The organism is Niallia taxi, assembly GCF_004005475.1.
Classification (GTDB): Bacteria; Bacillota; Bacilli; order Bacillales; family Cytobacillaceae; genus Niallia; species Niallia taxi.
Map to the genome: position 1 here is coordinate 460400 of NZ_RZTZ01000002.1, position 57671 is coordinate 518070.

Consider the following 57671-nt stretch of genomic DNA (forward strand, 5'->3'; position numbering starts at 1 on the left):
GTCAGAAGAAAAAAGGATGTGAATAGTTATTTTCTGCAGAAAATGGTATGATAATTTAGCAGAAGGAATAAAAATCTGCAAGAAAAATGATACTGAATGATAGAAGTGGTTGAACTATTAGAAGGTCTTATCGTATGATATTAGTATCTAGTCATAAAGAATTGTAATGAAGGAGTGCAAAAGCATGTTAAAAATAGAAGAAATCAAGGATCTGATTAACCTTATCAACGATTCAAACATTAGCGACTTCGTATATGAAAATGAAGGAGCAAAAGTAGAAATCAAAAAAAATCGTCCTGAAGTTCAAGCAATCGCAGCTGTAAGTGCACCTGCACAGCAAGTTCAAGCAGTTCAGCCGCAAGCAGCACCAGTAGTCCAAGAAGAAGTGGCTCAAGCTCCTGCGGTAAGCTCAAATGAGAACTTACATAAAGTAACTTCGCCGATGGTAGGAACTTTCTATCAATCTGCAACACCTGATGCACCTGCATATGTGTCTGTTGGAGATAAAGTGTCAAAAGATACAGTAGTATGTATTGTAGAGGCAATGAAGCTATTCAACGAAATCACTGCAGAGGTTGAAGGGGAGATTGTTGAAATTCTTGTTAAAGACGGCGAGCTAGTAGAATACGGTGAACCTTTATTTTTAGTGAAGGCTCTGTAAAGAGAGGGTTTAACATATGATTAAGAAGCTATTAATCGCAAACAGAGGAGAAATAGCGGTACGGATTATCAGAGCGTGCCGTGAAATGAATATTGAAACGGTAGCAGTATTTTCAGAGGCGGACAGAGAAGCCCTTCATGTTCAGCTCGCAGATGAAGCTATTTGCATCGGGCCGACTTCCTCTAAGGAAAGCTACTTGAACTTTACAAATATTATCAGTGCAGCAATGCTGACTGGCAGTGATGCAATCCATCCTGGATATGGATTCTTGGCAGAAAATGCCGACTTCGCAGAGCTTTGCCGTGATTGCAACATTACCTTCGTGGGACCAAGTCCAGAAGCTATTAATAAAATGGGAACAAAAGACGTTGCGAGAGAAACAATGCGCGAAGCTGGTGTTCCGATTGTGCCAGGATCTCAAGGCATCATTAAAGATGTTGAGGAAGGCATCAGTCTTGCAGAGGAAATTGGCTATCCTGTTATCATTAAAGCAACTGCAGGCGGAGGCGGTAAAGGTATCCGTGTTGCGAGAACAGAAGAAGAGCTTATCAATGGAATTAATATCACTCAACAGGAAGCTTTAACAGCTTTCGGTAATGCTGGTGTTTATTTAGAGAAGTTCATTGAAGATTTCCGTCATGTTGAACTGCAAGTACTTGCAGATAACTACGGCCAAGTAATTCATTTAGGTGAAAGAGACTGTTCTATCCAAAGAAGATTGCAAAAGCTTTTGGAAGAGACGCCTTCTCCAGTATTGACAGAGGAAATTCGTGAAAGAATGGGTGCAGCTGCAGTTAAGGCAGCAGAAGCTGTGAAATACAGCGGTGCAGGCACGGTTGAATTTATTTACGATTACCAAAATCAACAGTTCTACTTCATGGAAATGAACACGCGTATTCAAGTAGAGCACCCTGTTACAGAAATGGTCACAGGTATTGATTTAATAAAAGAGCAAATACTAGTAGCATCTGGAAAACCATTGGCTGTAACACAAAAGGATGTTGAATTTAATGGATGGGCGATTGAATGCCGTATCAATGCTGAAAATCCTGCGAAGAACTTCATGCCATCAGCTGGAAAAATCAATATGTATCTTCCGCCAGGCGGTTTAGGTGTTCGTGTTGATTCAGCAGCATATCCAGGCTACACAATCCCGCCATACTATGACAGTATGATCGCGAAGGTGATTACATATGGCGCGACAAGAAATGAAGCAATCGCACGTATGAAGCGCGCACTTAGTGAATTCGTTATTGAAGGCGTGCATACAACAATTCCGTTTCACTTGAAACTCCTTAATCATGAAAAATTTGTGGAAGGAAACTTCAACACAAAGTTTTTAGAGATGTATGATTTGATGAAATCTGAAGATTAAAGGGAGGAACCAAAATGAGCGAATCAACTATTTTAGATATGAACCAGGAATACACTGGCTTGGGGAAAGTGGAAATTGCTCCTGAAGTCATCGAAGTAATCGCTGGGATTGCAGCATCTGAAGTGGAGGGTGTAGCCCAAATGAGAGGAAACTTTGCTTCTGGAGTTGTGGAAAAGCTGGGTAAAAAGCTGCACAACAAAGGAGTTAAAGTGGAGCTCGCTGAAGATGGCATAAAGGTGGATGTCTACTGTGTAATGAACTTTGGCATTTCCATCCCGCAAGTCGCACAGCAAATACAAGATAATATTCGCCAAACACTGCTCAATATGACAGCGTTAGTGGCAGAAGAAATTAATATACATGTGGTTGGCGTTCAGTTTGAGAATGCTAAACAAGACACAGAAACACAGCAAGAGATGTAAATAAATAAGCTGCTTTGAGGATATGCTTAACTTTTTCTACATATAGCGTTCCAAGCTATGTGTAGAAAAAGCTGCAATGGCTCTTGGCAGCTTTTTTAGTGCGAAAAGTCTCCAAAAGTGGAAAGGCGAATAGAAGTTTCTGTCTATATATGCTATTATCTTTTTAGCATGTTAAGATGGTAATATGGAAATGGCCGTATGACATAAGAATAAAGAGTCCAAAACATGGATTCTTGAAAAGAATAATGGACAAGCATGTTTTAATCATGCAAGTGTTTAAAGGAGCATAAAGGAAATGAAAAGAAGAACGGCAAGGGAAAAGGCGCTCCAAGCGTTATTTCAAATTGACCTAAGTGAAATAGACAAGAATGAAGCGATCATCCATGCACTTGATGGCGAAAAACCAGATGTATATCTGTCTGCACTTGTTAATGGAGTGCTAGACCACCAAGTATCAATTGATGAGAATATAAGCAAGCATTTGGAAAATTGGACAATCGACAGAATTGCCAATGTTGACAGAAATCTTTTAAGAATTGCTGTTTATGAACTAGTATATGGTTCAGAAGAAGTGCCGGCAAATGTTGTCATTGATGAAGCGGTAGAAATTGCAAAAGCATATGGTGACGACAAGTCCAGCAAGTTTGTTAATGGACTGCTTTCTAAAATCAAAAACAGTTTGTAAAGCTTATGAAGCGGGAAATAGAAAGAATCGTTGACAAATAGAGATACGCGTAAAACAAAAAGGGAAAGCAGAACACTGCCATTCCCTTTTATCCTGTAAGGGAGCGTTTAAAATGGAAAATAGGTATTTAACAATACAAGCTTTAACGAAATACATAAAAAGAAAATTCGACGCCGACCCCCATTTGCAGCATGTCCATGTTAAGGGAGAAATATCAAATTTCAAACAGCATAGCAGTGGGCATATGTACTTCACCTTAAAGGACGATAAGGCAAGAATCCTTGCTGTCATGTTTGCCAGAAGTGCCCAAGGAATGAAATTCAAGCCGGAAAACGGCATGAAGGTCCTTGTGAAGGCTTCCGTTACTGTGTATGAGCAAAGCGGCCAATATCAAATGTATGTTCAAGAAATGAGGCCAGACGGTATCGGCGACCTGTACTTTGCTTATGAGCAGCTTAAGAAGAAATTGGAGGCAGATGGACTGTTTTCTGCTGCCCATAAAAAACCTATCCCTAAATATCCTGATACGATTGGGATTATCACATCTCCAACAGGTGCAGCCATCAGGGACATACTTATCACCATCAAAAGGCGATATCCAATTGCCAAAATTATCATTTTTCCCGCCCTTGTGCAAGGGGAAGCAGCAGCACCATCTATCGTGAAAGCTATCGACAAGGCTAACAGCATGGAAACGCCCCATATCGATGTACTGATTGTCGGTAGAGGTGGAGGATCCATTGAAGAACTATGGGCATTCAATGAGGAAACGGTAGCAAATGCGATTTTTGCCTCTTCTATCCCTATTATTTCCGCGGTTGGCCATGAAACAGACTTTACAATTGCTGACTTTGTAGCAGACCTAAGAGCCCCGACACCAACAGGAGCAGCCGAAATGGCAGCCCCACATATGGAGGAGCTTATGGAAAGGGTGCTGACAAGAAAAGCAAGATTAATTCGGGCAACAAAGGAAAGAGTCGATAAGGAAAAGCACAGGCTCGGAAAAATGGAAAAATCCTACGCTTTTCGCTATCCGAAATTGCTGCTTGACCAAAAAATGGAGCAATTGGACAGGCAAAATGAATTATTACAGCGCAATATAAATAAACTGTTTTTGCTTAAAGAAGAAAAGCACGAGTTAATCACGAGACGTCTTAGCAGAAGTCATCCGCAAGAGCTGCTGCATAATGCAGAAAAAGACAGAGTTAATTTGGAAAAAAACCTCGTACGAAACATGAATCTAATACACCAGAAAAAATTACATATGTTCCAATCGATTATTGGGAAAATGGATGCGTTAAGCCCGCTGAAAATTATGGAAAGAGGCTATAACCTGGCTTATTCTCCTGAAGGGAAATTGATTTCCAGCATCAATCAGGTAAAAAAGGATGAACAAATTGAACTGCGTCTATCTGATGGAACAGTGGAGGCACGAGTAACATCTATTAAGGAGTGAAAGAACGATGGCTAAAAATGGATTGTCTTTTGAAGAAGCGATGGAAGAGCTAGAGAAAATCGTAGAAAAGCTTGAAGAGGGAGATGTTCCTCTAGAAGAAGCAATCAATACATACAAAAGAGGCATGGAACTGTCTAAGTTTTGTCATGATAAATTAAAAAATGTGGAAGAGCAGCTTGCAGAAATTGTTTTAGACAATGGGCAAAAAGAAGCTTTCTCCATAAACGAGGAGGAATAAGCGATTGTCTGGTCTCTCTTTAACAGCTTTTACGGAAAAATATAAAAAACTTGTAGAACAGGAACTGAAAAATAGCGTATCACAGCTTGCAGCACCAGAAATCATCCTAGACTCTATGCATTATTCGCTTTCTGCTGGAGGGAAAAGAATTCGTCCACTGCTCACCTTTGCGACGATGTCTGCATTCGGAAAAGATCCGGAAACGGGTCTGCTTCCTGCAGCAGCAATTGAAATGATTCATACATATTCATTGATTCACGATGATTTACCAAGCATGGATGATGATGATTTGCGAAGAGGCATTCCAACAAATCATAAGGTTTACGGTGAAGCAATTGCCATATTAGCTGGTGATGCTCTTTTAACATATGCCTTTCAGCTAGTAACCGCAATGAAATTTGATGCGGAAACAAAGATAAAAGTGCTCGAAATAATCGCTAAAGCTGCAGGTGCAGAAGGAATGGTTGGCGGACAGGTTGGAGATATAGAGGGCGAAGGAAAAAATCTTTCTAAAGAAGACCTTGAATATATCCACGTCCACAAAACCGGGAAAATGCTTGAAGCAAGCATCCTGATAGGCGCAGTCCTTGCAGGTGCGGATAAGGAGCAGATGGAGCTTTTGACAAGCTTTGCCTATCACTTAGGTCTTGCTTTCCAAATAAGAGATGATATTTTGGATGTGGAAGGCGATGAAGAACTGATTGGCAAACCGCTTGGCAGTGATGTGCATAATCATAAGAGTACATACCCTGCTCTTTTAACGATGGATGGTGCTAAAAAAGAGCTGACATACCACATAAGTGCTGCTAAAGAAAAACTTAATCAGCTTTCACTTAAAACAGGGCTTTTAGAGGAAATGACAGATTTAGTCGGGAATCGCAACAGCTGACGTTGTTTAATGCAGGAAGAATAAGGGTATATAGTGAGGAAGAAACCGCTTTATACAAGACGATTTAACCTTATACATGAAGAATATGCTGATATATGGCCGTTATCACTTAGTGTTAGCGGTTATTTTTAGGAGCTTTATGTTAAAATAAGCATATATGTACTTTTGACGCGAAAACGGTTTAAAAAGATTAATTGCAGTAACCTATTCTTTAACCACATAGTAAGACCTATATAGAATTACTTCCTATTAAGGATGGTTGAATGGTATAATACATATTTAACATGTATAGCTAGTAATAAGAAAAAAAGATTATGCTAAGCATACATAACAATAAACTAATTACGTGAAAAGTAAAAATAAGCACAAGTTCATAATATAAGGTTTAAATTGAATGAAAGAGAGTTGTTAACGATGGATTTATTGTCAATAAAGAATCCAGCCTTTCTAAAAGACTTATCAATGGAAGAACTCGAGAAGTTGAGTGAAGATGTTCGTACGTTTTTAATAAATACACTGTCGACGAAAGGCGGACATATCGGCCCGAATCTTGGTGTTGTCGAATTGACAATTGCTTTGCATAAGTGCTTTGACAGTCCGAAGGATAAATTTATTTGGGATGTTGGGCACCAAGCTTATGTCCACAAAATTTTGACTGGTAGAGCAAAGGATTTCGATACATTAAGACAGTATAAAGGCATGTCTGGTTTCCCAAAAATGAATGAGAGTGAGCATGATGTATGGGAAACTGGCCATAGCTCCACTTCCTTGTCAGCAGCAATGGGAATGGCTGTCGCGAGAGATTTAAAGAAGGAAGATTCTTTTGTTGTGCCAATTATCGGAGATGGTGCACTGACTGGCGGAATGGCTTTAGAGGCCTTGAACCATATTGGTGATGAAAAAACAAACATGATTGTCATTCTTAATGACAATGAAATGAGTATCGCACCAAATGTTGGTGCATTACATCATGTACTCGGCAGGTTAAGAACGGCCGGTAAATACCAATGGGTAAAAGATGAGCTCGAAATGCTGTTGAAGAAAATTCCAGCAGTTGGCGGAAAGATGGCAGCAACAGCAGAAAGAATCAAGGATAGCTTAAAATATCTGCTTGTTTCCGGTGTGTTTTTTGAAGAGCTTGGATTTACTTATTTAGGCCCGGTGGACGGCCATAACTATGAAGATTTAATCGAGCATTTAAATTATGCTAAAAAAACAGAAGGACCAGTTCTTTTGCATGTTATAACGAAAAAAGGTAAGGGTTATTCTCCTGCTGAAGAGGATAAAGTTGGAACATGGCATGGAACAGGACCTTATAAAATTGAAACAGGTGCTATTGTGAAGCCTGTTAATACTGCTCCTGCTTGGAGCAAGCTTGTCAGCGATACTGTGCTGAAGCTTGCGCGGAAGGATGAAAGAATTGTTGCTATAACTCCAGCAATGCCTGTAGGCTCTAAACTGGAAAGCTTTGCAGCAGAGTTTCCAAACAGAATGCTCGACGTTGGGATTGCTGAACAGCATGCTGTTACTTTGGCAGCAGGACTTGCCACACAAAAAATGAAACCATTTTTGGCGATTTATTCCACATTCCTACAAAGAGCGTATGATCAAATGCTTCACGATGTGTGCAGGCAAAACCTAAATGTCTTTATTGGGATTGACCGTGCAGGTCTTGTTGGAGCAGATGGTGAAACACATCAAGGTGTATATGATATTTCATTCTTGCGTCATATGCCGAATTTAGTGCTAATGATGCCTAAGGATGAAAACGAAGGGCAGCATATGGTAAATACGGCAATTTCATATGATGCAGGTCCGATTGCAATGCGTTTCCCACGTGGTAATGGACTTGGTGTCCCTATGGATGAGGAATTAAAGTGTATTCCAATTGGGTCATGGGAAGTTCTTAGAGAGGGTAGCGATGCAGCAATTTTGACCTTCGGAACGACAATTGGTATGGCGATGAGTGCGGCGGAAATTTTAGAAAAGCAAGGAATATCTGTGAAGGTAATAAATGCAAGATTTATTAAACCATTAGATGAAGCGATGCTTACAGAATTGTTCAAGCAGCAAATGCCAATATTAACGATAGAAGAGGCAGTTCTTCAAGGTGGATTTGGAAGCTATGTGCTTGAATATGCACAAGAAGCTGGCTTTGGGTCCACTGTGATTGACAGAATGGGAATTCCTGATCAGTTTGTTGAGCATGGTGATGTAGATTCCTTATTAGCAGAAATTCATTTAACAACAGAAGAAGCAGTTAAAAGAATTAACTCGATTGCGAGAAAAAAACAAAAAAGGGCTTAGATAATAAATGAAGAAAGAACGCATAGATGTTTTATTGGTGGAGCAAGGATTATTTGAAACGAGAGAAAAAGCAAAAAGAGCGATTATGGCTGGAATCGTCTATTGCGACGAAGAGAGATTGGATAAACCAGGAGAAAAAATCGCCGTGGAATCCAAGCTCACAGTAAAAGGAAAAACACTTAAATATGTAAGCCGCGGTGGCTTGAAGCTAGAAAAAGCACTTGAGGTGTTTGATCTAACTGCAAAAGACAAAGTATTGCTGGACATTGGCGCTTCAACAGGCGGTTTTACAGATTGTGCCTTGCAAAACGGTGCGAAATTGTCTTATGCATTAGATGTTGGTTATAATCAGCTGGCTTGGAAGTTAAGACAGGATGAAAGAGTTATTGTAATGGAACGCACGAATTTCCGGTATGTAACTCCTGCAGATTTGGAAGGAGAAATGCCAAACTTTGCCTCGATAGATGTGTCGTTCATTTCCTTAAAGCTGATTCTTCCTGTATTAAAAACCTTACTTGCTTCAGGCAGTGATATTATTGCATTAGTGAAGCCGCAATTTGAAGCAGGCAGAGAGCAAGTTGGTAAAAAAGGAATTGTCAGGGATAAGAAGGTCCATGCAGATGTTCTGGAAAGAATCATTGCATTTTCCAAAGAAGAAGGCTATCAAATCAAAAACCTTTCCTTCTCACCGATAACAGGCGGAGATGGCAATATTGAATTTCTTCTTCATCTTCACTGGTCAGAACTTGGCGGCGAAGACACTTTAGTTGATGTAAATGCGGTTGTTGAAAGTGCACATGAGGAATTGAAGAAAGCAAAGCAATAAGTTAATAAGGACTCTTCCAAAGGAATAAGTTCAACTTATTCCTTTTTGGATTGCAAAAGAATACATACAAATTATAGAATAAAGATACAATGAAATTACAAGGATATAGCAGTTTTTTGTCGAAATATAGGAATACAGCCTTTTATGGGCTTATTAAAAGGGTAGACATCGAGCTTGCTTTATAAATCTAAAAAAACCAGTGGACAAAATGTCCATTAAAGGAATGATAGCAATGAATAAAGGACAAAGGCATATTAAAATTAGGGATATTATCTCCAATAATGAAATAGAAACACAGGACGACCTTGTCGATGAGCTGAAAAATGCTGGATATAATGTAACACAAGCAACGGTTTCCAGAGATATTAAGGAGTTGCATCTCGTAAAGGTACCTCTTCAGGACGGACGATATAAATACAGCCTTCCAGCAGATCAGCGTTTCAACCCGCTGCAGAAATTAAAAAGAACACTAATGGATGCATTTGTAAAAATTGATTCTGCTGGCAATTTACTTGTATTAAAATCATTGCCAGGAAATGCCCAAGCTATTGGCGCATTAATTGATAATTTAGATTGGGATGAAATACTAGGAACTATTTGCGGTGATGACACATGTCTAATTATTTGTCGCACGGCAGAGGATGGCCAAACAATTACAGATCGTTTTCTTGATATGCTGTAAAAGAGGTGACATATTTTGCTTAATGAATTATCTATCAAAAACTTTGCCATAATTGAATCACTTGCCGTCTCTTTCCGCAAAGGATTAACAGTTCTGACAGGGGAAACAGGTGCTGGGAAATCAATTATAATTGATGCGATTAACCTGCTTGTTGGCGGAAGAGGCTCGGCGGAATTTGTTCGTCATGGAGAGGAAAAGGCAGAAATTGAAGGGCTGTTTTATATTGAAAATGGACATCCTTGCTTTTTGAAAATGCAGGAATTTGGTATAGATATTGAAGAAGGTACGATTATCCTTAGAAGAGATATTTCCGTTTCCGGTAAAAGTGTCTGCCGCATTAACGGGAAGCTTATTACTATCTCCACATTAAGAGAGATAGGCTCAAGTCTTATTGATATACATGGTCAGCATGAGCATCAGGAATTGATGGATGAAACAAAGCATCTCATGCTTCTTGATACGTATGCAGCTTCCGAGCTTGCACCTGTGTTTAAGGAATATGAAGGTTTATATCGTACGTATACCCAAACACAAAAAAAACTGATGAACTTGACTGAAAATGAACAGCAAATGGCACATCGTCTTGATTTACTAACATTTCAGCACCAGGAAATCATCAATGCAAACTTACAGAAAAATGAAGATGACGAATTGCTGGAGGAAAGAAAGCGGCTCGGCAACTTTGAAAGAATTTTTGAAAGCATCCAAACAGGATACACAGCTTTAAAGGGTGAGCAAAAAGGGCTCGACTGGCTTGGTGAAGTGATGGGGCATATGGAAGAAGCTGCAAGTCTTGACCCGGAATATGCAGATATTTCCGAGTCTGTGTCTAACAGCTTTTATATTCTTGAGGATGTTGCAAGCAGATTGAGAAACAGCCTTGATTATCTCGAATATGATCCTGAACGGCTTAATAGTATTGAAGCAAGGTTGAATGAAATTAATTCACTTAAGCGAAAATATGGAAAATCTGTTGATGAAATACTAGAATATGCAGCTAAAATTGAGGAAGAGCTAGAAACGCTTCAAAATAAAGAAACACATATTGATATGCTCGAAAAAGAATTATTAAGCATTAAAAAGGATTTGCTTGTTGAAGCAAATGAACTTAGCTCCCTTCGCAAAAAAGCAGCTATTCGATTAACAGACGATATTCATCAAGAGTTGAAAGAGCTTTATATGGAGAAAACCATCTTTGAGGTAAGATTTAACTCAGACGAGGATAATATCTCCAAAGCTGGGATGGATAATGTGGAATTTTATATATCTACAAATCCAGGCGAACCGCTTAAGCCGTTGTCTAAAATAGTCTCAGGTGGAGAGCTGTCGAGGATGATGCTCGCGTTAAAAAGTATTTTCTCGAAGCATCAAGGTGTCACCTCCATCATTTTTGATGAGGTGGATACAGGCGTAAGCGGCAGAGTCGCACAGGCAATTGCAGAAAAAATTTCGAGTGTCTCAGCTGGCTCTCAAGTGCTTTGTATTTCCCATATGCCTCAAGTAGCGGCAATGTCTGATACACATCTTTACATTGCAAAAGCAATTCATGATGGACGGACATCTACAACAGTTACTCCATTGGAAACACAGGATAAAATAAAGGAAATTGCGAGAATGATTTCCGGAACTGAAATTACGGATTTAACAAAAAAACATGCAAAAGAGCTGTTAAAATTGGCCCAAAAGGTCAAGAATAAAAGATAGAACAAGGAAACCCCTGTTTAACAGGGGTTTTTATTTTTAATAAGAAAAAAATTTGTATGAGATTATACCTAATAAGATAAATTGCATTTTGCTTAATTCGTTATGCACGTTTTACAAAATTGCTATTACTAACCAAAGTGTGCAGGTTTTTTATAGTTTTTACAGTAATAAATGACCACCATGCAGGCAAACTTATATATAAGCCAAGAATTTGGTGATTAGAAGCGAGGAGAGTGAATGATTTGAAAATGGATTTCCTAAGAAAAATAATTGGTGGAATTCTCCTTGTTTCATTAATTTCTATAAGCTTTAACAAACCCTTTCAAGAATATCTTCATATCCCAAAAAGCGTCACTATCTTTGAAGGCCAGAATATAGTGTTAAACAGTTCATCCATACCCGCATCAAGCATGGTTACGGAGGATAACTCAGTCGTTGCCCTAAGTCAAGATGAAGGGGAGTATTCGCTGCATGGTGAAGAGAATGGTAAAAACGAGATGGTTTTAGAGCTGGCAGGCTTTCCGATTAAAAAGGTTGATGTGAATGTTTTAAAAGACTTTAAAGTTATCCCTGGAGGACAATCTATCGGGGTGAAGCTAAATTCAGTTGGCGTACTGATTGTTGGACATCATCAGGTGAATACAGTGGAAGGCAAGGCATCACCAGGTGAAAAAGCTGGCATTAAAGTAGGAGATATGATTACAGAAATCAATGGCAAAAAAATTGAAAAGATGGCGGATGTGGCACCATTTGTCCAAAGTGCAGGAGAAACAGGAGAGCCGCTTAACTTAACAATATTGCGTGAAAAAGACACAATTAAAACTAAATTAGAACCTTTAAAGGAAAAAGGTTCCAACACATTTAAATTAGGCTTATATATTAGAGATTCAGCAGCTGGCATTGGAACGATGACGTTCTATCATCCTGAATCAAAAAAATATGGCGCTTTAGGTCATGTTATTTCCGATATGGATACAAAAAAACCAATTGTTGTGGATGACGGTGAAATTTTACGTTCAACTGTCACTAGCATTGAAAAAGGTGAAAATGGCAACCCAGGTGAAAAGCTGGCACGCTTCTCCTCTGACAAAGAAGTAATCGGTAATATTACCACAAACAGCCCATTTGGAATTTTCGGTGAACTGAATAGAGGAATGACAAATGGAATTATGGATAAGGCTATGCCAATCACATTATCAGATCAGGTGAAAGAGGGACCAGCCCAAATTCTAACTGTTGTTGATAATGATGTAGTGAAGCTATTTGATATCGAAGTGGTCAGCTCTGTACCGCAAAAGTTCCCAGCAACAAAAGGAATGGTAATCAAGGTTACAGACAAAGAGCTACTCAAGAAAACCGGTGGTATTGTTCAAGGGATGAGCGGAAGCCCAATCATTCAAGATGGCAAGTTAATTGGTGCCGTTACCCATGTGTTCGTAAATGACCCGACAAGCGGTTATGGTGTCCATATTGAATGGATGCTGAATGAAGCAGGAATTGACATATATGAAAAAGGAAAGCAAAAAGCTTCCTAAATAAGTAAAAGCGCACCATTACGGTGCGCTTTTACTTATAGGTTTGAGAAGATAAAATCAAGCAAAATGCCGATTCCTAAAAACAACCCAAAAAATGTATTCGTTTGTGCCGTTGATTTCATCGCAATTGGAGTTTCACTGCGGCTTCCTTTAAAGCCTTTAATTGCTTGAATCGGTTTTTTAATGCTAAGAAACACAATTAATAACCACGGACTGCTGATACCAAATATTACAAGGCCAAGAATCCAAACATAAGAGATGATAAACAATACAGCAAGAAGCTGAACAGCTTTTTCAAATCCCATTAAAATGGCAATTGTTTTTCGGCCGCCAAGTGTATCTTCCTCAATATCTCTTATATTGTTAGATAAGTTGATGCATCCGATTAAGATTGCAATTGGCACTGAAATTAAAATGCTTTGTTCATTAACAAAACCTGTTTGAATATAGAAGGAAATCAAAATGAAGATCGTTCCCATGCAAATCCCTGAAAATAATTCACCAAATGGTGTATATGCAATAGGTAGCGGCCCACCTGTGTAAAGATAGCCAATAGCCATTCCTAACACCCCAACAAGAGCAATCCACCAGCTTGTGCTCATGCAGATATATACACCAAGTAAGAGGGAAGCAGTATATAAGGCAATCGCCAAATTCATCACTGTTTTTGGCTTCATACCATGCCTTACGATAGCTCCACCAATTCCTACTGAATCAGCTGTATCTAATCCCCTAATGAAGTCATAGTATTCATTGAACAAATTTGTAGCTATTTGAATGAACAAGCAAGCAAATAGCATGGCTAAAAACAAGCCAGTATGAATCTGTTCATATTGTAATGCTAAAACTGTCCCTATAAAAACGGGAACAAAAGAAGCAGTTAACGTGTGTGGTCTCGTCAGCTGCCACAATACTTTATGTGTAGGCTGATCGTTCTTTGCAACATTTTCCATAAAAAAAATCCTTTCTTTAAAACCATTTCTAAAAGTACAATATGTGAAAGTCCACCTTATATAATAACTTAAATTTCCTATCAGCAACAAGAGCGTATTCATAAAATCGCCATCTTTTTTTAGTTATAAAAATCTGAAATATGCTGTTTTCATTTATATTCTTTAAAATATAGCGTGTTTATTAATTAATTCTTTATTATTACCATATATAGGGTGTATAATAAGTCTATAAAGATTTTTCGACAAATGTTCATTCAGGGAAGTAAAATGGCGAATGAGGTCGAAAATGAGAGAATTCATGAGAAAAAACGAGTTTTTCTATATTTTTTTATAAAATCAAAGGAATTTTAGTTACTTTGTCGAAATTGTCATTTAGAATAAAAGAATAAATAGAGAGATATGGATATTGAGGAGGAAACTATCATTGAAGAAAATACAAGTATGTGTCGTCGATGACAATAGAGAGCTTGTTGGATTGCTTGAGGAGTACATAAATTCTCAAGAGGATATGGAAGTTGTCGGTATTGCTCATAACGGACAGGAATGTTTGGAATTATTGGAAGACATTCAGCCTGATGTAATGCTTTTGGATATCATTATGCCTCATTTGGACGGTCTGGCGGTTTTGGAAAGAATGAAGCAGCTGAATATTCCTTCGATGCCAAACGTTATTATGCTCACAGCCTTCGGACAAGAGGATGTTACGAAAAAAGCTGTTGATCTTGGCGCATCCTACTTTATACTAAAACCATTTGATATGGATTATTTAGCAAGCCATATCCGTCAAGTAAGCGGCAAGTCGAATAGTTTTGTTCGCAAAAGCCCAACATCCACTTCTTACAGATCACAACAAGAGCAGAAACCAAGAAACCTTGATGCAAGCATCACAAGCATTATCCACGAAATCGGCGTACCAGCACATATTAAAGGATACCTTTATTTAAGGGAAGCAATCTCCATGGTATACAACGATATCGAATTGTTAGGATCCATCACAAAAGTACTTTACCCTGACATCGCTAAAAAATACAATACAACAGCAAGCCGTGTAGAGCGGGCAATTCGTCATGCTATTGAAGTCGCTTGGAGCAGAGGCAACATCGATTCCATCTCCACATTGTTCGGCTACACTGTCAGCATGTCCAAAGCAAAACCAACGAACTCAGAATTTATCGCGATTGTGGCAGATAAGCTGAGATTGGAGCATAAGGCTTCCTGATAGCATGGTATGATTGGGTTATTAGTTTTTGCTAAGCCAACCAATTCTTTGTAATTAAACTTTCTGTTCGGATTAAAGCCTATAAATTTTTACCATCTCACCCAATAAATCATTTGATTTATTGGGTTTTGTATTTGTTGGAGATGGGGAGTGTAAAGAGTGAAGTTAACTGAGTTAGAATTTTATCTAGAGGATTTTTTATTAGCCTGTCAAAGTAAGAACCTATCACCAAAAACTTTATCATCGTATGAGCAGTCATTAAGGCTATTCCTAGCGTATTTAAAAGGAGAACATGATATTGAGGATGTTCAACGAGTTAAGGCAGGTCATATACGTCAATACGTCGCTTATTTGCAAGAGCGAGGTAAGTATACTGTTGTTAACAGAGAATTTTCTAAAACAATGAATCATCCTCAGAATAGACGGGACTTTAAGAAAACAGTTTCTAATGTAACGATTAATAACTATGTAAGAAATATAAAAGTGTTTTTCAATTGGTTACAGCAAGAAGGTGAACTACACAGGAATCCAGTCTTAAATATAAAGCAAATTAAAACGGAGAGAAGACAAAAAGCAGGAATAAACCAAGAAGAATTTAACCATTTGCTGTCACAGTTTGATTACACAAAGTTTCATGGATATAGAAATAAAGTTATTACCATGATTCTTCAAGATACAGGTATGAGGATTGGTGAATGTTTAGCACTAGAAGTTGAATCAATCGATTTTAAACATCGAATGATTTTAGTTACCAAAACAAAAGGAAGAAAGGAAAGGTACGTATACTTTTCTCAGGTAATGGCAAGAGAACTAAAGCACTATTTGACATTTAAGGATAGGTATACAGAAACACAATTGCTTTTTCCAACAACGAGAAATACATTACTATCAATCCAATCCTTTGAAAAGCAACTTAAACAAGCAGGGGAGCAAATAGGTCTTAAAATACATCCACATCAAATACGGAATAACTTTGCACGGCATTATTTGTTGAATGGCGGGGATTTCTATACACTTAGCCGCATTTTGGGTCATAGTTCTGTCACAGTAACGGAACAAGCATATATGGACTTAACGAGAGAGGAAATCGGTAAGAAGTATCAACAACATAGCCCATTATCTAAATGGGGAGTTAAGCATTAATTTTTATTTACATATTGATGATATAAACTTGGAAAAAAAGCATTGGATGAACACTTATGATGCGAAATAAATGGGGAACTTTAGGGTTTTTAGATTTCAAAGTATAATCGTAAAAATAATATTGATATTTGATAAGTTAGGGAAGCGGGTTGGCTGCTTCTTTTTTTATCAATCAAATTATCTCATGTTTTATAAGTGGCAGAATGCATAATTACGAAATACGGTAAACTCTACTTTATTAATGATTGGGATGGAGGTGACACAAGATATATTTTTGGTTTTCTAGTCTTTAAAACTTATGTGGGAACAACAGAGTTTGCAAAAAAAGATAAATTTTTTAGAATAGATAAGATAAATGCTGTCCTTCATTATGAACTATAACTAGGGTGTTAGAATAATAATCCCTTTATATTGAAGAGAGTTTACAGAATACCATAAAAGGAACAGTCTATGACTGCTCTTTTTTTATTTACCTTGAAAAATTCAAGTAATTTTTAAGTTTTTATATAAGAAAGTGTAACAATTTATATTGCAATAGTTTTGTTTAATGGTGAATTTAAGCGATGAAATTAATATAAGTTGATATAGGTGGATTTTGCAATGGTTTTGTTTAATATTTACATATAAGTTAATTATATACATAAAGTATTTTTGGTTATATAATAATCCTAGTTTTAAATTTCGAGGTGATATATGTTTATGTTTATTTCTTACACAGATGCATCAATAAAAAACAAAAAAGCATATCTTGGTTTCGTTGTTATATTTGAAGATAGTAGTGTTATTCGTAGAAGGATAGTAGTAGATGAATCTAATAATAATATTGCAGAATATCTAGCGATTTGTGAATTAATTTCATTTCTTGAGTATTACAATTTGAAAAAGGGGTTGATAGTCTTTGATTCAGATAGTGTTAAACATCAAATGAAGAAAAATAGGAAGAAGATATTTAATAATATACTGATAAATATAGAAGATTCAATTAGGGAGTTGCAACTTCGAACTCAAGTCATACCTAGGAAATTAAACGTTGCCCATAAATTAAGTTACCAAGAAAAATTCAGACCATCTGCTATTATTTCTGAAATAAATCGCTCATATTATGATAAGGTTCCCAATTATCCTGAGTACTATATGCAATTATCCGTCTTATCGGAATACAGGCAGATATATAATAAGCGCTTAGCTTCCTTTCATGTAGCGCAAATGAGTTTGAATAAGAAAATTTGGCTGGCAGACCTTGTAGAAGATTTGAATGATATTAAAATATTTGCAATACATGATAGAAGAATAAAAGTTGTTAAAGATACTGTGGTGAAAATATGGAAAGTTAATTATGTACAAATCAGTAACCATTGGAGAGTGATTAGAAGAAGAAAGAAGTTGAAGAAACTGATAGAAAAATAGTTTTTAATATTTTTATCGAAATAATCGGTATACTGGAGTGAAGAGAATTGAATAAACCAAAGAAATTGAATAAACAGTTCAGTTTTAATCAAAGTAGTGAAATAAACTCTAATTTTTTGGAAAAGATATTTTGCCCAACGGGGATTGGCTCATTACCCAAAATTAATAAAAAAGAGATTCAAAAAATAAGCGAAGAGTTATTAAAAGTTGCTATGTTATTGGAAACAGATATGCTAGGGCAATACATGAAAAGGAAAAGTAACGAATATGATTTAATTCGATTGGAATTACATCTTAGTGTATTGGCTGATAAGGTGCATAACTTGAATCAATCATATACACCTCTAGAAAGTGATATCATGAAGTATCATTATCCTTATCAGTTTAATCATTTTGAATTGTATCACATGAAGCGTGAAATTTTGAGTGATATTATTCAAACAATAATGACCATATATAATGTTACAAAGGAAGACGAGTTAAGTGATGAAGATAAGTTATATTTCATACAGTATATTTCGCAGTCAATGGTGTGGTTAATTGACAAAGGCTACTGTGAGATGTTTACTAAGGAAATGATAGAGGATGAAATAAACGAAGTATTATCTATGAAAGCATTATGTAGAATCTATGAAGATAAAATAATTTCCAAGGATTTTATAACGGGTAACTTTTATAGAGGCTTCGCAAAAGAAAAAAAGAATGAGAATAATGATATAAAGTAAAATACCTAATTAAGCAAGGAAGCGAGTACAGTTCTTTCGAGGATTTTCCATTTTGTGGACGAGTGGTATTAATTTTTATATCCTATATCTTTTGTTTATATTTGTAGCTCGAAAATATATAGAAATACAATTTAAGTCGATACTATAGGTATTTATTTGGCTTGGCTTTTAATAAGAGAGATGCCTAAAGGCTGCTCTCTTATTAAATATTGGAAGGATGTTATCTGCATCTTTTGTTTGAATGTTTAAGCTTTTTTCACTTCTTCTTTAATTGTTATTAATATCCTGTCTTTACTCTCCTCGCTGAGAATACTCAAATCATTCTTAAATAAGTCAACAAAAAAGTTGAAGTTTTTTCTATCTTTCCTCATTGATGTTAACAAAGAATGTAGATTATTTAAAACTGATTCAAAAGTCTTTGCATTTTTTTCAATATTAAATGAAAGTTCCATTTTAATTTCTTCATTTTGTTCTTCGAGTTTATCAATTAATTCCTGCATCCATTCACTTTCAAAATTTATCATGTCAGGTGTTAATCTGTTTTTTTCCAGATATACTGGGTCAGAATCAATGTCTACTTGCCTCTGAAGCCACATTTCTTCAATTGCAGCCGCTCTAGCTTCATTTTGATTTGCAACCGCTGCCTCTGCTGCAATCCTTTCAGTGGATTTGATTTGGTACAATTTGTCTAAAATTCCTTCAATTTTATTCTCATCCCACCCTAAGTGTTTCACTATGTCATAGGCAGTGTCATAATCTGGCTTCTTAATTAATCCTCTTTCTAGTTGGGATATATATGTTTCAGCCTTTCCAATTAAGCGTGATAACTCTCTAGAACCAATTTTCCTGTTAGTTCTTAACGCTTTAATGTCTCTTCCAAAGTTATTAATACTCATTGTAAGTTCCTCCGATAAATAAAATAAAATAAAATGCAATGTATGTAAATTATATCATGCTACAAATCATTAGTTAAGCGTGTTATGAAAATTAAATATATCACATATTAAATTAATTTATTTACATTGTAGTATGAATATGCTACATTTAATTCAGTTGATAAGATTATAGCTCTTAAATCATATCAGGATACATTAAAAAAAACCTATAAGATAAGGATTATAATTCATTTTCCTATAGAGAAAATTCCAGATTTCCTTAGATGAAAGGGATGTCGATAAGGTAATTTAATGAAAATATCATTGAGTGAAAGTTAAAGTAGCCATTCCTTAAACAACGAGAATAAAATAATCGATTTGGAGGAAATAATTTTGAAAAACATTATGGCTGGAACCAAGAAAGAATTAAGACATTTACAAATTAATGGATGTACTAAAGAAGAATTAATCTTTGCAGTTTCGGATGAATTGTTAAAGTTTTATACTCATAAGCTGACCGATTTTGAATCGTATTCAAATTTAGAAAAAGAAAAGTTAGTTAATTTATTACAAGATTTGGTTTGTGGAAAATATAATGAAAAAATAAATAGTTTAATAAGTAGGGAAATTCAAAATTTAGGCGAACTCTTTGAGGGACTATTCTATAACGCTAAAGTTGTTATTGAGGATAACCTTGTTGGTTACGGTAATCTTAAACTTAATATTAAGTTAGCACCTAGCTGGTTAGAAGGTTTTGCGATATAAAGGATTTGAAACCTATTGAATGCTACCGAGAACCTAAAAATATCGAATTGGAAGGGGGGGATAAACATGCCAGCAAATAATATTATAAAAGTCTCATAGGTATGAATGAGCAGAAGGGAAAAAATTATGAATAAATTAGAACAACTGACTAAACTATATATGTTTAGTGGAGGAGGGGTTGGATGAAGATAATACTAGATACAGTTGAGTATTCATTCAAGCCTTGCGGAAGAGAAATTGGTTTGATTAATAACCGCATTATTCAGTGTACTCCTGTGGAGATTGATGCATTAAAGCTGGCAGAGGAGGTTACAAAAGGAAAAACATTCATTCCTGCAACCTTTAAATCAACAGGCGGCAGCATCAAAAGGTCAAAGGCAAATTGGGAATCTCAGCAAGTAATAGCATTAGATTTTGATAAAGGACTTACATTAGACGAGGCAAAAAATGATGAATTCTTTAAACAAAATGCTGCGTTCCTTTATACAACGTTAAGTCATAAAATGAGTCATCATAAGTTTCGGATAGTTTTTGTCTTGGACAACCCTTTAACTCAATATAAGGATTATGAGTTTATAATAGGTAATTTGCTTGAGAGATACCCAACTGCCGACCAAGCATGTAGAGATGGTAGTAGACTATTCTTTGGTGGCAGAGAAGCAATCTCTTTTAATTTCAATAATCGGTTAAAGGTAGCCAGCTTCGCTGGCTTAAACACAACCCTTTTGCAGGACATAAAGAGTAATCTAGATATGTCCGTCACAAGGGTGCACCCGAACCTGAACCCTAAAGCTTCCTATAGTAATATATATACTAATAATGTTGATTTGATAAGTAAAAGAAACATTATGGAACTTCGAGAACAGCTAAATATTGACCCAGTAACATTATCAAATAACGAGGTGCTAGATTACCTCAAGAAACAAGATTTAAGAGCATTCTTGGGAATTAGAACAGAAGGAACCTTCATTGATATCTTTCATGACGAGGCTAGTCCGAGTGCTTCAATCTATCAATCTCATAGAAAAAATGGTCATTGGCTTTATAAGTGCCATTCATCAAGTAAGCCATTCACTGGAACAATCCTTCATGTGGTACAGCGGCTGTTAAAGTGCTCTGTTGTAGAGGCGAAATTATTATTGATAGAAATTTATATGATAGAGATATATGAGAGTGAAACAGTCAAAGAATTTAAGGAATCAATAGATATGTATAAAGAGTTATTGAGGTCTGATGAACTTGAAGAAATTCATCCACACTTCTACAAGGCATTCATTAAGTATGGGCATCTTCAGGACTTTTATATTTTGTTAGACTTAGCAAAAGAATTCATTACTAATGATACAGACCCCAGAATTGTGTTTTATCACAGCGTAAGAACCTTAGCACAACACTTCGGTAGAAGCACAAGTGCCACTGGAACAAGAATGAATTTCTTTAGTCTTTTCAAAGTAACAAGGAAATTAGATGAAACGGAGTTGCCAGAAAAGCTATTGAAAATCCAGAATAGAAATAAAAGAGAAAGACATTTCCAATATAGGAGCAACACATACGAGTTGCCGATGTATACTTATGAGTTCTTCCACCAAATTGATAAAATGTGCAGGGTTTGGTTGGAAAAAGGTTGTACAGGTAGAACTATATCCTATGAGGGAATTATGAGAACCTTTGGTAGAGAAGATGCGGACAGGGTTTTTCCTCAGGACAAAGGAAAGGAAATACAAGAACTGAACGAGGAAGTAGTATCGAATATACAGTTTACCACACTTAAATTACTGCAAAGTAAAGGTTGGACAACTGAAAAAGAAATATTGAATACGGTGAAATTATATTTTAAGGGACAACAAGAATTCAAAACAAAGCAATTCAAACGTTGTATTGCCGAGATGGTGGATACCTATGACTTGGAGATAATTCTATCTAATAAAAAGTTAAAAGAAGAGATGGGCATAACAGAAGAATATTTGAGTAAGTCAAGCTTTCCAAAAATAATCAGAAAAAAACTTGTAAAGGATTGCCGTCCAGTACAAGTTAAAGAAAATACCAAACTAATTAGTTAATGACATTATAAGATATAAATAGATAAAAGTCATCCTAATTTCAGAGAGAATAGCATTTGAGGGAATTAATAAAAAAACACCATAACACTGACTAATCACATATAACGGATAGTAGTCTATAAATAGTACAATGATTAGTTAAATTGAAACACCATGAACGACGAAGAAAAGAATTGAGATTAAGAGGAGAGATTAGATAATTTTGAATACACCATTTGAATATTTTAGAGATAATATTATTAGATTACATGAAAAGAATATTAATTCAACAAAAATCATAGTAGAGGGTATTGAACGTCTTCAGCAGAAGGGATACTCAGATAAAGCTATTCAGATTACGATGATGGTATGTAAAGCAAAGATTAAGCATGACTTTGATATCAATAATACAAAAGGGAAATTTATTATTCATACCGGAGGTAGTAGTGGATTCAATTATAAATATGCTATTCGCTATGCTTTCAAAATAATTGAATCAGAAATAGATGATGTTGTTAAACGTCTAGAAAGTCAAAAACACTGAGGTATTTCCTCAGTGTTATTCTTTGTGAAAAAGTAGATGTTTCAATAATATAGGATTTAGATTTTTAACCAAATTACTGCTAATAAAGCTGTGATTTCATTAACAGTAATAATCATTTCCTCTAATTTTGCTACAAAATTATAACCAACCTCATATGTACAGAGGCATTCAATAATTGTTTGATAGTGATTCAAAATTAGGCATACTGGTGACTTACTTTAGGGATGGATAATAGTAAAAATCTTTTGAGATACCTATTTTCTTGGTAGTTGGGAAAAAGTAGTTACCTTGATTTTAACACTCTTAGAGAAAGTACTATTCATTAGAATTCCCTTCATGCTCTAATATTTGTTTTTAGTACTCATTGTTATTTTAAATAGAGTAAAATTTTGTTAGTAGAAAGAATTAATTGTTGTTACAATAGATAAACGTAATTAAGTTTATTTATTAAGAAAAGTAAATCTAGATTGGTGGAGACAAGTTTGATTATGCTTTTAGTTGTGTTAGTTATATTGATAGTATTACTGGTTTTAAAAACTAATTTAAGGAACAAAATATCAGATATTGGCATTTTGGTGTTTACCATTTTAGGTTTTGCTTTGTTGGTTACAGCAAGTATAATGCCTTTTGCTGTAAAAAATTATTATGATTCCAGATTAGACAAGTATGATAATTTAACAGATATAGGAGCGGTAGGAGATTTTATAGGTGGCACAACAGTGGCGTTTTTAACAGCTTCTAGTGTTGTCCTGTTATTAGCAACGATTATTATGCAACGAAAAGAAATAAAAATTAGTCAACAAAGCATCGTGGAATTGGTTAAGCAAACAGAAGCATCGGTGAAGCAAGCTGAAGAAGCAAGGAAAGAAACCCAAATTACTAATGAAACGATGAAAAAACAACAGTTTGAAACGACCTTTTTCAACATGGTAAATTTACATCATAATATTCTGAAGGAAATACAAATTGAAGAATTTTCTGGAAGAGCTGCTATTGAATATTTTTATGATGATTTAATTAATACATATGATGGAAAGATTTATAGAGAGTACTGTGGAAAATTAAAAGAAGAAGCCCTTGAAGGTGATATTGAGATTTTAGATGGTCTAATAAAACAATTCTACCTAAACAATCAATTAAGTGAATATATAGATGAATTTGAACAACATTTTCTTCCCATGTACGATGAAAATGGGATTGCAGATATGACTGAACTAGAAGAGTTTTATGAAACGGTAGATAATGGTCAAAATACAGAATGGAATAGAAGAAAAGAACAACACTTAGTTTACTATTCTCAAAATATATATGGAGATTATATAGCTTATAGCGAAATAATTGAGGAAATAGATTTTAATAGTGCAAAAGATAAATTTTCAAATGTTTATATTGATAAATTTAAAACTAATTTCCATAATCAACCCATGAAAGACTTAAAAAAACTAGCTTATGAAGAAGTATATAAAAGGAATGAGAATGCAGTTGGACATTACTATAGAAATTTATATAGAATAGTTAAGTTTATTCAAAGTGAGACTTTTGATGTAGATGATAAAACTAATGAAATTGAGAAACGTAAGTATAGGGGTATCCTAAGAGCTCAATTATCATCATTTGAGTTATTAATGGTATTCTACAATGTTGTTTATTCGCAGAAAGGCGAAAAATTTAAAGAGATACTTATAAACACTAATTTTTTTGATGACCACCTTGTTACAAACGATTTTATCTGGAAAAATGATATTGAAGAGGTAGCTAGCCTAGATACTACCAATACCGAAAATAAATAGTTTGATATAGTATTAAAAACACTGAACTTGAAATCTGTTCAGTGTTTATTTTTAGATAAATATACATCTTTTTTCTAAAGATAGTTTATGGGTAAGGTAAGAATGGCAATGATGCTAGTTTCATGTATTTTTTATAAGGAAAGATTTAATTATAACTGTTGTAAATACCAAGAGGGTAAATGATAACTTGGAGTTCGAGACATTGGAATGTATGGTTAAGTTGGATAAGGCTTGGTGAGAATTTAAATCAAATGAAACCCTAGTTAAAAAGAAAGAAGGTATCGTTGTATCCTGTTTGGACAGATTATTCAAAAGTCTATGGCCAGTGAATAACGATTAATGACATTCAGAGTGGCTGGTAGAGCAACTGCATGTTTAATTGAATTTGTAGTATTGTGTAAATTAGGTATGTCAAAGTGAGTTTAATTAAATATAAACACCCTTACTCACAAATAAGCCTTCTAGAATTATCCGATACGATGCCAATAATAGCTATGTTAATGATTGCTAAATGAGTAGAAGAGTTAGAAAAACAATGAGGTTGTCCGAGACAAATCACCAAATACATCGTAATCCAAAAATAGTAAACCACAACACCTACTAACAGCGAGTGATTATATTCAATATAGAACTCTTTTACCATGCATATAATTGATATCATTACTCTTTATGTATTTTCTTGAAGTGCAAATACTTGAAAGTTATTGCACCTTTTTGGTGACCTTGCTATAATCAGCTTTATAAGGTGCAATAACTTAGTGCAATAAATAGGTGGTAAAAGTGAGGATATAACAATGAAATATGGATATGCGAGAGTCTCAACAATAGCTCAAGACCTAGAGGGTCAAATCCAAGCGTTGCAAGCGGAAGGATGTGAAGTCATTTATAAAGAGAAGTTTACAGGTACTAAAACTGATAGACCAGAGTTTAACAAGTTGCTTAAGGCGTTACACGAAGGAGACACATTGACTATAACAAAGCTAGATAGATTTGCTAGGTCAGCAGTTGAAGGTATTCAAACTGTCAATGCTCTATTTGCAAGAGGGGTGAAGGTACACATTCTTAATATGGGACTTGTAGAAGATACACCAACTGGCAGGTTGATTTTCAATATACTAAGTTCCTTCGCTGAGTTTGAAAGAGATATGATTGTAGAACGAACTCAAGAAGGTAAAGCATTAGCTAAGCAACGAGATGATTTTAGAGAAGGTAGACCAAGAAAGCATTCCAAACAACAAATAATACATGCAATTGGATTGCTCAAGACTCATACATACAAAGAAGTTGAGGCAATGACTGGAATAAAGAAGAGAACATTGATTAACAGAAAGAATGAACTAGAAGCAAAGCAATAATAATAGTATCAGGGGACATTGTTCATTAGTTTAAGATATGGGGGGCATATTTTCCACATTTTATTGAGAAGGTTAATCGGGAAAATTCAATAGTTAGTTCATCCCCACACTTTAGATTAGATAATTTCCTTAAAATAATAATTTCTCTACACCAAGTCTTGTATAATTAAAATTATAAAATCAATATTTAATTATCTTACAATTCTAATTGGAGGAAGTTTATGCAAACTATAGTCGACAAGGAAAATAACATATTAAGTAATCTAATGAATAGAGTGTTAGATTATAGGAATATACACTTGGCTTATTTAAGAGCAAAGAATAACTTTATGAATAAAGAGCTACATAATGTACATGAAATAGACCTTTTTGAAAAATCAATTCCACATGTCTATGATGAAATAAAGTCAATTTTGATTGGTGAAAAAAACTATACTCTTAAACCTTTAGAATTATTAAATAAGCCAAAGAAAAAGTTAGATAATCAATGGATGATTCGACCAATAGTGAAAATTAATTTTTTTGATGCTGTGATTACTCAGTCTGTTATTAACGTATTGGCTGAGGAAATTCGATATATGCTACCTATTTCAAATTTTGGTTATAAACTAAACAGTTCTACTTCAGATAACATGTATCAATATTGGAAATATGGGTACTCAAAATTTGTAAATGAAGAAATTAATTGTTCTGAAAATGAAAAGTATAGGTTTGTAGTCGAAGCAGATATTGAAAATTTTTATCCAAATATAAATAAACAACTTCTAATAGAAGAGATTACTAGGGTGTTGTCTTTAGAAAAAACTGATAATGACTTTGTAATGTGGTTAAATAAAATTCTAAAACTTAGTTGCATATCTGAAGATGGGGAAGAAAAAGAATTGGATGGACTCCCACAAGGTACACTTTATTCCCCGATTTTTGCTTTATTTTACATTAGAAGGTATTTAGACAGTATCAAAAGTAAGTATTCTAACGTGGCTGCATTTAGTTATGTGGATGATATAAGAGTATATTGCGGAACTATGGAAGAAGCTAATGCGATTTTTAAAGAATTATCAGTATTTATGGGTAAAAGAAACTTAAAATTAAATGAGAATAAATCAGCGATATATCAAGTTGATGAACATAAAAAAAATGAGACAAAAATAATGGGGAGAGCATCTAATTTAGATAGAGCGATTAGGGATGAAGTAATACTTTCTTCAAAAGATAAAAAACAGATGAGAGAACGTTTAAGCCTATTATTAAGAGAATTAAATGAACTCTACAAGTTTGAAGAAAAAAAAATAGAGGATAAAATCGGTAACTTTGTCGATTATAGGATTATTAAATTACTTGAAGATGATGATGAGGAATGGGATGTTAATTTAATAAGATTTATGAAAATGGAAAATTTGAGTTCTAACTTTACCGCTATGTGGCATGCACTATTCTTAAGCGCATCTACGTTAAAGCAAAAACACGAATTTATAGAAACCTTGAATGGTTTACTTTGCAATGAGGATTTACTTGAGATAAATTATGTTAAATATATAATTTTTTCATATATGTATAGATGGCCTCCTGAGGAATTAAAGTATTCTGAGGAAAAAATTTCAGAACAATTAGAGTTACATGTTCTATGTAGTTCTTCAACTATGTTAAAGGCTATTTTAACTAATTTACATCCAGACTGGATAAAATATTTAAAACCTTACAATGAGTATTTAAAAGGTTTTGAAGACTTCGAATTACAAAATTTGCTATATAGTTTAAATATTAATTCGGAACTTAATAGTATATACAGTAAGTACAATAGTGAAAAAAGGATATACATACAGGATAGTATGCTATTTCACTCTAGTATCTCTTTTGACCTTGAAGATAATTATTTGAAAACTGAAGACTTCAAAAAAATAAATTACAAAAAATTTATCCAGAATAAAAATGGACAATGGGGTTGTAAGTTTGAAAACTGCGGAATATCTCTTTGTGAAATGACTTTAAATGAATTCTTTGTAAAATCAGTACTGACTAACTTAGCTTCATGGTTAGATTATCAATTTAAATTTTCTAGTCAACGAATTCCTTGCAGTGTTATTAACCCAGAATATATATATTTTAACAAAGAGAACAATACTTTTACTCTTTTTGGAAATCCACTCTATAAAAATGATATTTTTTACTATGAACCGTCAAATAAAATTTGGAGAGAATCGTTTATTAAATTATTTGAGGTGCTATTTGAAATTGATTTGCAAAGTGGGATAAATATTTTCAATAAATCCAAAAAAATTAATATATGGCAATATAGGATATTAAGAAAGTTATTCCACAACCGATTCAATATTCAAGAATTTGTTAGTTTTATATTGGAAGCAATAAATGGTGAAGGAAATAATATTGAATTAAGTTTCGAACAATTTCAATTGGAAAAAACTTTAAACCATTATATTAAAGATTTCAAATCTCTGGATAATCTATTTTTAATAAGTGTTTTTGTAGAAAATAGCTGGAAAAATGGGGCGAAAGAATGTAACTTTTATACTCTACATAATCATGAACATGCTAGGTATTTAATTTCTAATATTCACGAGATATTTATGAGGTCTGATTTCTCGATATACTTAAATTCAAAAGAGGCTTTTAGATTATTTGCAGCATGTTTCCTTCATGATTTAGGAATGCTAAGTTCTCCAGACAGTAAAAGACTAGTAGACTACACAAAACCAGATGTAACCAATTTAATATCTAATATAGGGAAAATAATTAATAACCCTTTTTCAAAAGAAAAAGGTATTGACGGAAATCATCTAAAACTACCTTATATTTATGACATTCATACTGAAGTAGAAAAAATAAGGGAAGGTATTGTAAGAAAGGAACACCCAAATGTGTCAGAGAGAGAGTTGGTATCAGATTATCCAACATTACCTTTAACAGTTGCTGAAAGAAGAGATATTGGAATTATCAGTGCCGCCCATGGTGAATTAAAAAGCAATGTTAGCAAAATTAATGAGGTACTACATGATGGTAATCATCCTATAAGGTTAAAGTTATTATCACTTTTATTAAGACTGGCAGATTTATCTGACGTATCTAGAGAAAGAGTGAGACAAGAAATTCTCGAAAGAAATTTTAAAAGGATGGATGATATATCTATATTCCATTGGATTAAGCACTTAAGCGTAAATAGTTTAGAGATTAAAACTATTCGTAATGAAGATATCAAAGAACCAGTTATTGTTCAATTATCAATTATTCACAATTACTTACCAACAGGAAAAATTGAGAGTGAAAGATTAAAAAATAGATGTGGGCAAATGTGTAAATTAAATTTAGAAGATGATGGACTTACTGGAGGGGCTTTAAAGGGGTTCTTTGAGGAGGGGAAAAATTATATCGCTGAAGCTAATTGTGATTTCAAGTATTTTGATGGAGATAATTGTAATCTTACTTGTGCTTTTGTTAACGAGTCTTATAATTGGTTTTTCGCGGAAATAGTATATTTAAATATGTATTTAAAACAAAATAACATAAATGTACAATTTGATTTAAATGTAGTCTTGGATGAAAATGCAAATAAGGATTTTTATTTTGTTTACAATAGAAACGATAAGCACTCAGCACAAGAGTTTATGCACAAATTTTTCTAGGTGTTTCTATTCATTTCAATTGATTCATATTGTATTTAATAATGTCAGGGACTATATATATGAATCTGCATACTAAATTATTTGATTGTATTCTCTATTCATCATCTATAACCCTAAAATTATTACTGATTAGTATATCTTTTGGAGTATCTCAGAATTGAACTCCAATAATAGCATTCGATTTATTTCGGATGCTTTTTGTTCTTTAAAAGTTTTCTTTTGTTCATAATTATATCTTTAGAAAGTTAATAAAATCTATCTTTTATTTATCCGTTCTAATGAGTAAAACATTATCTCGTCCTTTAAGATGGTAATATTATTACTATCTTGAAGTGTCATTGTTTTGACAAGCTTTTCCTTTGTATTATTAGTAATTGGCAGAGGGGTTGAAACTTCCATTCTCCTTAGTCATTTTTTATTTCTAAATGGTATTATTTTTTCTGTACTTATCAGAAATGGGTTTTTGCAGATATTACTGCAGTGAAAGTAATCGTTTATAACCAAGGCTACATTTTATCGAAAGGAAGGTTAAGGAATATAAAATAAGCTAAGGGACTCCTAACGACTGATATGGGAAGTTTTCCACATATTCACTTGGGGTGTTTTGCAAAAATATAATACATAAGTTTGCAAGATTTAAATACAAACTAGTGCAATGAAAAGTGCAGACCTATAAATGATTTGACATGTAACCTTTACGGGCAAGTATAAGAGCCTCAAAGGCCATATATAACAATTTATCTGGCTGTGCCAAGAAAGGCTAACATGTCCACTTCTCCATGTAGTCGTGGCAATAACTATGTATTTCTGCTTGCAACTTTCTGTAATGTTTCTTTGCTACACCTTGCACTTTAATTTTGCATTTGGTATGTTATTGCATTTGCACAGAAAAAATTCTATTAAGTCTATAAGTAAAATGATTATAAAAGGAGATGTATATTCATCATTAAAATATTTAATATGCTAAAATATTAGGGATATGAATATAAATTTGAAAGCAAGGTGTATATATGCAATTAAATGAAAATATTAGAAAACTTGCTATTGAAATTATTGCTAATTTAGTATTTATAAAGAATCAAATGTATGAACAGATATTAAAACCTGCAGGAATAAAAAAGGAACAATTTGTAAGGTTAAAAACTTTTAGAAACGCAGATGGAAGGCTTTGTACGAAAAGAGAAATTGGTGTGATGTTATTAGAAGAATTCGATATTACAGTAGAAGAGCAGAAGTTTGTTAAAACTGTTATTGAAATTGCTGCTAGTTGGAATAAATTTCATTTAGCTGAAAATGAATATACTGCTAGAGGAACTGTTCAAAAGGCTAGGGAAGTTCTAAATACAATAGAAATAATGGAGGCCAAAGAAGCACAATTATTTGAAGAAGAAAAAAAGCGGGAGAAGTTAAGGATTGAAGAATTAAAAAGAATAGCAAGGCTCGACCAGAAATTAGAGATACAAAAGCAATCTAAGTTATTATTATTAATGTTCGATGAAATGGCTAGGATGGAAAATAATGCACAAAAGAAAGGATATTTGCTAGAGCAATTAATAAATATGTTATTTCAGCTATATGATATTGCTCTACTAGAAAGTTTCAGGAGAAATAATGGGGGGGAACAGATTGACGGAGCATTTAAACTTGACGGTTGGCATTACATAGTTGAAATGAAATGGACAAAACAACTTACAGATATGAGTCAATTAGATTCATTATATGGTAAGGTTGCACGTTCTGGAAAACAGACAATGGGGTTATTTATCTCTATAAATGGATGGTCTACTAAAGTAGTTCCATTAATGAAACAAAGTCCAGATAAATCTATATTCTTAATGGATGGTTATGATTTAAGAGTTGTTTTATCTGGCGAAGTAGATTTGATTGAGTTATTACAAAAAAAAATTGCTAAGTTTAATTTACTGTCTGAGCCATATATTGGTGTTAATGGTATTAAATAAATTATGTGAAGTATAAATAGGAATAAATATGTGTAATTATTCTTTCATAAGTTCATCTAAATCATAAGGTTGCACAAGTAAGTTTACACATTTATTTAAGGAATAATTTACTAAAGAAAGTAATTTAGGGAACGGAAGAAATTATTGTTTAAAGCTAGTAGATACGAGAATACCTAATTTGGATTATTAGGGTTCAATAACAAGTTTGATATTATTAAAAACCTATCTTCTTTTTGGAGGTAGGTTTATTTATGAAACCCTATATTATTATCTGGAGGTTGGAAGCAAACTATTTGGAATAAAAATATGGATGAACTAAGAATATCATGTGGAACTAAAAGAGAAATCAAGAAATTACAAATGGCTAAGTATAATCATGCACTAGAATTATTAAATTATAGAAACAATAAGGTATTTGAGACAAAATAGTAAGAAATATTGCAATACTGGCATTAGTAGAGTATCGAGTAACTTTGTATTGAGCAGTATAGGAGGATAATTGTAAAGTTTGTATAAAAGATGCAGGGAATTAAGATTGGAGTGCATAATAAATTGTTTATTTTAGATTAACGAATACTTTAATAAAGAGACTACCTAGCATTTTAATCATTCGTATTGTAATTTATTGGTTAAATATGTGATAATATTACCAAGAGTAAGCGTTAGATAGAAGTGGAAATATTACTATGCTATTAAGTGATAATAACCTTGATTAATATTAAACATACATACACTTTTGCTACGTTGTTGAAAATGGTAAACTGTATGCGTAAAGTAGTTAGGAAAGTGTGATTTTGTATGAATTATATTTATTTAAATAGGTTTTTTAGCAAGAAGTTTTTGATAGATGCTTTATTTTCAGATGTATTTAATGCAAAAGGATTTAATCTAGAGTTAAATAAAAATTATGAAATTCTGTCCAAAGGGTATCGAAACGAGTTTTTCTTTAAGAATACTTTATTCAATAAGTTAGTACTTGGAAAGTATAGCTTAAGAACTACTTCTGCTTTTAGTGAAGTAAATGTTGGTAAGTCAAAGGCGGATTTTGTCTTAATTAATCACAATATAGGGAAAGTTTATGAAATTAAAACTGACCTAGATAATCTTGATAGATTAGCTTATCAATTAGAGGATTACTCGAAAGCGTTTAGCGAAGTATATGTTGTTACTTCTGAAAAAAATTATTATCCAGTCTACAAAGTAGTAAAAGAATCAAATCCAGAAGTTGGGATTATCGTTTTAACAGACAAAGTTAGCTTAAGTGTAAGGAAAGAAGCTATTCAAAATGATTGTAAGCTAGAACATGAAATACTATTTAAGTTATTGAGAAAAAAAGAGTATGAACAAATTCTTTTGTTGAAATTCGGACGCTTACCCGATGTTAAACCTGTGCATTACTTTAAAACATCACTTGATTGGTTCAAGACGATTAATATAAAGGAAGCACAAAGGCTAGTAATTAATCAGTTAAGACTGAGGATTGATGTTAATTCAGAAGGTATGGTTATTTTAAAGAAATTACCTATGCAAATTAGATGGCTAGTCTATACGAGTAATTTTAAGTTTGAAGAGCTACTTAAGATATCTGAAAGATTGAATATACATTAGGAGGAGAAGAAATGTATTTTCCGATTATTAGAGGAAGACAATATGATTTATTGGCTCTTAGAGAACTACAGACTAAAGAACTTTTAAGTTCTAAAATTATACCAATTATAGAGCCAATAAAATTAAGTTCTACATTAGTTTCCACAGTTAAAGTATTTGAGGAGAAGCAACGAAATTTAATTATTGTATCAAACCCTAAAGTAGGCTCATTTAAAGGTGAAATTGAATTACCTAGTGTTTATCAGCAATATAAAGAATTAATGTTAAGTGATTCAATAATAATTGGGCATTATTTAAATAAGGGGTCAGCTAGTCAATTAAAGGAATTGGAACAAGAATTTAATGTGAATTTAGAAGAGATAGCGATTATTCAAAGTGAAAGAAAGTCCGTTCCTATATATAAAGAGATTTTTACAGATATAAAGCCATGTTACAATATAATTCCTTTGGATAATTCTTTTAGAAGGCAACTGAATGGTCACCAATTAGTCGGATTCGACGATAAATTTAATAAACTTTCTAGAAACGCTGACTACTTGGAACAAGAAAATGAGTTTTTTTCAGAGGAACATCTTTTTTTCAGAGATGAAGGTTATATTGGATTTTCAGATTTTTCTGTTGTTGGAGAAGAGTATAGCGAAAGTGGTTTTGCTCCGTATGCAGTAGCAATTCATATTGTTTACCCAAATTCGGAAAATGCTCTGGAAGTAATGCATTTTGTTTCAGACTCTAACGATGATACGAGTGACCCAGCTGGAAAATTTTCAGAAGCTTTAGAAAAGATGATTGAGTGGTATCAACAATTTATCTCGGATGATAGAATGAATACTTTAGCTATGCAATGTTTTGTTAAGCATTCTGAAGATGGTACTTATCCAGGTTTACCAACTCTCAAGAAGTTATCTATCATGCATCACTTGGAATTAATCGGTAGATTACTAGACTAGGAGGTGCAATAAGTGAATTGTTGTGTCAGATGCTTCATGTCGACTGAAATAAAAAGTATTATAAAAAGTCTAGGCAATCTAGGAGATTGCCATTTTTGTAATAGCAGTAATGTTTATGTATATAGTCTATATAAAGATAGTGGCTTGGATGATTTGTTCAATGATATTTTAGGCATTTTTAAATTGGGAACAGATTTAATTGCAGATGGTTTCTCACAATACAAACTTATTAGTATAAAAGATGAATTTGAAAGAAATTGGAATATTTTCAACAATTTTGATGGAAGTAAAATACATCTGTTTTTAGCTTCTCTTCTAGAAAAAAACCATCCAGATAAGCTTCAGTTTTTAAATAACCAAGTTGGCATTATAGAATGGATGAATAGTAGTTATCTTGAGAAGAAGTCAGTATTAAAAGGATATTCTTGGAAGGAATTTGTACACTATATTAAGCATGAAAATAGATTTCACTCGAATCATATCAATTATGAGGTAATGAATGAATATTTAAAAAGACTTACAACTAGTGTTGAAGATGAGACTTTTTATAGGGGAAGAATTTCAAATAATGAAGAATTAGATATTGAAGAGATGGGCGCACCTCCACCTTTATACGCAACAGCGGGAAGGGCTAATTCTGAAGGAATTAGTCATTTATATTTAGCCAACGATAGAGGAACTGTAATTAGTGAGATTCGTCCAAGTATTAGTGATACGGTTTTTATAGGTAAATTTCCAATCAGGCAAGAACTAAAGGTTGTTGATTTTAGATTACTGAAAAACATAGATGTATTTAGATTTACTGACCCTACAATGTATGCAATAAACTTAGATATATTTAATGAAATGATTAAAGCGATATCTAAACCAGTTCGTAGTGGGGATAGTAAATTAGATTATTTGCCTACACAATTTATAGTAGATTATATAAAAAGCCTTAATGAAACTGAAGCAGCAGGCTATCATGGTATAGTATTTGAAAGTACATTAAGTACAAATGGGTATAATTTGATGGTATTTGACCCTAAGCTTTTAAACTGTACAAGGATAGAAAAAAGAACAATTGAAACTTTAGCCTATACTTATCCTGAATGTGTATGAAAAATCTGCATTCTCAAAAAGTAATCCTTTAAAGGTAAATCAATAAAAGTGATAAGTCAAAATTCTAACCTGAATTTGTTTATACTTTGAATGGATTGTCATGTTGGATTGTGAATTTAATATCTTGAACATTGTGAATTCTATAAAAATAAAATAAATCTAAGACACTTAACTGAGTGTCTTTTTTGATTTAATAGTAAGGCTAATATCACTAAAATTTCAAATTAAAAACAGACCTTTCTTATACCTATACTGATTCCATAATCAGAGTAAAAATAGTAAAGTTTAAAAGACACGATTTTCCTATACAATGACTTTCAATATTATCTAAATTGTAATATAATAAATGTAATAAATGTTTTATTATAACCCTACAAATACATATGAGATGAAAAAATTTATTTTCTAAAACACGAACATTTTCCTTTTTAAAAGAGATTTATATAAGTATTTCCGAATAATGGAGCAGAGGAAACATCGATTCCATCTCCACATTGTTCGGCTACACTGTCAGCATGTCTAAAGCAAAACCGACGAACTCAGAATTTATCGCGATTGTGGCAGATAAGCTGAGATTGGAACATAAGGCTTCTTAAAGAAGCGGATTTGTTTATAACTAAGTTTTGTTTTGATTAGGATTATTTGTAAAAGCACTTCCTGGTTATTGAGTTTGTAATGAACTTAATAAACAGGAAGTGCTTTTTTCTTTATTCGGATTATAATAGTAAGCAATATATTGGTAGTTGATAATATACCAAGCATTGGGTATATGTACTATCTTTCCATCCCATAAAAAAAACGGCTTTAATAGCCGTTAATTGCAGTAACCGTATTAATATCATTTACTTAATGCAGGTAAATATTTTTTATCCATTTTTACGGCAATAATTGCTAAGAACTTCTGTACAGTCATACTTTCCTCTGCTTTTGTGTACCAAGATAACTTGGAGCCATAATCTTCCCCATCATAATTTACGCTGCGGGGCGTATAGCTTTTCAATTTAGATGTTTCGGTGTAATCAAAATCAATAATTAAAAACTTGCCGTCTTGTGTTTCCATTTTAACAACATATCTAGGACGTACGTAGTCAGGCTTGTACTTTGTCCCTATAATTTTAGCTTTAGTTCTCATAATGATCTCCTTTATCGGGATTAACACCTACCACAAGTAATAGTAGAGAAACAAGAAATTTACTAAAATTATTTAAAGTGCTTATGGACAAGCATACCACAGTAAATTAAATAAGTATATGTAAGGCGAACAATGGCTCTTGTTAGTAAAGCAATTATAACTATACATATAGTAGATCTTTGTCCCATTCATAAATAGAATGTTTAAAATGGATAGGACAAGCTCTTAAAGTCACTTTCCGTTTTTTATGCGATTTTAAGCATTTACGCTTCCTAAAATAAGATCGAGAAACCTCTTTGCTTTCATTAGCAAGGAGGTTTTTATTTTGACAAAACAACGTAATATTCAGCCGGAAAATACTTATGTAAGTAAAAAAAGTAAAAAAAGAGACCGTTGTTTGAAACGGTCTTTCAAGCTGGACAGAATCACATCCATTTTTTTGCCCATAATTCTACTACATCCAATGCTTTGCCTAGTTCATGGCCTTTTTTTGTTAAGGAATATTCGGTGCGTATCGGTCTTTCTGTAATAACATTGCGAATGACGATGCCGTGATGCTCTAGGTCCTTAATTCGTTCATTAAGCATACGTTTGCTGAGATCTGGAATAAAGCTGTGAATTTCGCTGAATCGCTTCGGCTCATCCATCAGTGCATGGATAATAAGGCCAGTCCATTTCTTGCTGATGAATTGGTACAGCTTCTCCACCTTTTCGCTTAAATTGCGCGGAGTCTTTTCTTCGCTCATTTCATTCATCCTCATTTTTTTAGTTATTAATGATAACCAATATATTATAAATAACATAGTTAAATAATTAAAAAAATCACCCTTACTTACATAATATCATATAAAGCGGTTTCATTAAATTGGTTTGTGACAATTCTGTGGCAGAGACCGTTGACGAAGAAAAAATAGGGGAGTAATATCTGTAACGTAAATTAACCAGTTAACTTTAAGTAACCAAGTTGAAGGAAGAAGGAATAGAAGATGAGCAAAGTTATTTTCTTAGAAAAAGACGGTTCCATTCATACAGCATTAAAAGGTAAAGATGTTTTAGCAAATCCATTGCTGAACAAAGGAGTTGCCTTTACAGAAAAAGAAAGAGAGGAGCTTGCCTTAAACGGTATCTTGCCTCCGGCTGTGTTGACTCTTGAAGAGCAAGTGCAAAGAGCGTATGAGCAATTCACATCAAAGTCGACTAATTTAGAGAAAAACAATTCATTAAATGATTTGTTTAATCGTAATGTCGTTTTATATTACAGACTTTTGACAGATCATTTAAGTGAAATGCTGCCAATCGTTTACACACCAACTGTTGGTCAATCTATCCAAGAATACAGCCATGAATACCATCGTCCAGGTGGAGTTTACCTATCTATTAATGATTTAGACGGTATTGAGCAAGCTCTTGCAAATACAGGTGCTTCATCAGACGATATCGATTTAATCGTAGCAACTGACTCTGAGAGCATTTTAGGTATTGGTGACTGGGGTGTTGGCGGTATCAATATTGCAATCGGAAAATTAGCTGTTTATACGGCTGCAGCTGGTATCCATCCTAAACGTGTATTACCAGTAGTGCTTGATGCAGGTACAAATAATGAAAAACTAATTAACGACCCATTATATATCGGTAACCGTCATGAAAGAATTCGCGGTGAAAAATATAATCAATTCATTGATGCATATATCGAAAAATCCCTTGAAATGTTCCCGAATGCATTGCTGCACTGGGAGGATTTCGGTAATGTAAATGCGCGTCATATTATTGAAAAATATAAAGATAAAGTTTTAACATTCAATGATGATATTCAAGGTACAGGTGCTGTTACTTTGGCAGGTATACTTTCTGGTCTCAAAATCAAAAATGAATCATTGAAGGACCAACGCATATTAGTATTTGGACCAGGAGCTGCAGGTATTGGAAACGCAGACCAAATGAAAGATACGATGGTTCTTGAAGGTTTGACAGAGGAAGAAGCCTGTGCAAGATTCTGGGCTGTAGATCACAGAGGACTTTTAACAGATGGAATGGATGGAATTTTAAGCTTCCAAAAACCATATGTACGCACTGAAGCTGAAGTTGCTGACTGGGAAAGAGAAAATGGCATCATTACATTGATGGAAACAGTTAAACATGTGAAGCCAACTATTTTAATTGGTACTTCAGGTGTTGCTGGTGCATTCACAGAAGCAATTGTGAAAGAAATGGCTAAACATGTGGAGCGTCCAATTATTATGCCAATGTCCAATCCAACTCATCTTGCAGAAGCAGTTCCTGCAGATTTGATTGAATGGACAGACGGTAAAGCGCTAATCGCAACTGGAAGCCCATTTGAACCTGTTGAATATAAAGGTATAAGCTACGAAATTGGTCAATCCAATAATGCTTTCGTATTCCCAGGTCTTGGTCTTGGTTCTATTGTAGTTAAATCAAAATTAATCACAGACAGCATGTTTATTGCTTCTGCTGATGCAGTTGCGAAGCTTTGCGATACAAATAAAGAAGGAGCTTCCTTGCTTCCAAGCATTTCTCAGCTTCGTGAAGTGTCCTATGAAGTAGCGGTTGCTGTTGCTAAAGCAGCGATTGCAGACGGTGTCGCACAAAACGTACCTGCAAATGTAGAGGAAGCAGTGAAGGATGCTATGTGGTATCCAGTATATAAAGATATCGAAGTACTATAAGGATAAAGTTTTCAAGAAATAAGGCTTTAAAAAGGCGGCTTTTAATCATAGATAATGGATTAAAAGTCGGGCTTATTGCCTTTTAGAGCAGTCTCACTTATTTTTTGAAGGAATAAAAACCTACTTAACTAATAGGTAAAGTAATAGTTTAATGAGCGTATTATAAACACGCTATAATTTGGGGGATTTGAATTATGGGTATAGGTCAAATATTTATTATATTAATACCAATTTTCTTTGTCATTATTTTAGGATACTTGGCAGGATATTTTAAGAAGTTTGATGCAGCATCATCTAAAGGTCTGAACACACTTGTTACTAAGTTTGCGTTGCCTGCACATTTATTTGTTGGAATTACAACAACTTCCAAACAAACTTTAATTGATAAATGGCCGTTCTTTGTAACGATGTTCATTGGAATTATCGGCTTCTATGTTGTTCTTTTACTGATTTCACGTTTTGTATTTAAAACATCTACAACTCCTGCATCTATGTTTTCGTTAAATTCTACGCAGCCATCATTTGCATTTATGGGTATCCCTGTACTAGGAAGCATCTTTGGTGCAGATGCAGTTGCAATTCCTATTGCGATTACTGGTGTAGTAGTTAATGCGCTTCTTGATCCTTTGGCTAGTATTATCGGTACAATTGGCCAGTCAAGTGCCAATGCGAAGGAAAAGGGACAAAGCTTATGGAAAGTAACGATTTCTTCTATCCTGCATGGATTGTCTGAACCACTTGCATGTGTACCGTTGCTTGGTGTCGTTTTAATTCTTTGCGGTTTCCATTCTCCAGACATATTGGCAGACAGCTTAGACGAAATTGGTTCCATCACTTCAGGTGCTGCTTTGTTTGCAATTGGTGTAACAATCGGTATCCGTAATATTAAGTTTAGTAAAATTGCCATCGGTATTGCTTTCATTAAAGCGATCATTCATCCACTAGCGATGGTTCTGATTGCTCTTATGATGGGATTATCTAAAACAGATATGACAAATGCAATCCTATTGGTTGCTTTCCCAGGATCAGCAGTTGCTGCCATGATTGCAACTAGATTTGAGACATTGGAAGCTGAAACAGCATCCTCCTTTGTCCTGAGTGCTATCCTGTCCTTAATTACACTACCAATCTTCTTGTCTTTATTAATGTAACGATAAACAAAAGTGGCAGGGACATTAGTGTAAAAGCTCTAAGTCGAAGAGGCTAGGACATAAGTAAGTGAACCAGCGTAAAGACCGAACTACTTAATCAACTATTGATTAAATAGTTCGGTTTTTTGTTTCTAGTTTAAATACAAAAAATTAGAAATTTTAGTGGAATGGAGCGGAGGCCACTCGACTCCTGCGGGAAATAGAGGAAAGGCTTAGACCCCGCAGGCGAAGACGAGGAGGCTAAGCTTCCTCCCCGCGGAAAGCGAGTGGGTGCAGCGCAATGAAACGAACTAACTTTAACTCAAAATTCTATTTAGACACAACCTTCATTTTTTAAATTTAGTTGTAATTTCAATTATTCGTGTTTAGAAAGCTTATCTTTTGTTTTGTCCCAGCCTCTTTTTTATTTACTATGCTTTGTTTAAACCAATAATAGAACAACCTTACTGAAAGGGAGCGGAGGCCACTCGACTCCAGTGGGGGAAATAGAGACGATTTAGACCGCGCACGCCCTCGAGGAGGCTCTCCCTGCGGACTCCTCGAGGACGTGCGCGCTATGAACCGAACATAGTTTCAAGGGTTATATTATTTATAAACAAACGGTCCTATATTTATTAGATGAAATTATTATTCGTATTGAGATAGGTGAATTTTATTTTATCTTAGCCTCTTGTTATCGATTTTTTATAGCTAATTTGATTAAAAATGTAAATTTTTTTAAGCTTTTTGTAAACTTTGGTGGAAAAGTTTGCTTTCGGATGTTTAACCTGTTACTATAAAGGAGACTTATTTTTGTTCGAAGTATATAGTTAGGAAAACATTCTTTATTATTATGTAGAGCAAGGATAGTAATACATAGTGTGTGAAACACTTAGGAGGAAACAAAAATGGCTACAGGTAAAGTAAAATGGTTCAACGCTGAAAAAGGATTTGGTTTCATCGAAACTTCAGAAGGACAAGATGTATTCGTACATTTCAGTGCAATTCAATCTGAAGGTTTCAAAACTTTGGATGAAGGACAAGAAGTTTCTTTTGACATAGAAGAAGGACAACGTGGCCCACAAGCTGCTAACGTTACTAAAGCTTAATTAACTTCAACAAAAAAAGACTCTAACTTCTGTTAGAGTCTTTTTTACTACAATTTGAGTCTATATTATTCTAGTTTAGGAGTGTGTACCCATGACATTGATATTCGCCCATAGAGGTTATTCTGCGCGTTTTCCTGAAAATACAATGAGAGCGTTTATAGAGGCAGAAGGGACTTTAGCAAACGGGATAGAATTGGATGTTCAACTGACAAAGGACGGCGAGATAGTCGTTATTCATGATGAAACAGTGGATCGTACGACAAATGGAACTGGATATGTAGTAGACTATAATTATTCTGATTTAAGAAAATTACAAGCTTCCTATAAATTCACAGAAAGTAATGTGCAAATACCCTCATTAAAAGAGGTGTTTGAATGGATGCAAAGCAACAACTTATTATGCAATATTGAATTTAAAAATAATAATGTCCCTTATGAAGGGCTGGAAGAGAAAACAATCGCACTTATAAGAGAATTTGGGTTAAGTGACAGAATTATTTTTTCATCCTTTAATCACTATAGTATGGTTCACAGCTACCGGATTGCGCCTGACATAGAGACAGCGGTACTTATGTCTGATAGGATATATCAGCCGTGGATTTACGCTGGGGCCATTAAAGCAAAAGGAATTCATCCTAATTATAAAAGGATTACTCTTTCTATGGTGAAGCAGGCTGAAGCAAATGGCATCCATGTTAGACCATATACAGTGAACGATCCTAAAAAGATGAAAGAATTCATTCAAGCAGGCATTTCAGCAATCATTACAGATGAACCGGTAGAAGCCAGGAATATACTCGAAGCCCGCTAATAGAAGTGCGAACCTGTAAAAAGTTGCAGGTTCTTTTTATTTTTATTAATGTAAGCGTTCTATAAGGAGTAGTTGTCTGAATAAATAAATATTAAGAAAAAATTTGCATGGATTTGCAAAAGTGTTTATAGTATAGATATGAAATAAATTGCACGGTAGAAAATATGATGATGCAAAAAGTGAGGTTTTGCAATGGATCTGTCTTATCAATCAATAGAGCAATCCATCTTTCAGGAATTAAAAGAAGCTGTCATCCTGATTGATAAACACGGAAAAATCGTTTGCTATAACCAACAGGCTAAAGTTGTTGCCCAAAGTCAGCACAACCGGGAATTATCTATGCATGCACATATACTTGACGTATTTCCAAAAAGTGAACTGATGAGAGTTCTGCAAACAAAAAAGGCGGAAATAAGAAAATTGTTTCGTCTAAATGACAAGCTGTCTGTTCACGTATCTCGTTTTCCACTTTTAGATAATGCTGGGGAACTGCTCGGAGCAGCCGCTATCATTCAACAGGACGGAGCTTCTGCAGAAACCAACTGGCAGATCGATGAATACATACAAGAAGGAATGCAGACAGTTTTGCAAAATACATCACAGGCTTTTGTGATTTTGAATGAGCACGGATTTACTATTTTGCAAAATCCTGCACACGAGAAATTTTTGCTCACGCTGCAAAAAGACAGTGCAGCAGAAGCTGTTTGGAAACAGAAGCTAGAAGAGGTGTGTAAGAAGACACTTCAAACAAGACGAATGGTCGAAGAGAAAATTAGGGGCGAATCAATAGAAGGCAGCGTTAAATGTCTTCCTAACTTGATAGATGGTGTGCTAAAGGGCTGTATACTGTTCATTGACCACAATTTGGAGCAAGCGGAGCTAAGGAAAAAACTAGAGCAATCAAGAAGAATCATTCGCGCACTGGAAACGCAAAGCCGATTCAAGGATTTTACGATAAACTCTGCGAGAATGAAAATGGCGGTCCAGCAAGGGAAAATTGCTGCAGATATGGATTATCCCGTTTTTTTGAGAGGGGCTGCAGGAACTGGCAAGAAGATGCTTGCAAATGCCATTCATAATGACGGAAAAAGAAAATATCAAGCATTTACTGTTGTTGATTGTTTGAAGGATGAGGAAAAGCTTGCAGACTATTTGGGCAGGATGAGTAGTAAGGATATTTCCATTCATCCGCAAGGAACCGTATATTTTAAAAATATTACAGCACTACCCTTGACCCAACAAATGCAGCTGCATCAAATTGTGCTTAACAGTCAGGAAAATGCCGCTGTCTACCGTTTGATTGTTTCCTCTGATGTAAATGTAGAAACAGCTATGATAGAAGGTGCCTTCCAGAAAGAGCTTTATTATGACCTGTTGCAAACAAGCATCCATATACCAGCATTAAAAGAAAGAAAAGAAGACATCGCTCCACTTGTGGAAGAGTGGATTCAGATTGGCAATGAGGAATATGGAAGCTGTATAACGTCCATTGACCCAGCGGCAATGGAAGTGCTGCAAAATTTTCCTTACAATAATAATTTCAAAGAATTGCGGGCAAGTTTAGAGCATTCACTTGCAAAATTAGATAGAGGGACCACTACATTAAGTGTTAGTCATCTTGCTTTTTTTGCAAATGCTACGAACAACCAAGAAGAAAGTAATCCTGAAACTGGAGATAAGCCTCTTTCTGAGCTGGTTGAAGAATATGAAAAGGTCATTATAAAAAAGACAATGGCGGCGCTTGATGGTAATAAGACACTCACTGCAAAAAAATTAGGCTTATCTGTACGGAATTTATATTATAAATTGGAAAAATATCAATTGAACTAGCTGCTTATAAAAAGGGAGGATTGTCAAAGATGAAGAAAAAATATCGCATATTAATCATAAACCCGAAAGCAGATGCAACGGCCATTGCATTATATGAGAATGAAGTACCCATCTTTGAACAATCTATCATACAGGAGGATACAAAAGGTTATTCTGCTGTCTCGCTTCAAGCACCAGACAGGACCAAGAAAATTCTTGATTTTCTTTTGTCAGAAGGCATTAACCTATCCAAGATTAATGCTGTTGCCGGAAGAGGCGGGCTGTTAAAGCCGATAAAAGGCGGTACATACATGGTTAACAACGAAATGCTAGAAGACCTGAGAGCTGGTGAACGAGGAGAGCACGCCTCCAATTTAGGAGGAATTATTGCTGCAGACATTGCTAGTGGATTGAATATCCCGGCATTTATTGTTGACCCTGTTGTCGTTGATGAACTGGATGATGTTGCGAGGATATCGGGCTATCCGCTTATTTCAAGAAAAAGTGTATTTCATGCACTGAATCATAAAGCATGCGGAAGAAGAGCTGCCATGGAGCTTGGCAAGCGCTACGAGGACTGTCATTTTATTGTGGCGCATCTTGGCGATGGGATTACGATAGGAGCGCATAAGCAAGGCAGGGTCATTGACGTAAATAATGGATTGAATGGAGAAGGTCCTTTCAGTCCTGAAAGAGCAGGCAGCCTCCCACACGGAGATTTAATCGACCTTTGCTATTCAGGGAAGTACAGCTATAAGGAAATGAAAGAGCAATTGCTGTACCATGCAGGGATTTCAGGCTATTTAAATAAGAAGAATCTCAGCCAATTAGAGGAAGGCGTGAAGGATGGGAGCGAGCAGGATGAACTCATTTTCCGTGCGTTAGCGTATCAAGTAGCGAAGGAAATCGGGAGTGCGAGCACGGTCCTGTCAGGCCAAATTGACGCGATTATATTAACAGGGGTAATGGCATACAGCCATTTACTCGTTGATGAAATTGTGAAAAGAACAAATTGGATTGCAGATGTGTTTACATATCCAGGTGAAAATGACATGCAATCACTTGCGAACGGCTGTTTACGTGTACTTCGCGGTGAAGAGCAAGCAAAAGAATATACACATAAAGTTGGAAAACAGGAGAGTGAATTATATGGCTAATGAATATGATTTAGTTATTTTAGGCGGAGGTACTGGCGGCTATGTTGCCGCAATCCGCGCCTCCCAATTAGGTCTTAAAACAGCCATTGTGGAAAAAAGCAAGCTTGGCGGAACATGCCTGCATAATGGCTGTATTCCAAGCAAAGCATTATTGCGAAGTGCAGAAGTTTATGCCACTGCAAAAAAGGCGGAGGACTTTGGCGTACTTACGAGCGATGTGAGTCTTGACTTCGGAAAAGTTCAAGCGAGAAAGGCTGGGATTGTCCAAAAGCTTCATAGTGGTGTGCAATATTTAATGAAAAAAGGCAAAATAGACGTTTATGAAGGAAATGGAAGAATCCTCGGTCCATCGATCTTCTCACCAATACCAGGAACCATCTCGGTGGAGATGAATAATGGAGAAGAAAATGAAATGCTGCTTCCAAAAAACGTTATAGTTTCCACGGGCTCAAGACCAAATACACTGCCAGGACTAGACGTTGATGGAAAGTATGTTCTTAGTTCTGAGGAAGCATTGAAAATGGAGGAGCTTCCTAAATCCATTCTAATTGTTGGCGGCGGTGTTATTGGAGTGGAATGGGCTTCCATGCTTGCTGATTTTGATGTCGATGTTACGGTGATTGAATATAGTAACACCATTGTTCCTACCGAAGATAAAGAAATCAGCTTAGAGCTGAAAAAACAGCTGGAAAAGAAGGGTGTTAAGGTCGTTACAGGTGCTAAAGTACTGTCTGAGACATTAGAGAAAAAAGAGCAAGTTTCCATCCAAGCCGAAATCAAGGGCGAAAAGGTATTTTTTGCTGCTGAAAAGCTGCTTGTGTCGGTTGGCAGAATTGGTAATGTAGAAGGCATTGGGTTAGAGAATACAGATATTATTGTGAACAATAATAAAATAGAAGTTAATGACCATTTCCAGACAAAAGAATCTCATATTTACGCGATTGGTGATGTAATCGGTGGTCTGCAGCTTGCCCATGTTGCTTCCCACGAAGGATTAAAGGCTGTCGAGCATATTGCAGGATTGACACCAGAGCGTCTCGATTACCAAAAAATCGCTAAATGTATTTATACACATCCGGAGGTAGCAAGCATTGGCTATTCTGAGGAAGAGGCTATTGCTAAGGGCTTTGCTATTAAAAAAGGAAAGTTTTCCTTCCAAGCAATCGGTAAGGCATTAGTGCATGGCGAACAAGAAGGCTTTGTCAAAATAATCGCAGACCGCAAAACAGATGACATATTGGGTGTTCATATTATTGGTCCACATGCTACAGATATGATTTCAGAAGCGGCACTTGCGATGGTGCTTGATGCGGCTCCGTGGGAAATTGGAGCAACCATACATCCTCACCCGACATTGTCAGAAGCAATCGGAGAGGCTGCACTAGCAGTCGATGGAAAGGAGATACACGGATGATGCAAATAGTAGGAGATAATAAAGTAAGACAAGGAAATGTAGGAGGTATTAAAATGGTAGAAAAACGCCATTTACAGGCAGGTTTAACGGATGAGCAAGTACTTGAAATGTATAGATATATGCTGCTGGCACGCCGCATTGATGAAAGGATGTGGCTGTTAAATCGTTCAGGTAAAATTCCTTTTGTTGTTTCATGCCAAGGGCAAGAAGCAGCTCAAGTAGGTACAGCATTTGCTTTTGATAGAGCGAAAGATTATTCGTTGCCGTATTATCGTGATTTAGGAGTTGTGCTTGCATTCGGACAAACACCTAAGGAAATTATGCTACAAGGGTTTGCGAAGGCAGAGGACCCGAACTCAGGCGGCAGACAAATGCCAGGACATTTCGGACAAAAGAAAAACCGGATCGTGACTGGCTCTTCACCTGTAACAACACAGGTTCCGCATGCTGTTGGAATTGCGTTGGCAGGAAAAATCGAGAAAAAAGACTTTGTTACATATGTGAGCTTTGGAGAAGGATCTTCCAATCAAGGTGATTTCCATGAAGGAGCCAACTTTGCTGGAGTGCATAAACTCCCAGTCATTTTCGTTTGCGAAAATAATAAATATGCTATTTCTGTTCCAATCGAAAAGCAATTGGCTTGTGAAAATGTTTCTGACAGAGCAATCGGCTACGGCATGCCTGGTTATACAGTCGATGGTAACGATCCGATTGAAGTATACCGTGTCACAAAAGAAGCTGTTGACAGAGCAAGAAGAGGCGAAGGACCAACTTTGATTGAGACAGTATCATACCGCTTAACGCCTCACTCTTCTGATGATGATGATAGAGCATACAGAGGTCGTGAAGAAGTGGCAGAAGCAAAAGCGAAGGACCCTGTGATTACATTCAAGCAATATTTATTAGATACAGGCGTTCTGACAGAAGATATGGATAAAGAGCTTAATGCTGACATGATGCAAATTATTGATGATGCAACAGAATATGCAGAAAAAGCTCCATATGCAAAACCTGAAGATGCGATGAATTATGTGTACGGGAATTAAGGGGGAAAGAAATAATGGCAGTTATTTCATATATTGATGCAGTTACTATGGCCATCAGAGAAGAGATGGAAAGAGACGATAAGGTATTTATATTAGGTGAGGATGTTGGCGTTAAAGGCGGCGTATTTAAGGCAACAACCGGATTATATGAGCAGTTTGGTGAAGCAAGAGTCATTGATGCACCACTGGCAGAGTCTGCGATTGCAGGTGTTGGAATTGGTGCGGCAATGTATGGAATGAAGCCGATTGCTGAAATGCAGTTTGCTGATTTCATTATGCCTGCAGTTAACCAAATAGTCTCAGAGGCGGCAAAAATCCGCTATCGCTCGAACAATGACTGGACTTGTCCTATCGTTATTCGTGCACCATACGGCGGAGGTATCCATGGAGCTCTTTATCATTCTCAATCAGTGGAAGCGATGTTTGCGAACACGCCTGGTTTGAAAATTGTTATGCCTTCTACACCTTATGATGTAAAGGGACTATTAAAAGCAGCTGTCCGCGACCCAGATCCTGTATTGTTCTTTGAGCATAAACGTGCCTATCGTTTGATTAAAGGCGAAGTGCCGGAAGACGATTATGTGCTGCCGATCGGTAAGGCAGATGTGAAGCGCGAAGGCGAGGATATCACTGTCATTACATACGGATTATGTGTGCATTTTGCATTACAGGCAGCAGAAAAGCTTGCTGAAGACGGGATTTCTGCACATGTATTGGATTTACGCACTGTTTATCCGCTTGACCAAGAAGCAATTATTGAGGCTGCTTCCAAAACAGGAAAGGTACTTCTAATTACTGAGGACAACAAAGAAGGAAGTATCATTAGTGAAGTTGCAGCGATTATTGCTGAAAATTGCCTATTTGACTTAGATGCGCCGATTATGAGGCTTGCAGGTCCAGATGTCCCAGCAATGCCTTATGCGCCAACAATGGAAAAACACTTCATTATCAGCCCAGAAAAAGTCGAAAATGCAATGCGTAAGCTGGCAGAATTTTAATCGGCTAAGGATAAGGAGGGATACTATGTCCAGTGAAAAAATAACAATGCCAAAGCTTGGTGAAAGTGTAACAGAGGGAACAATCAGCAAATGGCTGGTTTCTGTCGGTGACACTGTCAAGAAGTATGAACCATTGGCTGAGGTAATGACAGATAAAGTAAATGCAGAAATACCATCATCCTTTACTGGTAGTGTAAAGGAGCTGATTGCAGGTGAAGGAGACACACTGCAGGTTGGTGAAGTCATCTGTATCCTTGATGTCGAAGGAGAAGAGGAAGTTACAGTAGTAACTGCAAGCAAGCAAAACGCTGAGAGAAGCAGCAAGGAGGAGAATTCTGTTTCTAATAAAGCCAGATATTCTCCAGCTGTGCTTCGTCTGTCACAAGAGGCGGGTCTTGACCTGAGCCAGATAAAAGGCACGGGAATGGGTGGAAGAATTACAAGGAAGGACGTCCAAGCTGCTATTAGCGGAGGACAGAAGCCACAGCAGGATTTACAAGTTCCTACAATAACAGCACCAGTCGTGAAAAAGGAACCGCAAACAGAGCCTGTCGTAACTCAAGCGCCTACCCAGCAAATGGAGCCAGTCGTGCAAATACAGGCCTCTCCTGGTGATGTGGAGATTCCGGTGACTGGTATCCGCAAGGCTATTGCGGCTAATATGAAAAAGAGCAAGCATGATATACCGCATGCATGGACAATGATTGAAGTGGATGCAACGAAGCTAGTGAATTACCGCAATGAAGTGAAGGATTCCTTCAAAAAGGACGAAGGCTATAATCTTACCTATTTTGCGTTCTTCGTTAAGGCAGTTGCCCAAACATTGAAGGAATTCCCGGAAATCAACTCAACATGGGCTGGCGATAAAATTATCCGCAAAAAGGATATTAATATCTCCATCGCTGTTGCAACAGAAGATGCTTTATACGTGCCAGTGATTAAAAATGCAGATGAAAAGTCGGTAAAAGGAATTGCCAGAGAGATTACAGAGCTTGCCGCTAAAGCAAGAAAAGGTACATTGCAGCTTCACGAAATGGAAGGCGGCACCTTTACTGTCAATAATACTGGCTCATTCGGCTCTGTTCAGTCAATGGGGATTATCAATCATCCGCAAGCAGCCATTTTACAAGTAGAATCCATTGTCAAAAGACCTGTTATCAAGGACGGCATGATTGCGATTAGTGATATGGTAAATCTATGCATGTCACTTGACCACCGCGTACTTGACGGGTTGGTGTGCGGAAGATTTATGCAGCGCCTGAAGGAAAGAATTGAAAACACAACAAAAGAATCAACGCCAATCTATTAATGGGATGTAATCTTATTAATTGAAAGTTACATGTCAATTGATAATAATAAGATATGATGAGTGATTTGGACAATTATGTTCTAAACAAATATATCAGAGGGGGCAAAATAATGAATATCGATTTCAATTTATTCATGAACGATGTTGTTCGCCAAGCACGCCAAGACATGGAAGAAGCAGGTTATACAGAGCTAACTACACCTGAATCAGTGGATGAGGCATTCGCTAAAAAAGGAACAACATTAGTGTTGGTCAATTCTGTTTGCGGATGTGCAGGAGGCATTGCCCGTCCAGCTGCAGGATATTCGTTGCATTATAAAAAGAAACCAGATCATTTAGTGACAGTATTCGCAGGTCAGGATAAGGAAGCAACAGAAAAAGCAAGATCCTACTTCACAGGATATCCGCCATCCTCGCCATCCTTCGCCTTATTAAAGGATGGGCAAATCGTAAAAATGGTAGAGCGCCATGAAATCGAAGGACATGATCCAATGGAAGTAGTTGGCAAGCTGCAGCATGCATTTGAAGAATATTGTGACGAAGTATAAGTTCGGGAACAATAGGACAAAAAAAGCAGAGGAGAAATCCTCTGTTTTTTTCTTTGGAAACTTTTTCAGAAAAATAGTTCTATTCTATCTATCAGAAATTTATTTTTTTAATGAATTTGTATAAAGTGTATTGAATAATTATAAGTTTGTGTTAAAATTCATATAGTTGTATGAATATAAATCTCATGAGAACAGAAAATCATCGCGAAAAATACATCATTATGATTATAGGGGGAAAACTTTAATGAAGAAACTAATGGCACTTATGCTTTTAATGATAGCAATTCTAGCAGGTTGTGGTACTAGCTCAGACAGTGAGGGATCTGACAAGAAAGAGCTTATTATGGGAACATCTGCAGACTATCCTCCGTTTGAATACATCGATTCAGCGAAAAGTGAGGAAATCATCGGATTTGATATTGATTTAGCAAATGCACTTGGTGAAAAACTAGGCTATACAATTAAAGTGAAAGATTTTGATTTCAGCGGCTTGATTCCGGCAATCCAAGCAGGTCAAGTAGACTTGGTAATGTCAGGAATGTCACCAACTCCTGAAAGAAAAGAAAATGTTGATTTCAGTGATATTTACTATACGGCACAAGATTTAGTAATCACGAAAAAAGACAGCAATATTAACAGTGTAGAAGATTTAAAAGGTAAAACAATCGGCGTACAGCTTGCATCGATCCAAGAAGATGCTGCGAAAGAAATCGCAAAAAACGTGGATGTGAAAGTGGAAAACCGCGACCGTATCCCACAATTGGTTGAAGAAATTAAAGCTGGCAGATTCGATGCTGCAATCATTGAAGATGTGGTAGCACAAGGATACTTGAAAAAGGATGATTCTTTAAGCTCATTCACTGCTACAGAGGCAAATGATGATGCAGGTTCTGCAATCGCGTTCCCGAAAGACAGCTCAATGACAAAAGAGTTCAATACTGAATTGAATAAAATGAAAGAAAACGGCGAATTAGATAAGTTAATTGTTAAATGGTTTGGTAACTAATATAAATAAATAGCTTAAATAAGAAAAACGTTTAAAGAGGCACTCTTTAACGTTTTCTTATTTTTTGAAAGGATTGAGTCATAGAATGGAATTGGATTTTCAACAGTTTATTCCATCCCTTCCTTTTCTATTAAAAGGAATTACTGTTACATTAAAAATTGTGTTTGTTGCCGGGATTTTGGGCTTTGTATTAGGGATTGTTCTATCTATTTTAAAAATAAGCAAATTTCCAGTATTAAGCTGGATTGCTGATGCGTATACATCTATTTTCAGAGGAACACCGTTAGTTCTTCAATTAATGATTATTTATTACGGTACACCGCAAATTACTGGTGTGCAAATTGAACCGGCAGCTGCTGCCATTCTGTCATTTGGATTAAACTCCGCAGCATATATTTCTGAAATTATCCGTGCAGGTATTCTTGCTGTTGATAAAGGTCAGAAAGAAGCGGCACTTGCTCTTGGAGTTAACAACAGACAAGCTATGTTTGATTTAATCCTTCCACAAGCACTGAAAAACATCTTTCCAGCACTTATAAACGAAGCAGTATCTCTGACAAAAGAATCAGCGATTGTTACTGTTATTGGTGTTACGGATATTATGAGACGAGCTTATATAATGGGTGGAGACAAATTTTCCTACTTCGAACCATTATTGTTGGCAGGGGTAATTTATTATGTAATGGTAATGGTGCTGACATTGCTTGCGAAGGTTCTTGAAAGGAGAATGAGAAGAAGTGATTAATGTTCAACAATTGCATAAATCATTCGGTTCCTTACATGTCTTAAAAGGAATCTCAACAGAAATAAAAAAAGGCGAGGTTGTGACAATTATTGGACCATCTGGTTCTGGTAAATCCACTTTCCTGCGCTGCTTGAATTTATTAGAGGTGCCTACTGAGGGTAAAATTTTCATTGATAATGTGGAAGTTACTGCTAAGAAGGCTAACATTAAAAAAATGAGAGAAAATGTCGGTATGGTGTTTCAGCATTTTCATCTTTTCCCACATAAGACTGTTTTGCAAAACGTTACGTATGCACCAATTAAGGTAAAAGGCATCAGCAAATCAGATGCTGAAAAGCTTGGGATGGAATTGCTTACAAAAGTTGGCCTTGCTGAAAAAGCCAATGAATATCCTAGTCGTCTTTCAGGCGGGCAAAAACAAAGGGTAGCTATTGCCAGAGCACTTGCAATGAACCCTGAGGTGATTTTGTTCGATGAACCAACTTCAGCACTTGACCCTGAAATGGTTAAAGAAGTTCTGGAAGTAATGAAGTCTCTTGCGAATACAGGTATTACAATGTTGATTGTGACACATGAAATGGGCTTTGCAAGAGAGGCTGCAAGCAGAGTGCTGTTCCTTGACGAAGGATCAGTTGTTGAAGATGCACCACCTGCTGAGTTTTTCTCCAATCCAAAAAGCGCAAGAGCAAAAGAATTTCTGGAAAAAATGCTTTAATCCTAAAAGCTGTCTTGATTCAAGACAGCTTTTTTCCATCTTACAAAAACTGGTATAAAAACAAGATGCGGGCACACACTATAAACTAAAAAGGGTGAGTGTCATGCTAAAATTATTGGCATTTATGCTGCTGGGATTATCCCCGCTATGGCCTCTTGGAGATAATCCCCTGCCTGGAGATCCATTCCTTATCATCAATAAAAGTACAAACGAATTGACGCTAATTGATGATAATCGGGTGCAGACCGTTATTAGTGTCGCAACAGGAAAAAGGGAGGAGCTTACCCCAGAAGGCTTGTTCACCGTCACAGTAAAAGCGGAGAATCCTTATTACCGGAAGAAGAATATTATGGGCGGAGACTCAAAAAATCCACTTGGCACGAGATGGATTGGATTTGATGCGGAAGGAACAGATGGAAGAACATATGGAATTCACGGGACAAATAATCCTGCTTCCATTGGTCATTATGTGTCAGAAGGCTGCGTGAGAATGCAAAATGAGGTAATTGAATCCATTTATCAAACAGTACCACTTGGAACAAAAGTATTAATTACTGATTCGAAACAAGGTTCAGAAGCTCTAGCAATTGAATACGGAGCAATTAATCATGAATGAGTTAGATAATAAAAAAGCTGATTTTAGCCTAATAGCGCTAAAACCAGCTTTTTTTTAGAATAACATACCTATACCAATCAGCAAGGTTGATAATAACATGATGAAAATCATTAAGTAGACAACGAATTTCTGAAATTTTTTATTTCTCATAAATTCCTCCAATTACTCTCTCTATGTCCTTTTATTTTACTAGGAAAAGCATAAAGTAACAACTATAAAGAAATTTCCAACAAACTTAGAGATTATATTTCAAACATTTGCTACTTTAGGTGTATACTAATAAAGTGAGTACTTATTTGGAGGAACGAAATATGATTAATAATGAACGTTTATTGAACCAATTTTTGGAGCTTGTACAGGTTGATTCTGAAACAAAATATGAAAAAGAAATTTGTGCATTGCTTAAAAGTAAATTCGAGGCACTTGGATTAGACGTATTTGAAGATGATACGACAGCTGTAACTGGGCATGGTGCGGGGAACTTGATTTGTACCCTTCCAGGTACTGTTGAGGGAGCAGATCCGATTTATTTCACATCCCATATGGATACAGTAGTGCCAGGTGTTGGTATTAAGCCTTCCATTAAGGATGGGTATGTTGTAACAGACGGCACGACTATTTTGGGTGCTGACGATAAAGCAGGTCTTGCAGTTATGCTGGAGGTTATCACTGTTTTGAAAGAGCAGTCTATCCCGCATGGCACGATTCAGTTTGTTATAACAGTTGGGGAAGAGTCAGGTTTGGTTGGTGCAAAAGCTCTTGATCCATCATTGGTAAAGGCTAAATACGGCTATGCATTAGACAGTGATGGAAGCGTTGGGAATATTGTCGTTGCTGCACCAACACAAGCAAAGGTGAAAGCAACAATTCTTGGAAAAACAGCGCACGCCGGTGTAGCGCCTGAAAAGGGTATTTCCGCTATTACCATTGCATCAAAAGCGATTTCTAAGATGCCGCTTGGCAGAATAGACAGTGAGACAACAGCGAATATTGGACGATTTGAAGGCGGACAGCAAACAAACATCGTTTGTGACCATGTGGAAATATTAGCAGAAGCCCGTTCTTTGATTGGTGAGAAAATGGAAGCTCAAGTGGAAAAAATGAAGAATGCCTTTGAGTCTGCTGCTAAAGAAATGGGCGGCCAGGCGATTGTCGATGTTGAAGTGATGTATCCAGGCTTTAAGTTCGGTGAAGGCGACCATGTTGTTGAGGTTGCTCGTAAAGCTGCAGCGAAAATTGGCAGAAGCTGTGAGTTACAGCAAAGCGGTGGCGGAAGTGACGCTAATGTCATTTGTGGTTTTGGTATTCCTACAGTGAACCTTGCTGTTGGCTATGAGGAAATACATACAACAAATGAAAGAATGCCGATTGAAGAATTGAATAAATTGGCGGAAATGGTTGTAGCAATCATTGAGGAAGTTGCAGCAAGTAAATAATAGAGCAGAAGCACTTCCCCATTTATGGGGAAGTGCTTTTTTATTTGTATTACTATTCAGAAATAATAGGCGAAATATTGGAGGATAATTTCTTGCCCGTTTGCTTAAGCAGGAATTAGGCTTTTTTATAGAGGAAATCAATGAAAATTAGTATAATAATACTAGGTAGATTTCGAAATTATTGATTTTACATAAAAGTTTATAGAGAAAGCGGGAGAAAAACGAATGATAGAAGCTATAGATAAAGCCGTTATATTTCAAGTAGGAGCTGGAGAATACGCTATTTCCATTCAGGATGTTATATCCATTGAAAAAGAGGAAAATATAACTAGTGTTGCCCAGCTGCCATCATATGTAATTGGTATTACGAAGGTGAGAGATGAGCTTATTCCAGTGATTGATCTGGAAAATATCCTGTATAACAAAACATCAACATCATCAGAGCATAACAGACTTATTGTCATTAGACAGGAGGAGCTATCATTTGCTGTCCTTGTTCATGCAGCGAAAGAAATAATTGATGTGAAAGCCGAAATGGTCAAGCAAGCAGGCCTAACTGTTTACCAAAAGACAAGTTATTTTACTGGTGTTTTAAACTTAGAGGATCGCTTAATCATGATGATTGATCCGAAAATTTTACTTGATTCACTTGCAGGCATTAAGGATATCAAGGATTATATGAATAAACAGCCTGTGTAATAGATGAGGATTGGTGGGTGCTATGAAGGAGTTCTATCCGAAAAAAGGCAGAGTAATATTGCATGTTGATATGAACAGTTTTTATGCATCAGTAGAAATGGCATATGACCCTGAATTAAAAGGAAAACCACTTGCTATCGCTGGAAATGTGGAGGAACGAAAAGGGATTATCATCACTTGCAGCTATGAGGCCAGAAAATTTGGCGTGAAAACAACGATGCCTTTATGGGAAGCGAAAAAACTGTGTCCCAATATGATTATTAAGAAGCCGCAGTTTGACAGATATCGAACAGCTTCTGTTGCCATGTTTGATATTTTGCGTGAGTTTACTGACTTAGTTGAGCCTGTTTCAATTGATGAGGGTTATCTCGATATTACAGAGAGTTATAAACTTGGAACACCGTTAGAAATAGCGGAAACCATTCAAAAAAGAATATACGACAGACTCGATTTACCATGCAGTATTGGGATTGCTCCTAATAAATTTCTCGCAAAAATGGCGTCTGATTTTAAGAAACCAATGGGAATTACGGTTTTGCGGAAAAGAGATGTTCCTTCTGTGCTTTGGCCGCTTGCGGTGGAGGAAATGCACGGTATTGGTAAGAAGACAGGCGAAAAGCTCAGGAGCCAAGGGATTGAGACAATTAAGGCCCTTGCAGAGGCTGATTCTATCCAGCTGAAGGGATTGCTTGGTATCAATGGGCCACGGCTTAAGGATCGAGCAAACGGTTTTGATAACAGACATGTCGATCCGCAAAGTGCAAATGAATTTAAAAGTATCGGTAACTCGACGACACTTACTAAGGATACGTCAAACCAGCAGGAGCTATTTCTGACAATAGCTGAGCTGGCACACAAAGTCGCAACGCGCATGAAGCGCAAGAAAGTCCACACAAAGGGGATAAGCATTACAATCCGCTATAGTAACAGAAAGAACTTTTCAAAAAGCAAAAAGCTGAATAATCCACTTAAGTCAGAAAGTGATTTAATAGAGGTCAGTAAGGAATTATTTCTGCAGGGCTGGGATGGGAATCCTGTTAGACTGCTTGGTATTACTGCGACAGACTTAGTAGAAAACAACTATGTTGCCAAACAGCTAGACTTGTTTTCATTTGAGAAGGAAGCGGAAAAGGAACCGTTATGGAAAACGATTGAACAGCTGAAGGAGAAGTATGGCACGAAGATTATTGAACCTGCCTCTGAGCGAAATGGTATATCAAAATCTGATGAAGATGTTGGTACTCAAACAAGTTTTAACAAAGATTTCCTTCAAGGAAAGTAGTTTTTAAGATAATTTGCTTTTTGAGAAAATTTTTTTCAGAATTTCGATGAAAGTTTGTTGGGAATGAGCTAGAATAGTTGTATAAATAGTAGAATCTTGCTAAAGTAAAGTGAATTCAACTATAAAGCTAAGGATACATAGTTTAGAAGGGACGTTAAAAGATGACAAAACAGCAATTTGGGGTTATTGGTTTAGCAGTAATGGGTAAAAACCTTGCTATGAACATCGAGAGCAGAGGCTATACTGTTTCAGTATTCAACCGTTCTAAAGAAAAAACGGAAGAAATGCTGCAAGAAACAGAAGGCAAGAACATTTTCGGAACATACACAATGGAAGAGTTTGTGCAATCATTGGAAGTGCCTCGCAAAATCATGCTTATGGTTAAAGCAGGCCCAGCAACTGATGCTACAATCGAACAATTAAAGCCATTGCTTGATAAAGGCGACATTGTTATTGATGGAGGAAACACTTTCTTCGTAGATACACAACGACGCAACAAAGAATTAAGTGAGCTTGGAATCCACTTTATCGGTACAGGTGTATCCGGCGGAGAAGAGGGAGCTCTTAAAGGGCCATCTATCATGCCTGGTGGACAAAAAGAAGCTTATGAGCTTGTAGCTCCTATCTTCCAAGATATCTCCGCTAAAGTGAACGATGAGCCATGTACAACATACATCGGTCCAGACGGTGCTGGCCACTATGTAAAAATGGTTCATAACGGAATTGAATATGGAGATATGCAATTAATCTGTGAAGCATACTTCATCATGAAGCATGTTCTTGGCCTTGAAGCTCAAGAATTGCATGAAGTGTTTGCTGACTGGAACAAAGGCGAGCTTGACAGCTACTTGATCGAAATCACTGCAGATATCTTCACTAAAGTGGATGAAGAAACTGGTAAGCCACTAGTAGACTTGATCCTTGACACTGCAGGCCAAAAAGGTACTGGTAAATGGACAAGCCAAAGTGCATTAGACTTAGGTGTTCCGCTTCCAATGATTACTGAATCAGTATTTGCACGTTTCATTTCTGCAATGAAAGATGAGCGTACAAAAGCTAGCAAAGTATTGTCTGGACCAGAAATCAAAGCATTTACTGGCGATAAAGCAGCATACATTGAGTCTGTTCGCAAAGCGCTATACTTGAGCAAGATTGTTTCTTATGCGCAAGGTTTC

51 protein-coding genes and 1 pseudogene (1 of these 52 cut by a window edge) are annotated in these 57671 nt (G+C 35.8%); 46 read left to right on the plus strand and 6 right to left on the minus strand.

Going from position 1 to position 57671, the window contains the following annotated elements; translation table 11 throughout:
* Window positions 1-184 precede the first annotated feature (184 nt).
* From accB to spoIVB, 12 genes are all read left to right on the plus strand, one after another.
* Window positions 185-661, plus strand: a complete 477-nt coding sequence (gene accB, locus EM808_RS07165) for an acetyl-CoA carboxylase biotin carboxyl carrier protein (protein ID WP_127737498.1) — start codon at window positions 185-187, stop codon at window positions 659-661.
* A 16-nt stretch (window positions 662-677) separates the two neighbouring features.
* A complete protein-coding gene (accC, locus tag EM808_RS07170; RefSeq protein WP_127737499.1) occupies window positions 678-2036 on the plus strand; it encodes an acetyl-CoA carboxylase biotin carboxylase subunit in 1359 nt (452 codons plus the stop codon).
* A 14-nt stretch (window positions 2037-2050) separates the two neighbouring features.
* Window positions 2051-2458 (plus strand): Asp23/Gls24 family envelope stress response protein, encoded by a 408-nt coding sequence (locus EM808_RS07175; RefSeq protein WP_127737500.1) that lies wholly within the window; start codon window positions 2051-2053, stop codon window positions 2456-2458.
* Window positions 2459-2753: 295 nt separating this feature from the next.
* Window positions 2754-3143, plus strand: coding sequence for a transcription antitermination factor NusB (gene nusB, locus EM808_RS07180; protein WP_127737501.1), 390 nt, complete (start codon window positions 2754-2756; stop codon window positions 3141-3143).
* A 112-nt stretch (window positions 3144-3255) separates the two neighbouring features.
* A complete protein-coding gene (gene xseA, locus EM808_RS07185; protein ID WP_127737502.1) occupies window positions 3256-4599 on the plus strand; it encodes an exodeoxyribonuclease VII large subunit in 1344 nt (447 codons plus the stop codon).
* Window positions 4600-4606: 7 nt separating this feature from the next.
* Window positions 4607-4837, plus strand: a complete 231-nt coding sequence (gene xseB, locus EM808_RS07190) for an exodeoxyribonuclease VII small subunit (RefSeq protein WP_127737503.1) — start codon at window positions 4607-4609, stop codon at window positions 4835-4837.
* Between the two features lie 4 nt (window positions 4838-4841).
* A complete protein-coding gene (locus tag EM808_RS07195; protein WP_127737504.1) occupies window positions 4842-5726 on the plus strand; it encodes a polyprenyl synthetase family protein in 885 nt (294 codons plus the stop codon).
* Window positions 5727-6140: 414 nt separating this feature from the next.
* Window positions 6141-8033 (plus strand): 1-deoxy-D-xylulose-5-phosphate synthase, encoded by a 1893-nt coding sequence (dxs, locus tag EM808_RS07200; RefSeq protein ID WP_127737505.1) that lies wholly within the window; start codon window positions 6141-6143, stop codon window positions 8031-8033.
* Between the two features lie 7 nt (window positions 8034-8040).
* Entirely contained in the window at window positions 8041-8859 is an 819-nt protein-coding gene (locus EM808_RS07205; RefSeq protein WP_127737506.1) for a TlyA family RNA methyltransferase, read from the plus strand.
* A 232-nt stretch (window positions 8860-9091) separates the two neighbouring features.
* Window positions 9092-9541 (plus strand): transcriptional regulator AhrC/ArgR, encoded by a 450-nt coding sequence (gene ahrC / locus EM808_RS07210; protein ID WP_127737507.1) that lies wholly within the window; start codon window positions 9092-9094, stop codon window positions 9539-9541.
* 15 nt (window positions 9542-9556) lie between these two features.
* Window positions 9557-11245 (plus strand): DNA repair protein RecN, encoded by a 1689-nt coding sequence (gene recN / locus EM808_RS07215; RefSeq protein WP_127737508.1) that lies wholly within the window; start codon window positions 9557-9559, stop codon window positions 11243-11245.
* Between the two features lie 248 nt (window positions 11246-11493).
* Entirely contained in the window at window positions 11494-12780 is a 1287-nt protein-coding gene (gene spoIVB / locus EM808_RS07220; protein ID WP_412973740.1) for a SpoIVB peptidase, read from the plus strand.
* Window positions 12781-12815: 35 nt separating this feature from the next.
* Here the strand turns inward: spoIVB and EM808_RS07225 are convergent, their stop codons facing one another.
* Window positions 12816-13733 (minus strand): 1,4-dihydroxy-2-naphthoate polyprenyltransferase, encoded by a 918-nt coding sequence (locus EM808_RS07225; RefSeq protein ID WP_127737510.1) that lies wholly within the window; start codon window positions 13731-13733, stop codon window positions 12816-12818.
* Between the two features lie 424 nt (window positions 13734-14157).
* On the opposite strand from EM808_RS07225, the gene spo0A reads away from it, so the two are divergent.
* The 4 genes from spo0A to EM808_RS07245 all read left to right on the plus strand — a co-directional run bounded on the left by spo0A (window position 14158) and on the right by EM808_RS07245 (window position 18227).
* The gene (gene spo0A / locus EM808_RS07230; RefSeq protein ID WP_127737511.1) at window positions 14158-14952 is read left to right on the plus strand and encodes a sporulation transcription factor Spo0A; all 795 of its coding nucleotides are present in this window, start codon (window positions 14158-14160) and stop codon (window positions 14950-14952) included.
* Window positions 14953-15111: 159 nt separating this feature from the next.
* Complete coding sequence (locus EM808_RS07235) at window positions 15112-16095, plus strand: tyrosine-type recombinase/integrase (protein ID WP_127737512.1); 984 nt, start codon at window positions 15112-15114, stop codon at window positions 16093-16095.
* A 699-nt stretch (window positions 16096-16794) separates the two neighbouring features.
* A complete protein-coding gene (locus EM808_RS07240) occupies window positions 16795-17502 on the plus strand; it encodes a ribonuclease H family protein (RefSeq protein ID WP_127737513.1) in 708 nt (235 codons plus the stop codon).
* A gap of 47 nt (window positions 17503-17549) precedes the next feature.
* Window positions 17550-18227, plus strand: a complete 678-nt coding sequence (locus EM808_RS07245) for a hypothetical protein (protein ID WP_127737514.1) — start codon at window positions 17550-17552, stop codon at window positions 18225-18227.
* A 245-nt stretch (window positions 18228-18472) separates the two neighbouring features.
* Here the strand turns inward: EM808_RS07245 and EM808_RS07250 are convergent, their stop codons facing one another.
* The gene (locus tag EM808_RS07250; protein ID WP_127737515.1) at window positions 18473-19123 is read right to left on the minus strand and encodes a helix-turn-helix domain-containing protein; all 651 of its coding nucleotides are present in this window, start codon (window positions 19121-19123) and stop codon (window positions 18473-18475) included.
* 372 nt (window positions 19124-19495) lie between these two features.
* On the opposite strand from EM808_RS07250, the gene EM808_RS07255 reads away from it, so the two are divergent.
* From EM808_RS07255 to EM808_RS07280, 6 genes are all read left to right on the plus strand, one after another.
* Window positions 19496-19867 carry a hypothetical protein gene (locus EM808_RS07255; RefSeq protein WP_127737516.1) on the plus strand — a complete coding sequence of 124 codons (372 nt, stop codon included), beginning with the start codon at window positions 19496-19498 and terminating at the stop codon, window positions 19865-19867.
* Window positions 19868-20049: 182 nt separating this feature from the next.
* Entirely contained in the window at window positions 20050-21927 is a 1878-nt protein-coding gene (locus EM808_RS07260; RefSeq protein WP_127737517.1) for a hypothetical protein, read from the plus strand.
* A gap of 202 nt (window positions 21928-22129) precedes the next feature.
* A complete protein-coding gene (locus EM808_RS07265; RefSeq protein ID WP_127737518.1) occupies window positions 22130-22450 on the plus strand; it encodes a hypothetical protein in 321 nt (106 codons plus the stop codon).
* A gap of 488 nt (window positions 22451-22938) precedes the next feature.
* Window positions 22939-24240, plus strand: a complete 1302-nt coding sequence (locus tag EM808_RS28505; protein ID WP_235856586.1) for a putative phage abortive infection protein — start codon at window positions 22939-22941, stop codon at window positions 24238-24240.
* A 794-nt stretch (window positions 24241-25034) separates the two neighbouring features.
* The gene (locus EM808_RS07275) at window positions 25035-25595 is read left to right on the plus strand and encodes a recombinase family protein (RefSeq protein WP_127737519.1); all 561 of its coding nucleotides are present in this window, start codon (window positions 25035-25037) and stop codon (window positions 25593-25595) included.
* A gap of 221 nt (window positions 25596-25816) precedes the next feature.
* Window positions 25817-29233 (plus strand): RNA-directed DNA polymerase, encoded by a 3417-nt coding sequence (locus EM808_RS07280; RefSeq protein ID WP_127737520.1) that lies wholly within the window; start codon window positions 25817-25819, stop codon window positions 29231-29233.
* Between the two features lie 255 nt (window positions 29234-29488).
* On the opposite strand, the gene EM808_RS28510 is transcribed toward EM808_RS07280, so the two are convergent.
* Window positions 29489-29632, minus strand: coding sequence for a hypothetical protein (locus tag EM808_RS28510; protein WP_164849589.1), 144 nt, complete (start codon window positions 29630-29632; stop codon window positions 29489-29491).
* Between the two features lie 611 nt (window positions 29633-30243).
* Between EM808_RS28510 and EM808_RS07285 the strand changes: the two genes are divergently transcribed.
* From EM808_RS07285 to EM808_RS07305, 5 genes and pseudogenes are all read left to right on the plus strand, one after another.
* Window positions 30244-31194, plus strand: coding sequence for a restriction endonuclease (locus tag EM808_RS07285; protein ID WP_127737521.1), 951 nt, complete (start codon window positions 30244-30246; stop codon window positions 31192-31194).
* Between the two features lie 798 nt (window positions 31195-31992).
* Window positions 31993-32802 carry a sce7726 family protein gene (locus EM808_RS07290; RefSeq protein ID WP_127737522.1) on the plus strand — a complete coding sequence of 270 codons (810 nt, stop codon included), beginning with the start codon at window positions 31993-31995 and terminating at the stop codon, window positions 32800-32802.
* 11 nt (window positions 32803-32813) lie between these two features.
* Window positions 32814-33749 (plus strand): sce7725 family protein, encoded by a 936-nt coding sequence (locus EM808_RS07295; RefSeq protein ID WP_127737523.1) that lies wholly within the window; start codon window positions 32814-32816, stop codon window positions 33747-33749.
* A gap of 12 nt (window positions 33750-33761) precedes the next feature.
* Window positions 33762-34850, plus strand: coding sequence for an RES domain-containing protein (locus EM808_RS07300; RefSeq protein ID WP_127737524.1), 1089 nt, complete (start codon window positions 33762-33764; stop codon window positions 34848-34850).
* 461 nt (window positions 34851-35311) lie between these two features.
* A pseudogene (locus EM808_RS07305) lies at window positions 35312-35446 on the plus strand (sporulation initiation factor Spo0A C-terminal domain-containing protein); the annotation flags it as partial.
* A 242-nt stretch (window positions 35447-35688) separates the two neighbouring features.
* Here the strand turns inward: EM808_RS07305 and EM808_RS07310 are convergent.
* Both EM808_RS07310 and EM808_RS07315 read right to left on the minus strand, forming a co-directional pair.
* Window positions 35689-35982 carry a hypothetical protein gene (locus tag EM808_RS07310; protein WP_127737525.1) on the minus strand — a complete coding sequence of 98 codons (294 nt, stop codon included), beginning with the start codon at window positions 35980-35982 and terminating at the stop codon, window positions 35689-35691.
* A 425-nt stretch (window positions 35983-36407) separates the two neighbouring features.
* Window positions 36408-36728, minus strand: a complete 321-nt coding sequence (locus EM808_RS07315; protein WP_127737526.1) for a winged helix-turn-helix transcriptional regulator — start codon at window positions 36726-36728, stop codon at window positions 36408-36410.
* 240 nt (window positions 36729-36968) lie between these two features.
* Between EM808_RS07315 and EM808_RS07320 the strand changes: the two genes are divergently transcribed.
* The 15 genes from EM808_RS07320 to EM808_RS07390 all read left to right on the plus strand — a co-directional run bounded on the left by EM808_RS07320 (window position 36969) and on the right by EM808_RS07390 (window position 53079).
* Window positions 36969-38666: an NAD-dependent malic enzyme gene (locus EM808_RS07320; RefSeq protein WP_127737527.1), complete on the plus strand. Its 1698-nt coding sequence runs from the start codon at window positions 36969-36971 to the stop codon at window positions 38664-38666.
* A 194-nt stretch (window positions 38667-38860) separates the two neighbouring features.
* Window positions 38861-39817 (plus strand): AEC family transporter, encoded by a 957-nt coding sequence (locus EM808_RS07325; RefSeq protein ID WP_127737528.1) that lies wholly within the window; start codon window positions 38861-38863, stop codon window positions 39815-39817.
* 887 nt (window positions 39818-40704) lie between these two features.
* On the plus strand, window positions 40705-40905 hold the full coding sequence (locus tag EM808_RS07330; protein WP_127737529.1) for a cold-shock protein: 201 nt from the start codon (window positions 40705-40707) through the stop codon (window positions 40903-40905).
* A 91-nt stretch (window positions 40906-40996) separates the two neighbouring features.
* On the plus strand, window positions 40997-41716 hold the full coding sequence (locus EM808_RS07335; protein ID WP_127737530.1) for a glycerophosphodiester phosphodiesterase: 720 nt from the start codon (window positions 40997-40999) through the stop codon (window positions 41714-41716).
* A gap of 192 nt (window positions 41717-41908) precedes the next feature.
* Window positions 41909-43546 carry a sigma 54-interacting transcriptional regulator gene (locus EM808_RS07340; RefSeq protein WP_127737531.1) on the plus strand — a complete coding sequence of 546 codons (1638 nt, stop codon included), beginning with the start codon at window positions 41909-41911 and terminating at the stop codon, window positions 43544-43546.
* 29 nt (window positions 43547-43575) lie between these two features.
* Window positions 43576-44682 (plus strand): butyrate kinase, encoded by a 1107-nt coding sequence (gene buk / locus EM808_RS07345; protein ID WP_127737532.1) that lies wholly within the window; start codon window positions 43576-43578, stop codon window positions 44680-44682.
* Window positions 44675-46096 (plus strand): dihydrolipoyl dehydrogenase, encoded by a 1422-nt coding sequence (gene lpdA, locus EM808_RS07350; RefSeq protein ID WP_127737533.1) that lies wholly within the window; start codon window positions 44675-44677, stop codon window positions 46094-46096. Before buk ends, lpdA begins: the two co-directional genes overlap by 8 nt.
* Before the next feature lie 53 nt (window positions 46097-46149).
* Window positions 46150-47142: a thiamine pyrophosphate-dependent dehydrogenase E1 component subunit alpha gene (locus EM808_RS07355; protein ID WP_127737914.1), complete on the plus strand. Its 993-nt coding sequence runs from the start codon at window positions 46150-46152 to the stop codon at window positions 47140-47142.
* A 14-nt stretch (window positions 47143-47156) separates the two neighbouring features.
* Window positions 47157-48140, plus strand: coding sequence for an alpha-ketoacid dehydrogenase subunit beta (locus tag EM808_RS07360; RefSeq protein ID WP_127737534.1), 984 nt, complete (start codon window positions 47157-47159; stop codon window positions 48138-48140).
* Between the two features lie 25 nt (window positions 48141-48165).
* Window positions 48166-49449 (plus strand): dihydrolipoamide acetyltransferase family protein, encoded by a 1284-nt coding sequence (locus EM808_RS07365; protein ID WP_127737535.1) that lies wholly within the window; start codon window positions 48166-48168, stop codon window positions 49447-49449.
* 110 nt (window positions 49450-49559) lie between these two features.
* Window positions 49560-49997 (plus strand): BrxA/BrxB family bacilliredoxin, encoded by a 438-nt coding sequence (locus tag EM808_RS07370; RefSeq protein WP_127737536.1) that lies wholly within the window; start codon window positions 49560-49562, stop codon window positions 49995-49997.
* 244 nt (window positions 49998-50241) lie between these two features.
* Window positions 50242-51003: a transporter substrate-binding domain-containing protein gene (locus EM808_RS07375; RefSeq protein ID WP_127737537.1), complete on the plus strand. Its 762-nt coding sequence runs from the start codon at window positions 50242-50244 to the stop codon at window positions 51001-51003.
* Between the two features lie 85 nt (window positions 51004-51088).
* Window positions 51089-51748 carry an amino acid ABC transporter permease gene (locus EM808_RS07380; RefSeq protein WP_127737538.1) on the plus strand — a complete coding sequence of 220 codons (660 nt, stop codon included), beginning with the start codon at window positions 51089-51091 and terminating at the stop codon, window positions 51746-51748.
* Window positions 51741-52463: an amino acid ABC transporter ATP-binding protein gene (locus EM808_RS07385; RefSeq protein WP_127737539.1), complete on the plus strand. Its 723-nt coding sequence runs from the start codon at window positions 51741-51743 to the stop codon at window positions 52461-52463. The genes EM808_RS07380 and EM808_RS07385 overlap by 8 nt, the downstream gene beginning before the upstream one ends.
* A 103-nt stretch (window positions 52464-52566) precedes the next feature.
* Window positions 52567-53079 carry a L,D-transpeptidase gene (locus tag EM808_RS07390; protein ID WP_127737540.1) on the plus strand — a complete coding sequence of 171 codons (513 nt, stop codon included), beginning with the start codon at window positions 52567-52569 and terminating at the stop codon, window positions 53077-53079.
* Window positions 53080-53133: 54 nt separating this feature from the next.
* Here the strand turns inward: EM808_RS07390 and prli42 are convergent, their stop codons facing one another.
* The gene (prli42, locus tag EM808_RS28515; RefSeq protein ID WP_150908772.1) at window positions 53134-53229 is read right to left on the minus strand and encodes a stressosome-associated protein Prli42; all 96 of its coding nucleotides are present in this window, start codon (window positions 53227-53229) and stop codon (window positions 53134-53136) included.
* 161 nt (window positions 53230-53390) lie between these two features.
* Between prli42 and EM808_RS07395 the strand changes: the two genes are divergently transcribed.
* The 4 genes from EM808_RS07395 to gndA form a co-directional block, all read left to right on the plus strand.
* The gene (locus EM808_RS07395; RefSeq protein ID WP_127737541.1) at window positions 53391-54515 is read left to right on the plus strand and encodes a tripeptidase T; all 1125 of its coding nucleotides are present in this window, start codon (window positions 53391-53393) and stop codon (window positions 54513-54515) included.
* Window positions 54516-54740: 225 nt separating this feature from the next.
* Window positions 54741-55214: a chemotaxis protein CheW gene (locus EM808_RS07400; RefSeq protein ID WP_285849505.1), complete on the plus strand. Its 474-nt coding sequence runs from the start codon at window positions 54741-54743 to the stop codon at window positions 55212-55214.
* Between the two features lie 22 nt (window positions 55215-55236).
* Window positions 55237-56496 carry a DNA polymerase IV gene (locus EM808_RS07405; RefSeq protein WP_127737542.1) on the plus strand — a complete coding sequence of 420 codons (1260 nt, stop codon included), beginning with the start codon at window positions 55237-55239 and terminating at the stop codon, window positions 56494-56496.
* Window positions 56497-56657: 161 nt separating this feature from the next.
* Window positions 56658-57671: the 5' portion of an NADP-dependent phosphogluconate dehydrogenase gene (gene gndA / locus EM808_RS07410; RefSeq protein ID WP_127737543.1), read on the plus strand. It continues 396 nt past the right edge of the window; only the first 1014 of its 1410 coding nucleotides appear in the window; it begins with the start codon at window positions 56658-56660; the stop codon falls past the right edge of the window.

Coding starts and splice junctions, on each gene's coding strand:
- accB (WP_127737498.1), top strand. CDS start 185: ATGTTAAAAATAGAAGAAATCAAGGATCTGATTAACCTTATCAACGAT.
- accC (WP_127737499.1), top strand. CDS start 678: ATGATTAAGAAGCTATTAATCGCAAACAGAGGAGAAATAGCGGTACGG.
- EM808_RS07175 (WP_127737500.1), top strand. CDS start 2,051: ATGAGCGAATCAACTATTTTAGATATGAACCAGGAATACACTGGCTTG.
- nusB (WP_127737501.1), top strand. CDS start 2,754: ATGAAAAGAAGAACGGCAAGGGAAAAGGCGCTCCAAGCGTTATTTCAA.
- xseA (WP_127737502.1), top strand. CDS start 3,256: ATGGAAAATAGGTATTTAACAATACAAGCTTTAACGAAATACATAAAA.
- xseB (WP_127737503.1), top strand. CDS start 4,607: ATGGCTAAAAATGGATTGTCTTTTGAAGAAGCGATGGAAGAGCTAGAG.
- dxs (WP_127737505.1), top strand. CDS start 6,141: ATGGATTTATTGTCAATAAAGAATCCAGCCTTTCTAAAAGACTTATCA.
- EM808_RS07205 (WP_127737506.1), top strand. CDS start 8,041: ATGAAGAAAGAACGCATAGATGTTTTATTGGTGGAGCAAGGATTATTT.
- ahrC (WP_127737507.1), top strand. CDS start 9,092: ATGAATAAAGGACAAAGGCATATTAAAATTAGGGATATTATCTCCAAT.
- spoIVB (WP_412973740.1), top strand. CDS start 11,494: ATGGATTTCCTAAGAAAAATAATTGGTGGAATTCTCCTTGTTTCATTA.
- EM808_RS07225 (WP_127737510.1), bottom strand. CDS start 13,733: ATGGAAAATGTTGCAAAGAACGATCAGCCTACACATAAAGTATTGTGG.
- EM808_RS07240 (WP_127737513.1), top strand. CDS start 16,795: ATGTTTATTTCTTACACAGATGCATCAATAAAAAACAAAAAAGCATAT.
- EM808_RS07250 (WP_127737515.1), bottom strand. CDS start 19,123: ATGAGTATTAATAACTTTGGAAGAGACATTAAAGCGTTAAGAACTAAC.
- EM808_RS07260 (WP_127737517.1), top strand. CDS start 20,050: ATGAAGATAATACTAGATACAGTTGAGTATTCATTCAAGCCTTGCGGA.
- EM808_RS28505 (WP_235856586.1), top strand. CDS start 22,939: ATGCTTTTAGTTGTGTTAGTTATATTGATAGTATTACTGGTTTTAAAA.
- EM808_RS07275 (WP_127737519.1), top strand. CDS start 25,035: ATGAAATATGGATATGCGAGAGTCTCAACAATAGCTCAAGACCTAGAG.
- EM808_RS07280 (WP_127737520.1), top strand. CDS start 25,817: ATGCAAACTATAGTCGACAAGGAAAATAACATATTAAGTAATCTAATG.
- EM808_RS28510 (WP_164849589.1), bottom strand. CDS start 29,632: ATGGAAGTTTCAACCCCTCTGCCAATTACTAATAATACAAAGGAAAAG.
- EM808_RS07285 (WP_127737521.1), top strand. CDS start 30,244: ATGCAATTAAATGAAAATATTAGAAAACTTGCTATTGAAATTATTGCT.
- EM808_RS07290 (WP_127737522.1), top strand. CDS start 31,993: ATGAATTATATTTATTTAAATAGGTTTTTTAGCAAGAAGTTTTTGATA.
- EM808_RS07295 (WP_127737523.1), top strand. CDS start 32,814: ATGTATTTTCCGATTATTAGAGGAAGACAATATGATTTATTGGCTCTT.
- EM808_RS07310 (WP_127737525.1), bottom strand. CDS start 35,982: ATGAGAACTAAAGCTAAAATTATAGGGACAAAGTACAAGCCTGACTAC.
- EM808_RS07315 (WP_127737526.1), bottom strand. CDS start 36,728: ATGAGCGAAGAAAAGACTCCGCGCAATTTAAGCGAAAAGGTGGAGAAG.
- EM808_RS07320 (WP_127737527.1), top strand. CDS start 36,969: ATGAGCAAAGTTATTTTCTTAGAAAAAGACGGTTCCATTCATACAGCA.
- EM808_RS07325 (WP_127737528.1), top strand. CDS start 38,861: ATGGGTATAGGTCAAATATTTATTATATTAATACCAATTTTCTTTGTC.
- EM808_RS07330 (WP_127737529.1), top strand. CDS start 40,705: ATGGCTACAGGTAAAGTAAAATGGTTCAACGCTGAAAAAGGATTTGGT.
- EM808_RS07335 (WP_127737530.1), top strand. CDS start 40,997: ATGACATTGATATTCGCCCATAGAGGTTATTCTGCGCGTTTTCCTGAA.
- EM808_RS07340 (WP_127737531.1), top strand. CDS start 41,909: ATGGATCTGTCTTATCAATCAATAGAGCAATCCATCTTTCAGGAATTA.
- buk (WP_127737532.1), top strand. CDS start 43,576: ATGAAGAAAAAATATCGCATATTAATCATAAACCCGAAAGCAGATGCA.
- lpdA (WP_127737533.1), top strand. CDS start 44,675: ATGGCTAATGAATATGATTTAGTTATTTTAGGCGGAGGTACTGGCGGC.
- EM808_RS07355 (WP_127737914.1), top strand. CDS start 46,150: ATGGTAGAAAAACGCCATTTACAGGCAGGTTTAACGGATGAGCAAGTA.
- EM808_RS07360 (WP_127737534.1), top strand. CDS start 47,157: ATGGCAGTTATTTCATATATTGATGCAGTTACTATGGCCATCAGAGAA.
- EM808_RS07365 (WP_127737535.1), top strand. CDS start 48,166: ATGTCCAGTGAAAAAATAACAATGCCAAAGCTTGGTGAAAGTGTAACA.
- EM808_RS07370 (WP_127737536.1), top strand. CDS start 49,560: ATGAATATCGATTTCAATTTATTCATGAACGATGTTGTTCGCCAAGCA.
- EM808_RS07375 (WP_127737537.1), top strand. CDS start 50,242: ATGAAGAAACTAATGGCACTTATGCTTTTAATGATAGCAATTCTAGCA.
- EM808_RS07380 (WP_127737538.1), top strand. CDS start 51,089: ATGGAATTGGATTTTCAACAGTTTATTCCATCCCTTCCTTTTCTATTA.
- EM808_RS07390 (WP_127737540.1), top strand. CDS start 52,567: ATGCTAAAATTATTGGCATTTATGCTGCTGGGATTATCCCCGCTATGG.
- prli42 (WP_150908772.1), bottom strand. CDS start 53,229: ATGAGAAATAAAAAATTTCAGAAATTCGTTGTCTACTTAATGATTTTC.
- EM808_RS07395 (WP_127737541.1), top strand. CDS start 53,391: ATGATTAATAATGAACGTTTATTGAACCAATTTTTGGAGCTTGTACAG.
- EM808_RS07400 (WP_285849505.1), top strand. CDS start 54,741: ATGATAGAAGCTATAGATAAAGCCGTTATATTTCAAGTAGGAGCTGGA.
- EM808_RS07405 (WP_127737542.1), top strand. CDS start 55,237: ATGAAGGAGTTCTATCCGAAAAAAGGCAGAGTAATATTGCATGTTGAT.